This is a genomic window from Agromyces sp. Y182 (genome assembly GCF_059445385.1).
Genome location: NZ_JCAIUF010000001.1, coordinates 2,549,483 through 2,605,804 on the forward strand (window position 1 = coordinate 2,549,483; position 56,322 = coordinate 2,605,804).

Annotated in this window: 49 protein-coding genes and 1 pseudogene (1 of these 50 running past the window's edge); 28 read left to right on the plus strand and 22 right to left on the minus strand. The window is 69.7% G+C overall.

What is annotated here, in order from left to right:
- Positions 1 to 1,158 carry the 3' portion of a rhamnogalacturonan lyase family protein gene (locus AC1C2R_RS11720; protein ID WP_495380036.1) on the plus strand. Its footprint begins 2,625 nt before the window's first position, so 1,158 of the gene's 3,783 nt are visible here — the last part of the coding sequence; the start codon falls outside the window, past its left edge; it ends in the stop codon at positions 1,156 to 1,158.
- Between the two features lie 62 nt (positions 1,159 to 1,220).
- Here AC1C2R_RS11720 and AC1C2R_RS11725 read toward each other — a convergent pair whose 3' ends face one another.
- Positions 1,221 to 2,045, minus strand: coding sequence for an MOSC domain-containing protein (locus tag AC1C2R_RS11725; protein ID WP_495380037.1), 825 nt, complete (start codon positions 2,043 to 2,045; stop codon positions 1,221 to 1,223).
- A gap of 81 nt (positions 2,046 to 2,126) precedes the next feature.
- Between AC1C2R_RS11725 and AC1C2R_RS11730 the strand changes: the two genes are divergently transcribed.
- The gene (locus tag AC1C2R_RS11730; RefSeq protein WP_495380038.1) at positions 2,127 to 2,498 is read left to right on the plus strand and encodes a VOC family protein; all 372 of its coding nucleotides are present in this window, start codon (positions 2,127 to 2,129) and stop codon (positions 2,496 to 2,498) included.
- A gap of 51 nt (positions 2,499 to 2,549) precedes the next feature.
- Here AC1C2R_RS11730 and AC1C2R_RS11735 read toward each other — a convergent pair whose 3' ends face one another.
- Both AC1C2R_RS11735 and AC1C2R_RS11740 read right to left on the minus strand, forming a co-directional pair.
- On the minus strand, positions 2,550 to 5,711 hold the full coding sequence (locus AC1C2R_RS11735) for a M14 family metallopeptidase (protein WP_495380039.1): 3,162 nt from the start codon (positions 5,709 to 5,711) through the stop codon (positions 2,550 to 2,552).
- 159 nt (positions 5,712 to 5,870) lie between these two features.
- Positions 5,871 to 6,866: a TrmB family transcriptional regulator gene (locus AC1C2R_RS11740; protein WP_495380040.1), complete on the minus strand. Its 996-nt coding sequence runs from the start codon at positions 6,864 to 6,866 to the stop codon at positions 5,871 to 5,873.
- 117 nt (positions 6,867 to 6,983) lie between these two features.
- Here AC1C2R_RS11740 and AC1C2R_RS11745 point away from each other — a divergent pair, with 117 nt between their 5' ends.
- Positions 6,984 to 11,099, plus strand: a complete 4,116-nt coding sequence (locus tag AC1C2R_RS11745; RefSeq protein ID WP_495380041.1) for a S8 family peptidase — start codon at positions 6,984 to 6,986, stop codon at positions 11,097 to 11,099.
- 86 nt (positions 11,100 to 11,185) lie between these two features.
- Here the strand turns inward: AC1C2R_RS11745 and AC1C2R_RS11750 are convergent, their stop codons facing one another.
- Entirely contained in the window at positions 11,186 to 12,523 is a 1,338-nt protein-coding gene (locus AC1C2R_RS11750; RefSeq protein ID WP_495380042.1) for an MFS transporter, read from the minus strand.
- Positions 12,524 to 12,645: 122 nt separating this feature from the next.
- Here AC1C2R_RS11750 and AC1C2R_RS11755 point away from each other — a divergent pair, with 122 nt between their 5' ends.
- The 9 genes from AC1C2R_RS11755 to AC1C2R_RS11795 all read left to right on the plus strand — a co-directional run bounded on the left by AC1C2R_RS11755 (position 12,646) and on the right by AC1C2R_RS11795 (position 20,789).
- Positions 12,646 to 13,386: an SDR family oxidoreductase gene (locus AC1C2R_RS11755; RefSeq protein WP_495352671.1), complete on the plus strand. Its 741-nt coding sequence runs from the start codon at positions 12,646 to 12,648 to the stop codon at positions 13,384 to 13,386.
- A 12-nt stretch (positions 13,387 to 13,398) separates the two neighbouring features.
- Positions 13,399 to 14,004: a TetR/AcrR family transcriptional regulator gene (locus tag AC1C2R_RS11760; protein WP_495380043.1), complete on the plus strand. Its 606-nt coding sequence runs from the start codon at positions 13,399 to 13,401 to the stop codon at positions 14,002 to 14,004.
- Positions 13,991 to 14,998 (plus strand): NADPH:quinone oxidoreductase family protein, encoded by a 1,008-nt coding sequence (locus AC1C2R_RS11765; RefSeq protein ID WP_495380044.1) that lies wholly within the window; start codon positions 13,991 to 13,993, stop codon positions 14,996 to 14,998. The genes AC1C2R_RS11760 and AC1C2R_RS11765 overlap by 14 nt, the downstream gene beginning before the upstream one ends.
- Before the next feature lie 47 nt (positions 14,999 to 15,045).
- Positions 15,046 to 15,780 (plus strand): glucose 1-dehydrogenase, encoded by a 735-nt coding sequence (locus AC1C2R_RS11770; RefSeq protein WP_495380045.1) that lies wholly within the window; start codon positions 15,046 to 15,048, stop codon positions 15,778 to 15,780.
- A gap of 233 nt (positions 15,781 to 16,013) precedes the next feature.
- Entirely contained in the window at positions 16,014 to 16,796 is a 783-nt protein-coding gene (locus tag AC1C2R_RS11775; RefSeq protein WP_495380046.1) for an ABC transporter ATP-binding protein, read from the plus strand.
- Positions 16,796 to 17,512, plus strand: coding sequence for an ABC transporter ATP-binding protein (locus AC1C2R_RS11780; RefSeq protein ID WP_495380047.1), 717 nt, complete (start codon positions 16,796 to 16,798; stop codon positions 17,510 to 17,512). The genes AC1C2R_RS11775 and AC1C2R_RS11780 overlap by 1 nt, the downstream gene beginning before the upstream one ends.
- On the plus strand, positions 17,512 to 18,390 hold the full coding sequence (locus AC1C2R_RS11785; protein ID WP_495380048.1) for a branched-chain amino acid ABC transporter permease: 879 nt from the start codon (positions 17,512 to 17,514) through the stop codon (positions 18,388 to 18,390). The genes AC1C2R_RS11780 and AC1C2R_RS11785 overlap by 1 nt, the downstream gene beginning before the upstream one ends.
- Positions 18,387 to 19,508 carry a branched-chain amino acid ABC transporter permease gene (locus AC1C2R_RS11790; protein ID WP_495380049.1) on the plus strand — a complete coding sequence of 374 codons (1,122 nt, stop codon included), beginning with the start codon at positions 18,387 to 18,389 and terminating at the stop codon, positions 19,506 to 19,508. Before AC1C2R_RS11785 ends, AC1C2R_RS11790 begins: the two co-directional genes overlap by 4 nt.
- A gap of 3 nt (positions 19,509 to 19,511) precedes the next feature.
- Positions 19,512 to 20,789: an ABC transporter substrate-binding protein gene (locus AC1C2R_RS11795; RefSeq protein ID WP_495380050.1), complete on the plus strand. Its 1,278-nt coding sequence runs from the start codon at positions 19,512 to 19,514 to the stop codon at positions 20,787 to 20,789.
- Between the two features lie 331 nt (positions 20,790 to 21,120).
- On the opposite strand, the pseudogene AC1C2R_RS11800 reads toward AC1C2R_RS11795, so the two are convergent.
- A pseudogene (locus AC1C2R_RS11800) lies at positions 21,121 to 21,408 on the minus strand (LLM class flavin-dependent oxidoreductase); the annotation flags it as partial.
- Positions 21,409 to 21,412: 4 nt separating this feature from the next.
- A complete protein-coding gene (locus tag AC1C2R_RS11805; protein ID WP_495380051.1) occupies positions 21,413 to 21,880 on the minus strand; it encodes a MarR family winged helix-turn-helix transcriptional regulator in 468 nt (155 codons plus the stop codon).
- Positions 21,881 to 21,928: 48 nt separating this feature from the next.
- On the opposite strand from AC1C2R_RS11805, the gene AC1C2R_RS11810 reads away from it, so the two are divergent.
- Positions 21,929 to 23,341 carry an MFS transporter gene (locus tag AC1C2R_RS11810; protein ID WP_495380052.1) on the plus strand — a complete coding sequence of 471 codons (1,413 nt, stop codon included), beginning with the start codon at positions 21,929 to 21,931 and terminating at the stop codon, positions 23,339 to 23,341.
- 28 nt (positions 23,342 to 23,369) lie between these two features.
- Here the strand turns inward: AC1C2R_RS11810 and AC1C2R_RS11815 are convergent, their stop codons facing one another.
- From AC1C2R_RS11815 to AC1C2R_RS11835, 5 genes are all read right to left on the minus strand, one after another.
- Positions 23,370 to 24,956, minus strand: coding sequence for an AMP-binding protein (locus tag AC1C2R_RS11815; protein WP_495380053.1), 1,587 nt, complete (start codon positions 24,954 to 24,956; stop codon positions 23,370 to 23,372).
- 94 nt (positions 24,957 to 25,050) lie between these two features.
- The gene (locus AC1C2R_RS11820; protein ID WP_495380054.1) at positions 25,051 to 26,253 is read right to left on the minus strand and encodes an acyl-CoA dehydrogenase family protein; all 1,203 of its coding nucleotides are present in this window, start codon (positions 26,251 to 26,253) and stop codon (positions 25,051 to 25,053) included.
- 1 nt (position 26,254) lies between these two features.
- Entirely contained in the window at positions 26,255 to 27,346 is a 1,092-nt protein-coding gene (locus tag AC1C2R_RS11825) for a phosphotransferase family protein (protein WP_495380055.1), read from the minus strand.
- Positions 27,347 to 27,471: 125 nt separating this feature from the next.
- Positions 27,472 to 27,879: an acyl-CoA thioesterase gene (locus AC1C2R_RS11830; RefSeq protein ID WP_495352686.1), complete on the minus strand. Its 408-nt coding sequence runs from the start codon at positions 27,877 to 27,879 to the stop codon at positions 27,472 to 27,474.
- A gap of 80 nt (positions 27,880 to 27,959) precedes the next feature.
- Entirely contained in the window at positions 27,960 to 28,607 is a 648-nt protein-coding gene (locus AC1C2R_RS11835) for a QsdR family transcriptional regulator (protein ID WP_495380056.1), read from the minus strand.
- A gap of 90 nt (positions 28,608 to 28,697) precedes the next feature.
- Between AC1C2R_RS11835 and AC1C2R_RS11840 the strand changes: the two genes are divergently transcribed.
- A complete protein-coding gene (locus tag AC1C2R_RS11840) occupies positions 28,698 to 29,924 on the plus strand; it encodes an acyl-CoA dehydrogenase family protein (RefSeq protein ID WP_495380057.1) in 1,227 nt (408 codons plus the stop codon).
- A gap of 13 nt (positions 29,925 to 29,937) precedes the next feature.
- Entirely contained in the window at positions 29,938 to 31,170 is a 1,233-nt protein-coding gene (locus tag AC1C2R_RS11845) for an acetyl-CoA C-acetyltransferase (protein WP_495380058.1), read from the plus strand.
- Between the two features lie 171 nt (positions 31,171 to 31,341).
- Here the strand turns inward: AC1C2R_RS11845 and AC1C2R_RS11850 are convergent, their stop codons facing one another.
- The 3 genes from AC1C2R_RS11850 to AC1C2R_RS11860 form a co-directional block, all read right to left on the minus strand.
- Positions 31,342 to 31,800: a MaoC family dehydratase gene (locus AC1C2R_RS11850; RefSeq protein WP_495380059.1), complete on the minus strand. Its 459-nt coding sequence runs from the start codon at positions 31,798 to 31,800 to the stop codon at positions 31,342 to 31,344.
- On the minus strand, positions 31,797 to 32,546 hold the full coding sequence (fabG, locus tag AC1C2R_RS11855; RefSeq protein WP_495380060.1) for a 3-oxoacyl-ACP reductase FabG: 750 nt from the start codon (positions 32,544 to 32,546) through the stop codon (positions 31,797 to 31,799). The genes AC1C2R_RS11850 and fabG overlap by 4 nt, the downstream gene beginning before the upstream one ends.
- A gap of 104 nt (positions 32,547 to 32,650) precedes the next feature.
- A complete protein-coding gene (locus tag AC1C2R_RS11860; RefSeq protein WP_495380061.1) occupies positions 32,651 to 33,790 on the minus strand; it encodes a zinc-binding dehydrogenase in 1,140 nt (379 codons plus the stop codon).
- A 104-nt stretch (positions 33,791 to 33,894) separates the two neighbouring features.
- Between AC1C2R_RS11860 and AC1C2R_RS11865 the strand changes: the two genes are divergently transcribed.
- Positions 33,895 to 35,052: a serine hydrolase domain-containing protein gene (locus AC1C2R_RS11865; protein ID WP_495380062.1), complete on the plus strand. Its 1,158-nt coding sequence runs from the start codon at positions 33,895 to 33,897 to the stop codon at positions 35,050 to 35,052.
- 69 nt (positions 35,053 to 35,121) lie between these two features.
- Here AC1C2R_RS11865 and AC1C2R_RS11870 read toward each other — a convergent pair whose 3' ends face one another.
- The gene (locus AC1C2R_RS11870; RefSeq protein WP_495353243.1) at positions 35,122 to 37,182 is read right to left on the minus strand and encodes an ABC transporter ATP-binding protein; all 2,061 of its coding nucleotides are present in this window, start codon (positions 37,180 to 37,182) and stop codon (positions 35,122 to 35,124) included.
- 104 nt (positions 37,183 to 37,286) lie between these two features.
- Positions 37,287 to 39,020, minus strand: coding sequence for an ABC transporter ATP-binding protein (locus tag AC1C2R_RS11875; protein WP_495352694.1), 1,734 nt, complete (start codon positions 39,018 to 39,020; stop codon positions 37,287 to 37,289).
- 301 nt (positions 39,021 to 39,321) lie between these two features.
- On the opposite strand from AC1C2R_RS11875, the gene AC1C2R_RS11880 reads away from it, so the two are divergent.
- From AC1C2R_RS11880 to AC1C2R_RS11890, 3 genes are all read left to right on the plus strand, one after another.
- Positions 39,322 to 41,013, plus strand: a complete 1,692-nt coding sequence (locus tag AC1C2R_RS11880) for an acyl-CoA dehydrogenase family protein (protein WP_495380063.1) — start codon at positions 39,322 to 39,324, stop codon at positions 41,011 to 41,013.
- A gap of 124 nt (positions 41,014 to 41,137) precedes the next feature.
- Positions 41,138 to 41,719, plus strand: a complete 582-nt coding sequence (locus AC1C2R_RS11885) for a hypothetical protein (RefSeq protein ID WP_495380064.1) — start codon at positions 41,138 to 41,140, stop codon at positions 41,717 to 41,719.
- A 284-nt stretch (positions 41,720 to 42,003) separates the two neighbouring features.
- Positions 42,004 to 42,555, plus strand: coding sequence for a PKD domain-containing protein (locus AC1C2R_RS11890; RefSeq protein WP_495380065.1), 552 nt, complete (start codon positions 42,004 to 42,006; stop codon positions 42,553 to 42,555).
- A gap of 17 nt (positions 42,556 to 42,572) precedes the next feature.
- On the opposite strand, the gene AC1C2R_RS11895 is transcribed toward AC1C2R_RS11890, so the two are convergent.
- Positions 42,573 to 43,595 carry an N-acetylglucosamine kinase gene (locus AC1C2R_RS11895; protein WP_495380066.1) on the minus strand — a complete coding sequence of 341 codons (1,023 nt, stop codon included), beginning with the start codon at positions 43,593 to 43,595 and terminating at the stop codon, positions 42,573 to 42,575.
- 106 nt (positions 43,596 to 43,701) lie between these two features.
- On the opposite strand from AC1C2R_RS11895, the gene AC1C2R_RS11900 reads away from it, so the two are divergent.
- From AC1C2R_RS11900 to AC1C2R_RS11915, 4 genes are all read left to right on the plus strand, one after another.
- Positions 43,702 to 45,003 carry a sugar ABC transporter substrate-binding protein gene (locus tag AC1C2R_RS11900; protein WP_495380067.1) on the plus strand — a complete coding sequence of 434 codons (1,302 nt, stop codon included), beginning with the start codon at positions 43,702 to 43,704 and terminating at the stop codon, positions 45,001 to 45,003.
- Between the two features lie 28 nt (positions 45,004 to 45,031).
- Entirely contained in the window at positions 45,032 to 46,027 is a 996-nt protein-coding gene (locus AC1C2R_RS11905; protein ID WP_495352700.1) for a carbohydrate ABC transporter permease, read from the plus strand.
- Positions 46,024 to 46,854, plus strand: a complete 831-nt coding sequence (locus AC1C2R_RS11910) for a carbohydrate ABC transporter permease (protein WP_495352701.1) — start codon at positions 46,024 to 46,026, stop codon at positions 46,852 to 46,854. The genes AC1C2R_RS11905 and AC1C2R_RS11910 overlap by 4 nt, the downstream gene beginning before the upstream one ends.
- A 205-nt stretch (positions 46,855 to 47,059) precedes the next feature.
- Positions 47,060 to 47,956: a MurR/RpiR family transcriptional regulator gene (locus AC1C2R_RS11915; RefSeq protein ID WP_495380068.1), complete on the plus strand. Its 897-nt coding sequence runs from the start codon at positions 47,060 to 47,062 to the stop codon at positions 47,954 to 47,956.
- Between the two features lie 34 nt (positions 47,957 to 47,990).
- Here the strand turns inward: AC1C2R_RS11915 and AC1C2R_RS11920 are convergent, their stop codons facing one another.
- Positions 47,991 to 49,118: a carboxylate-amine ligase gene (locus AC1C2R_RS11920; RefSeq protein ID WP_495380069.1), complete on the minus strand. Its 1,128-nt coding sequence runs from the start codon at positions 49,116 to 49,118 to the stop codon at positions 47,991 to 47,993.
- 158 nt (positions 49,119 to 49,276) lie between these two features.
- Between AC1C2R_RS11920 and AC1C2R_RS11925 the strand changes: the two genes are divergently transcribed.
- Both AC1C2R_RS11925 and AC1C2R_RS11930 read left to right on the plus strand, forming a co-directional pair.
- Positions 49,277 to 49,651 (plus strand): YciI family protein, encoded by a 375-nt coding sequence (locus AC1C2R_RS11925; protein ID WP_495352704.1) that lies wholly within the window; start codon positions 49,277 to 49,279, stop codon positions 49,649 to 49,651.
- Entirely contained in the window at positions 49,648 to 50,898 is a 1,251-nt protein-coding gene (locus AC1C2R_RS11930) for an RNA polymerase sigma factor (protein WP_495380070.1), read from the plus strand. The genes AC1C2R_RS11925 and AC1C2R_RS11930 overlap by 4 nt, the downstream gene beginning before the upstream one ends.
- A gap of 11 nt (positions 50,899 to 50,909) precedes the next feature.
- Here AC1C2R_RS11930 and AC1C2R_RS11935 read toward each other — a convergent pair whose 3' ends face one another.
- The 3 genes from AC1C2R_RS11935 to AC1C2R_RS11945 form a co-directional block, all read right to left on the minus strand.
- Positions 50,910 to 51,749 carry an NINE protein gene (locus AC1C2R_RS11935; RefSeq protein ID WP_495380071.1) on the minus strand — a complete coding sequence of 280 codons (840 nt, stop codon included), beginning with the start codon at positions 51,747 to 51,749 and terminating at the stop codon, positions 50,910 to 50,912.
- Positions 51,739 to 52,581 (minus strand): sulfite exporter TauE/SafE family protein, encoded by an 843-nt coding sequence (locus AC1C2R_RS11940; protein WP_495380072.1) that lies wholly within the window; start codon positions 52,579 to 52,581, stop codon positions 51,739 to 51,741. The genes AC1C2R_RS11935 and AC1C2R_RS11940 overlap by 11 nt, the downstream gene beginning before the upstream one ends.
- A 62-nt stretch (positions 52,582 to 52,643) precedes the next feature.
- The gene (locus AC1C2R_RS11945) at positions 52,644 to 53,216 is read right to left on the minus strand and encodes a VanZ family protein (protein WP_495380073.1); all 573 of its coding nucleotides are present in this window, start codon (positions 53,214 to 53,216) and stop codon (positions 52,644 to 52,646) included.
- Between the two features lie 365 nt (positions 53,217 to 53,581).
- Between AC1C2R_RS11945 and AC1C2R_RS11950 the strand changes: the two genes are divergently transcribed.
- Positions 53,582 to 53,785 (plus strand): cold-shock protein, encoded by a 204-nt coding sequence (locus tag AC1C2R_RS11950; RefSeq protein WP_129520071.1) that lies wholly within the window; start codon positions 53,582 to 53,584, stop codon positions 53,783 to 53,785.
- 87 nt (positions 53,786 to 53,872) lie between these two features.
- Here the strand turns inward: AC1C2R_RS11950 and AC1C2R_RS11955 are convergent, their stop codons facing one another.
- Entirely contained in the window at positions 53,873 to 54,721 is an 849-nt protein-coding gene (locus AC1C2R_RS11955) for an NAD-dependent epimerase/dehydratase family protein (RefSeq protein ID WP_495380074.1), read from the minus strand.
- A gap of 167 nt (positions 54,722 to 54,888) precedes the next feature.
- Here AC1C2R_RS11955 and AC1C2R_RS11960 point away from each other — a divergent pair, with 167 nt between their 5' ends.
- Positions 54,889 to 55,956 (plus strand): fatty acid desaturase family protein, encoded by a 1,068-nt coding sequence (locus AC1C2R_RS11960; protein WP_495380403.1) that lies wholly within the window; start codon positions 54,889 to 54,891, stop codon positions 55,954 to 55,956.
- A 141-nt stretch (positions 55,957 to 56,097) separates the two neighbouring features.
- Entirely contained in the window at positions 56,098 to 56,304 is a 207-nt protein-coding gene (locus AC1C2R_RS11965; protein WP_022893778.1) for a cold-shock protein, read from the plus strand.
- The last annotated feature ends 18 nt before the right edge of the window (positions 56,305 to 56,322 follow it).

Here is a 56,322-nt window from a genome sequence, read left to right on the forward strand (position 1 = left end):
CTGCTGCGCGCCGACGGCACGTACACGAACAATACGACGAAGGGGAACCCGGTCATCCAGGCCGACCTGTTCGGCGACTGGCGTGAAGAGCTCGCGGTGCGCCTGCAGGACGGCAGCGGCATCCGCATCTACACGACGACGGATTTCACTGACGCACGCATCCCGACGCTGATGCACGACTCGCAGTACCGGGCCGGCATCGCCTCGCAGAACTCCGCCTACAACCAGCCGCCGAACCCGAGCTTCTTCATCGGCGAGGGCATGGCGGAGCCGCCGGTCGCGAGCATCGCGTACGTGAACGCGCCCGCTGAGGACGCGAGCGCGCCGGTCATCGCCGGCTTGCCGCAGGGCACGGTCGTGGCCGACGCCCCGTTGCAGCTCGCCATCACCGCCGACGACCCCGAGAGTGGCATCCGCTCGCTCGAGGTGACGTTCGACGGCGAGCAGGTCGAGGCGGATGCATCCGTCGACCTGGCCGGTCTCGCCGGAGAGCGGGTCGTCACCGTCCGGGCGACGAACCACGCCGGATTCGTGGCCGAGGCGTCGAGCACGATCCTCGTGGTGCCGGCCGACTCCGCGGCATCCGCCCCGGGTCGTGGCATGCTCTCGAACACGAGCGGCTGGCAGAACGGGCTTCGCGACGGCAACTTCGACGTGGTCATGAACCTGTGGTGGGGCACACCGGGCAGCATCGTCCGGCTCTACGAGAACGGCGAGCTCGTTGCGACGCGAGTGCTCGGCGACACGGCCGGAATGTCGCAGACGACGGGCGTCACCTTCGAGGGCAAGCCCGACGGCACGTACGTCTACACCGCTGAGCTCATCAACGCGAAGGGTGCAACGGCGACCACGTCGACGACGGTCGCGGTGACGGATGCCGCGCCGGGCACGCTCGTCGTCAGCCACGACAACTGGGATCGGGACGCCGACTTCACCGCGACGGCGAACCTGTGGTGGGGCACGAACGCGACCTCGTACCGCTTCGAGCTCGACGGGGTCGTCGTGGGCTCTGGCCCGCTCGTCGCGGCTACGCCGTCGGCTCAGGTGGCGTCGGCATCGTTGACCGGGGTCGCACCCGGCGAGCACACCCTCGTCGCGGTGTTCGCGAATGCGAACGGCGAGACGGCGTCGAAGGCGGTGAAGGTGACGGTCAGGTAGCGAATCCGAGGGCGCAGGCGTGCTCGCCTGCGCCCTCGGTCGTCGCACCGTGGCGCCGCTCTCTAGGCGGGTCGCACCGCGTCGCCGACCGCGATCGAACCCGGCGACTGCGGCGCGAGGAGCACGCCGAACCAGGTCTTGCCCGCCCACCGCCGATGCTTCGCGAGCGTGCGGATCGGCTCCTTGCCGCGGGCGAGGGTCTCGGGGTCGATCGTCGTCATCACGCAGCGGTCGCACACTTTCGTGATGCGGAATCGCACGCTGCCGAGGTCGATGAACGGCCAACCGTCTTCGGCGAACGGCTCGTCGCCATCGCCGTCGATCACGACATTCGGCCGGAACCGCAGCATGTCGAGCAACGGCGTCGACTCGTCGGTCCACGCGTTGAGCTGGGCGAGGGATGCCTCGCTCGTGAGCAGCAACGGGCCGGCGTCGGCGAGCGACATCCGATCGCCCGGCAGCCCGCCGTTCGCCGGGTTGACCGTGCGCTCGCGGGGATCGGGCTGCCAGACGAGTCGCGCCTCGATGCCGAGCCGAGCGCTCAGCCAGGCGTCGGCCTCGGCGCCGGCGGGGAGCGCGGTGCCCTGCCGCGTATGACCGACGGGGATGGGCGGGGTGTCGGTCGGCGGGCGAACCAGCAGTGGGGCGTCGGCGCTGGCGCTGGCGCTTCGCCCGCGATCGCCGAGGAGCAACCCGCCGTCGGCGAGCGGCTCGGCTGTGAACGCGAGCATCTCGTTGTGCTCGCGCGCGGTCACGGGCGCGCCGGATGCGTCGATGACACCCCACCGGCGGTCGCCCGCGAGACCCCACGGCAGCACCACGGCCGAGTCGACGTCGAGTCCGGCGAAGGACTTCACCGGGTGGATCCGAAGGCGTGTCACCTGCATTCGAGAACACTAACGAATGCGCGGTCGTGGTGGCTGCCGCGCGCAGGCGCCGCTGTCGGTGGGTGATGGGAGCGTATCGGCATGGCAACGCATGAGCACCGCATCCCATTGAGCATCGACTACGTCGAGATCTCGGTCACCGACATGGCCGCCGCGCAGGCCTTCTACGGCGCCGCGTTCGGGTGGCAGTTCACCTCGTACGGCGACGAGTACGCGGGCATCCGCACCGCCGCCGAAGCAGACGGCGACGAGGCCGGCGGGCTCGCATTGGCCGACGAGGTCGTGCGCGGCGGGCCGCTCGTGCTGCTCTACAGCGACGACCTCGACGCCACGGTCGTCGCAGTCACGGCTGCCGGCGGCGAGGTCGTCAACGGCCCCTACGAGTTCCCCGGCGGTCGCCGCTTCCACTTCACCGACCCGAGCGGCAACGAGCTCGGCGTCTGGGCCGCGTAGCGCGCGGACGCCGCAAGCGGGCAGCACCCGCTTGCGGCATCCGCTTCACTGCTACCCGTTGAAGTGCGCGAGGATGCGCCCGACCAGGTCCGCCCGCTCCTCGTCGGTCGCGAGCTGCTCGAGCCCGAAGCCGAAGATGAGCGTGTCGGGTGTCGCGACCGAGGCCACGAGCACTGCGAGGCCCTGCGCCCGCTCCCAGTCACTGAAGTTCGCCGGGCTGCCGGTGGGCGGCCCGAGAACCTGCCACGCACCGAGGCTCTCCTCGAAGCCCTCGGCCGTGAGCTCGCCCGACGCCGTGACGATCCTGGTGTCATCGAGGATGACGCCGAGTCCGCCCGAGCCGGGGTCGGTGACGTAGCTCACCACGAGCTCGATCTGCTGGTTCGCGTAGTCGGACAGGTCGAACGACACGGGGATCCACCCGCCTGAAGAGCCGGTCATCGCGTTCCACGAGCCCGTACTGCCGGTTGCGGTGCACGGGTTGCCGAGCGTGAGGTAGTGCAGGAGCTGCGGATGCACTCCGGCGTAGAAGCCCCCCTCGCATTCGGTGGGCGGGTCGGTGGATGTCGCGCCGCCGACCTCGGGCAGCGTGGTCCACGCGTCGGTGCCAGCCGGGCGCACCTCGACGAGAACATTGTCATAGCCCAGTTCGACGTCGAACGCGATCTGCGCCGTGAACGTCGGCGCATCCGCGGCGGTCAGCCCCGTCAGGTCCACGTTCTGCCCGAGACGTTGGTAGCCGTTGTCGACGTGATCGGCCGCTGCCGCCCACTCGCCCTCGATCGCGCCGAACGGATCGGCGTAATCGGCGACCCCCGTGCTCTCGAACTGCGGGAACTCGTCGACCGGGAGCACATCGCTCGTGTTCACGAACGCTCCCGCCTCGTCGACGGGGTTGTCGACTGTCGCCGGGCCGCCGAACGCCGCTTCGAAGCCGTCGAGCGGGGGAGCGGTGCCCACGGTGCCGTCGACACCCACCGCGGTGCGTGCATACGCGCCCATCCAGTACTGCGTGAAGTCGTCGGCGAGCAACAGGCAGTCGGAGAAGAAGTCCTCCGTCACCGCGCAGTCCTCGTCCGGCGCTCCGTCGAGCCCGTAGTAGATGCCGCCGAGCGAGGAGCCGAGCTGCCCGTAGTAGCCCGCGGTCTCGCCGGCGAGCGCGAGTTTGCCGCCCTCATTGAGCCAGTCGCGGATCGACATGGTGAGGTACTGCTGGCGCTCAGCGACCGAGAGGTCTTCGAGCGGACCGAACTGGAAGGTGTCGGTCAGGAAGTCCTCCGGATCCTGCGTCAGCCGGTTGTCGCCGAGATACCACAGCGCCGAGTCGTAGTGCGAGAGCACTCCGAGGTCGTGCGGAATTCCCTGCGCGTCCACGTCCCAGACATCCGGAGTCACGCCGTTCGCCTCGAGGGCCGCGACGTGCTCGTCGACGTACTTCGGCGCGGTCGTGCCGGCCGGATACGTCGGGTTCACGCCCGTGTAGTCCTCGTTCGCGATGACGAGCACGTTGTTTCCGGTGTCCTGTGCGACCTCATAGGTGAAGTGCTCGCTCTCGACCTTCTTGAAGTTCCGGTTCTTCAGGATGTCGCGGAGCGAGGGCCGTGCCGAGAACCAGACCTCCACGGTGTCGCCCGCATTGGCCCCGCGCACCGTGCCCCGATACTCGGCGTAGTAGTCGTCGTTCTCGTCGCCGTAGCGTTCACCGCCCTGCCACTCCTTGACGGGTGCGATCCTCGTGCGCCCGTCGTTGATGCGGTAGTTCATGAACTTCGCGAGCAGGTCGCGCTTGGCCACGACCGCGACCGGCTGCGGGTCGCCGTACGAGACCGTGAAGCTGTCGACCTTGAAGTCGGGAGCGTCGAGGCCCACGGACGACACGGGGTCGTTCGGGTCGAGCGCCGACTCGGCAGTCGCGAGAGCGAACGGGATGTTCTTCTCGAACTCGGCCTGGATCAGCGCCTCGTCATCGGGGAAGTTGAATCCGCTCTGGCAGTCCTCTGCGAGCCATTCGTCATCGTCGACCGAGTCGGATGCCGCCTCGCACGTCGACATCTCGGGGGTGAACCCGAGCGTGCCGTACGCCTCTTGCATGTGCGAGTCGATGTCGCCGTTCGTGGTGTACAACTCGGCGGAGATGTCGGGGTCGTACCCCGGAATCGCCGGGTTGGCGTCATCGCCGACCATCGCCTCGTAGATCACGTCGTCGGGCGACGGTGTCGCCACCTGCCAGCCGATGCCGTGCAGCAGCAGTTCGGCGGCCGAGTGGTAATTCACGAAGAACTCCGGCGTGATGCGGTCGAAGAGCTCGTCGAGCGCTTGCGTCTCGGGTTCGGATGCCGCGGAGGGACCGCGGTACGTCTCGCTCGCCGGGTTCGGCGACGAACCTTCGTTGTCGTAGCCCCAGCGCGTCGCGGAGTTGCGGTTCAGGTCGACGCCGTCGCCGGTGGTGATCACGCCGTCGCCGTTGTTGTCGCGCAGGTTCTTGCGCCAGAGCCGGTTGCCCGCTTGGAACGTGAAGTCGTAGCCGTCGGGGTTCGCGACCGGCACGAACCACAGTTCGGTCGAGTCCACGAGGTCGGTGATGCGCGGGTCGGTACCGTACGACGTGAGCACCAGGTCGAGCAGTCGACGCACCATCTCGGGCGTGATCCACTCGCGGGCGTGCTGCGCGCCGACGTAGACCGTCGTGGGGCGCTTGCCGTCTTTCGCCCGGTCAACGTTCTTCGTGACGCGCACGGCAGCGATGTCCTGCCCGTTGGTCGTCTGTCCGACCACCTGCACTTCGGCGATCCTCGGATGCGCCGCGGCCTGGGACATGAGCTCCTCGAGCAGTCCGCCCTCGCCGCTGTAGGGGCGGAACACGCCCTCTTCGGCCTGCAGTGAGCGCCGCTGCGCGCTCGGCGCCTTCTCCTGGAGGTCAGCGCCGCTCGCTTCGAGCTGCGCGGCCTGCTCGCCCGAGATGATCACCTCGACGTCGACCTGGCCGGATGCCTCGGCGCTCGGTGACGCGACGATCTCGTGCCGGTCCACTCCGAGGTCCACGATCGCGGCGAGTCCCTCGGCATCGACGGTGCCCGTATAGACGGCGAGCTGGTCACCTCCGCCGGGTGGTGGTGCGGGTATCGCGACACTCGGCGTGGCGCTGAGTGCGGTGATGACGAGTGCTGCTGCAGTAGCGGCGGCGAGCTGGCGGGCTGGGCTGGTGCGGAACATGGCGTACCCCCTCGTAACGCGATGACGTCATACCGGGTGGTTCTCGAACGTTCGAACCCGACGATCGGTCGTGACATGAACGTTGCTCATCTTCGTCCCCTCTTCAGGGGCCGTCAACAGTTTCGGCAGATCACACGCATGGATCGCACCGATGCCGCATCACACCCACGCCCGGCGCGCGGCCTCGGCACCCAACTGGAGCCGGGTCGTGACGCCCGCCGTCTCCATGAGCTCGGCCACACGCCGCTGCACGGTGCGCACCGAGATGCCGAGCTGGGCGCCCGCCGCGGCATCCGTGAGGCCCAGCAGCAGAAGTTTCAGCAGGTCGCGGTCGACCGCATCGTGCGCGCCCGGCAGCTCGCCGGCCGAGACGAACTCGGTCGACGTCGACCAGTACTCCTCGAAGATCGCGATGACGAGGTCGAGCAGGCCGCTCGGATGCACCAGCAGCGCGCCCGACGACCGGTCTTCGCCGTGCGATCGCATCGGGAGCAGCGCCATGTCGTCGTCGGAGATGATGAGCCGGGTGGGCAGCGTCGGCAGCACCCGGATCTCCTCGCCGAAGGGCGCCGACTCGCGCGCCGCGTCGATGAAGCCGGGCCATTCGAGCACCGCCTTCTCGACGATCACTCGGTAGGTCACGCCGCGGTGGAGTGCGTCATCCTCGGCCGTGTTCTCCTGGGCGTCGAGGAAGGCCACGTCGCTCAACATGAACACGCGCACCTGCTGCGTCGCCGAAGCCTGCAGCTGAGCGAAACGCTGGCGCACGGCATCCGCCCCCAGCACGACATCGACCACATCGGGCGCCGTGCGCTGCGCGGCCCCACTGCGGTAGATCTCGCTCAACTCCACGAGCGCCTCGTGCGCCTGGGTGAGCCGGCGTTCGCGGTCGAGGAGCATCGGGCGCAGGGCCAGCGACGGCGGCGAGGCGACGACCCTGTCGGGAGCGGATGCCTGCCGCGCGAGCAGCCCGAGACGCTCGAGTTCCGCGACGATCGCGCGCACGTCGGCGGGCGACTTCCCAGCGGATGCCGCGAGCTCGTCGACGCTCGCCGACGGCGACTGCAGGATGAGCCGATACAACGAGGTGTGCTCGTCGTCCAGTCCGATCGCCTCGAGCACGAGTGCCTTCCATCTCTCGCCGGCCACGGTCACGTCGGTCGCCGTTCAGGTGGCGGATCACAGCCATGGCATCTCTCCGCCACCACCCTAGCCAACAGGCCGTGAGAGGTTGCTTGGCAAGCCAGTTCGTACGCGTGAGAGGTATCCCTAATGCCACGAAGCATCAGACCATCCGCACCACGGCGCCGATCGATCGCCGCCGCCATCAGCGGCCTCGCGATCGGCGTCGCCGGAGTCGGCGCAGCCGTGCTCCCGGCCAGTGCCGATCCGGCCGGTGGCGGCACCCCGCCACCGGCCGTCTCGGCCGCGGCACCCGCTCCCGCCGGCGGCTCGCACACCGTCACCCTCATCACCGGCGACCGGGTCACCGTGACCGACCTCGCCGGCGGCACCCACGCGGTCGAGATCGACCCCGTCGACCCCGGCGAGGGGTTCCAGACCCTCGACGTCGACGGCGAACTGCACGTGCTCCCGAGCGGTGCGATGCCGTTCATCACGGCCGGCGTCGTCGACCGCGACCTCTTCAACGTCACCCGGCTCATCGAGTACGGCTACGACGACGCCTCGGTCGACGCGACCCCCGTGATCCTCGAGCTCGACGACGGCTCTGCAGCACGCAGCTTCGCCGCCCCCACACCCGGTGTCGAGATCGGCACGCCCCTTGCGAGCATCGGCGGCGCCGCGGCGACGGCGGATCACGCGAGCGCCGAATCGACCTGGGCAGCACTGACGGATGCCGCGGCATCCGATGCCCGCAGCTTCAGCGCTGAAGGAGCAGACGGGGCCGACGGCGCCGTCAGCCTCGGCGGCGGCATCGAGGCGATCCACCTCGACGGCAAGGTGCAGGCGACGCTCGACTCGAGCGTGCCCTACATCGGAGCGCCCGAGGCGTGGGCGGCCGGCTACACCGGCGACGGCGTGACGGTCGCGGTGCTCGACACCGGCTACGACGACACCCACCCCGACCTCGCCGGCCGGGTGCTCGCCGACTCGACGAGCTTCGTGCCCGGCGAAGCGGTCTCCGACGACGTCAACGGCCACGGCACGCACGTCGCGTCGACGATCGCCGGCACCGGCGCCGCGAGCGGCGGCACCCACCGCGGCGTCGCCGACGGCGCCGACCTCCTCATCGGCAAGGTGCTGAGCGGCGCCGCCGGTGAAGGCCAGGACTCGTGGATCATCTCTGCCATGGAGTGGGCGGGCGAACGCGCCGACATCGTCTCGATGAGCCTCGGCACCCGCTACGGCGACGACGGCACCGACCTCATGTCCCAAGCGCTCAACGAGATCTCGGCCGAGACCGACGCGCTCTTCATCGTCGCCGCGGGCAACTCCACGGCGCCCGAGACGATCGGCTCGCCCGGCTCAGCCGCGAGCGCACTGACGATCGGCTCGGTCGACGACCCGACCGGCGCCCTGTCGTGGTTCTCGAGCCAGGGCCCGCTCGTGCGCTCCGGCGCGCTGAAGCCCGACCTCGCCGGCCCCGGCAACGACGTGACCGCCGCCCGCTCGGCCGACAGCCCGGGCGAAGGCTCCTACATCGGCATGAGCGGCACCTCGATGGCGACCCCGCACGTCGCGGGCGCTGCGGCGATCGTGAAGCAGCAGCATCCCGAGTACACCGCCGCGCAACTGCGGGCCGCGCTCGTCAGCACGGCGACGGATGTCGGGCTCACGCCCTACCAGGTCGGTTCCGGCGTGGTCGATGTGGCCGCCGCGATCGAGGCCGACATCGTGGCTTCCGGTTCCGGTGACTTCGGCATGCTGTCGTGGGGCGAAGACGCGGCCCCCGTGACTCGCACGATCGAGTACGCGAACCGCGGCGACGCCGAGGTGACGATCGAACTGACCGCCACGCTCACCGACACCACACCCGGCGCGGGTGGCGGTGGCCTCGAACCCGGACGCGCGGCCGGCGCTGCCGCCGAGGCATCCGATGTGCTGACCATGGATGCCACCTCGCTCACGCTCGCCGCGGGCGAGACCAAGGCGGTCACGCTCACGGCCGACCCTGCGAAGGTGCCCGCGGGAGCGCAGCTCTCGGGCGTGCTGACGGCGGCCGTCGACGGCGACGCGGTCACGCGTACGGCGCTCGGCATCATCGCCGAAGCCGAACGCTACGACCTCACCGTCACGGCGACCGACTTCGACGGCGAACCGCTCGAGACCTACGGATGGATCTGGAACGCCGAGACCGGCTGGTACACCTCCTTCGGCGTCGCGGGCGAGACCACGCTGCGACTGCCGGCCGGTCTCTACTCGGTGATGTCGTTCATGGACGTCGCCCGTGAGGCCGACACCCAGACGATCGCGCTCGTCGGCGACCCCGATGTCGTGCTCGATGGCGCAGCGACGGTCGCGTTCGACGCCCGGGCCACGAAGCCCGTGACCGTCGATGTCGGCGAAGACGGGCTCGAGGCCACCGTGCGTCGCATGGACTACCAGGCCGACGGCTTCACCGGCAGCGTGTTGGCACCCGTGTGGGTCGACGAGCTGTACGCCCAGCCGCTGGAGGCGACCGAGGCGGAGAGCTTCGACTTCACGACCCGGTGGCGGCTGCAGGAGCCGACCCTCTCGCTGAAGGCCGGCAAGGAGTCGCTCGACCTCATCCCGCAGGTCGGATCGACACTGCTCGACGGCAAGATCCGCGCCGGTGCCGTCGACGTGGGACTCGGCAGTGCCGAGGAGTTCGCCGCGGTCGACGTGGCCGGCAAGGTCGCGGTCGTGACCCGCTCCGACACCGTCTCGGCCCCGGCGCGATCGGCGAACGCGGTCGCAGCGGGCGCTGCGCTGCTGCTGACCGTCAACGACGGTGACGGCGAGCTCAGCGAATGGGTCGGCTCCGAGGACTACGTCAGCGACACCGCCATCCCCGTCGCCGCGATCAGCGGCGTGCAGGGTCGCCGGGTGCTCGAAGCGATCGCGCAGAAGAAGGTCACCGTCACGGGTGAAGGCATCGTGGACCCCGACGAGATCTGGGACATCGCCCGCTACAGCGACGGCAAAGTGCCCGAAGACCTCGATTACCGCCCGCGCGGGCTGACTCGCATCGACACGACCTACCGCGGCGAACCCGGCCCGGTCGCGGAGTTCCGGTGGGACTTCGTGCCCGGCGTGGAGTACGGATCGGGCTACCCGATGCGCACGACACGCGGCCTCGAGCGCACCGAATGGGTGAACACCGACCAGGTCGAGTGGTATCAGGACGCCACGGTCGTCGACGCCGGATGGCAGGTGCGCGACATCAAGCGCGCTTACGAGCCCGGCCAGAAGCTCGAGACGAGCTACTTCGGTTCGATCGTGCGGCCGTACGTCGGGCCCGGCTACTGGGCGCCGCACCGCTCGGGCGACAACGTGCAGGTGAACCTGCCGTCGTGGGCCGACGGGGCGAGCGCTGAGCGTACCGGCACGTTCGACGTGTTCTCGGGCGCCGTCGACCGTGCGCAATTCACCGAGGTGTACGTCGACGGCGAGCTTGCGGGCTCAGGGCCGTACCAGGGGGTCAACGTCTGGGGGCTGCCCGATGGTGAGTCCGAGTGGCGCGTGGTGAACACCGCGACGCACGACGGCACGTACCTCGCCTCGTCGACGTCGACCACGACCGAGTGGACCTTCCGGTCCGCCGGAACGGCGGGCGACTACACCACCCAGCTGCTGCCGATGCTGCAGGCCTACTACGACATCGACATTGACGCTTCGGGCAAGGCCGGCGCCGGCCGCAAGGCGGGTGCACCGGTCAAGCTCGACCTCGAGCTCGGGCACCTCGCCGGGGCATCCGGCATCGCAGCGATCACCGACGCGACGCTCGAGGCACGAGTCGAGGGCGGTGACTGGCAGCCGGTCGAACTCGACGTCACCTCGGCCGACACCACGGTCGACGAGCCGTCGGAGGAGTTCCTCTCGATCTTCCCCGAGGGGCGTGACGTCGTCACGGCCTACGCCGCCGAGATCGACGTGCCGAACGCGGGCGCGTGGGTCGACCTGCGAGTGACGGCGACGGATGCCGCGGGCGCGACCTTCAGCCAGGAGATCGTGCGGGCATTCGAGGCGACGGCCGCGAAGAAGGGCGGCGGACACGGCGGCGGCGGACACGGCGGTGGCGGACACGGCGGCGGCGGACACGGCGGTGGCGGACACGGCGGCGGCGGACACGGCGGTGGCGGACACGGCGGCGGCGGACACGGCGGCGGCGGACACGGCGGTGGCGGCGGACACGGCGGTGGCGGGTACGACTGGCCCGGCTGGCCGGTCGGTGGCCGCCACTGATGACGGACGCCGGATGACCCGGTGATCGTGCTGAGGCCCGAGCGACTTCCCAAACTGGGGCCGCTCGGGCCTCAGTTGCTCGGGCCTCAGTCGTCGTGGCGGTCGCGACGGCGCGTGCGCGGCTCGTCGAGGCCGAGGTGTACGCGAGTGCGCTTGCGCTCGAAGACGATGAAGCCCGCGCCGATCGCCCACAGCGGCAGCTGCGTGAGGAAGGCGAGTCGGAACGCCTCGAGACTGTAGGTGTCGGGAGTGCCGGCGCCCTGCGCGTCCATGGCGATGCCGATGAACAGGATCGCGAGAAGGGCGGCGAGGAACCCCCCGACGTTCACGATGCCCGTGGCCGTGCTGAGTCGATGGCGCGGGTTGTAGGTGCGGGCGTGATCGAAGCCGATCATCGAGGCGGGGCCGCCCGTGCTGAGCGCCAAGGCGAGCACGAAGAGCAGCCACAACGGTGCTGAGCCGGGCCAGAGGATGACGGCGAGCCATGCCGCCACCTGGACGGCGATGATCGGCAGCACGAGCATCCGCGATCGCCGCATCGGATGCCGACTCGACAGCGCGCCGATCACCGGGCCGACCACCATGCCGGCGACGACGTAGACGCTGAAGATCAGCGAGGCCATCGCCGCAGAGAGGCCCTCGCCGACCGTGAGGAACGGGAAGCCCCACAGCAGGATGAACGCGGTGCCCGAGAACGGCGCCGTGAAGTGCGACCAGAACGCGAGCCGGGTCGCCGGGTGCGCCCACGATTCGCGGAAACCCTGCCGCAGGTCGGCCGACGAGGTCACCGCGTGCATGGCGCCGGTGGCGGTGTCGACGCTCACGTCGGAGTCGCGGCCCGGTGGTCGGTTGCGGATGACGGCGAAGGTCAGCACGGTGAAGAGCACGCCGAGTCCGGCGAGGCTGCCGAACGCGACGGTCCAGCTCGTCGCGTGCAGCAGGGCTGCGATCGGCAGGATCGCGAGCAGCTGGCCGCCCTGGCCGACGATGCCGGTGAGCTGCACGAGGAACGGCGCCTGCCGTTCGGGAAACCAGACGGCGACGACGCGCAGCACGCTCGGGAAGATCGCCGCGTCGCCGGCGCCCAGCAGCATGCGGGCGAAGATCGCCGTGCCGACGTCGGGTGCGAAGGCCATCACGAGTTGACCGATGGCCATCACGAACATGCCGATGGTGATGATCGGTCGGGCGCCGAAGCGGTCGAGCAGCAGCCCCACCGGGATCTGCATCGCGCCGTAGACGAAGAGCTGCACGACGGCGAAGAGGGAGAGCACCGAGGCATCCGCGTCGAATCGGACCGCCGCGTCGACGCCCACCGCCGACAGCGAGGTGCGGTTCGTGATCGAGAGCACGTAGGCGGCGACGCCGACACCCCAGACGAGCCACAGGCGCCAGGGGCGCACGGGCTGGGGCAGGATAGTCACGCTCCCATCCTCTCGCGGAGCGGGCCGGTGCGCCCACTTGATCGGCGGTCGACCCGGTACCGCGCGTGCTACGGTATCCTGCATACCGACCAGACGGTACGGAACGTGAAGGAGCGCACGCGGTGCAGAGATTCGAGGGCAGGGTCGCCCTGATCACCGGCGCGAGCCGCGGCATCGGGTTCGCGGTGGCGAAGCGACTCGTGGCGGAAGGGGCATCCGTCGTCATCACCGGTCGCAAGCAGGAGTCACTCGATGCCGCCGTCGCCGAACTCGGCGCTGACCGGGCGAGCGCCGTCGCCGGCAAGGCCGACGACGCCGAGCACCGGGCCGCGGTCTTCGCCCACCTCGCTGAGCGGCACGGGCGGCTCGATCACCTCGTGAACAACGCGGGCATCAACCCGGCCTATGGCCCGGCGCTCGAGATCGAGGCATCCGTTGTGCGCAAAATCCTCGAGGTCAACGTCGTCGCCGCCCTCGAGTGGACCCGCGACGCCGTCACCGCCGGGCTCGATCGTTCGATCGTGAACCTCGCGTCGATCTCGGCCCTCGCCGCGAGCCCCGGCATCGCCTTCTACGGCGTCTCCAAGGCCGCCCTCGTGAACCTCACGACGCAGCTCGCCTACGAGCTCGCACCCGGCATCCGCGTCAACGCCGTCGCCCCCGCCGTCATCAAGACCGCATTCGCCCGCGCGCTCTACGAAGGTCGCGAGGCCGAGGTTGCGGCCGAGTACCCGCTCCGCCGCCTCGGCGAACCCGACGACGTCGCCGGCCCGGTCGCCTTCCTGCTCTCCGACGACGCCGCGTGGATCACCGGCCAGACACTCCCGATCGACGGTGGCGGCAGCATCCGCCCCGTCGGGTGAAGGATTGAACCCATGAGAGACACCAACGTCGCCGACGAGGTCACCAGAGCCGCCGTCGAGCTCTTCGCCGCCCAGGGGTACGCCAACACGAGTGTGCAGCAGATCGTCGAGGCCGCGGGCGTCACCAAGGGCGCGATGTACCACTACTTCGAGTCGAAAGACGACCTGCTCTTCGCGATCTACGAGCGCCTGCTCACGCTGCAGAAGGCGCACCTTGACGAGATCATCGAGCGCGGCGGGCCCGTCGCCGAGGTGCTCAGGGCGGTGTGCGTCGACGTCATCGAGACCTCGATCGACTTCCTGCCCGAGGGCACGGTGTTCTTCCGCAGCATGCACATGCTCACGGCGCCGCGGCAGCAGGAGGTCACCAGGCGTCGCCGCGCCTACCACGACGAGTTCGCGGCGCTCATCGAGCGCGGGCAGGCCGAGGGGCTGTACCGCACCGACATCCCGCGACCGGTGCTCATCGCGCATTTCTTCAGCGACGTGCACTACCTCTCGCACTGGTACTCGCCCGAGGGCGCAGAGGGCAAGACGGTCGTGGCCGAACAGCTCACCGAGCTCTTCCTGCGAAGCATCGAGGCGACGGATGCCGGGGTGACGGATGCCCCGGCCTGACCGCATGCGCGCGTGGCGCGTGACCCGGCACGGCGAACCGGCCGAGGTGCTCGAACTGCACGACGTCGACGTGCCGTCGCCCGGCCCGGGGGAGGTGCTCGTGCGGGTGCGTGCGGTCGCCGTGAACTTCCCCGACGTGCTGCTCGCCCGCGGCGAGTACCAGGTGCGGCCCGAGTTGCCGTTCATCCCGGGCATCGAGCTCAGCGGCGACGTCGTCGAGCTCGGGGCGGATGTCGCCGGCACGCGCGGCTTCGACGTCGGCGACCGCGTCGTGGGCTCGCAGATCGGAGTGCTCTCGGAGTACGCCGTGCTTCCGGCGCTCGCGGTACATCCGGCGCCCGACGCGCTCGACGACGTGCAGGCCGCCGCGCTCATCATCGCGTACCAGACCGCGTGGTTCGGGCTGCATCGCCGCGCGCAGCTGCAGGCCGGCGAATGGCTCCTCGTGCATGCCGCGGCAGGCGGGGTCGGCACGGCCGCCGTGCAGCTCGGCGTCGCAGCAGGTGCTCGCGTGATCGGGGTCGTCGGCAGTACGGCGAAGGCCGAGGTGGCCCGTGCTGCAGGCGCCGAGGTCGTGCTCGTTCGCGGTGACGACGACCTCGTGGCATCCGTTCGCGAAGTGACCGGCGGCGCCGGAATCGACGTCGTCTTCGACCCGGTCGGCGGTGAGGGCTTCGAGCTCTCGACGAAGTGCATCGCCTTCGAAGGGCGGCTCGTGGTCGTCGGGTTCGCGGGCGGCACGGTTCCCGCGGTGCGGGCGAACCACGCCCTCGTGAAGAACTACGGCGTGCTCGGACTGCACTGGGCGCTCTACCAGCAGCGCCGGCCCGACCTCGTCGACGAGGCGCATGCCGAACTCACCCGCCTCGCGGCGTCGGGTGCGATCTCACCCGTCGTCGCTTCGCCGGTGCCGTTCGAGCGGGCACCGGCCGCCGTGCAGGAGCTCGCCGGTGGGGCGACGACCGGGCGACTCGTCGTGCGCGTCGCCGACTGAGCACGACACCTCGACGTGCGCCGCGAGCCGGCGCGGAAGGAGCACTCATGCGCGAGCTCGACGGACGAGTCGCGATCGTCACCGGCGGGGCCAGGGGTCTCGGTGATGCCTACGTGCGCGCGCTGCACGCCGCGGGTGCGCACGTCGTCATCGCCGATCTGCTCGTCGAGGAGGGCGAGTCGCTCGCACGCGAACTCGGCGAGCGGGCGCGCTTCGAGCCGCTCGACGTGACCGACGAGCACGCATGGACCCGCGTCGTCGACGACACCATCGCTGCGTTCGGTGCGATCGACGTGCTCGTGAACAACGCCGGCATCGCGAACGCGGCCCCCATCGAGCACTTCACCCGCGCCAAGTGGGACGCCGTGATCGCCGTGAACCTCACGGGAACCTTCCTCGGCTGCAGAGCCGTCGTGCCGGCGATGAAAGCGGCCGGACGCGGGTCGATCATCAACATCTCCTCGGTCGAGGGCCTGCGAGGCAGCCCCGGCCTGCACGGCTACACGGCGTCGAAGTTCGCGGTGCGCGGGCTCACGAAGTCGCTCGCCGTCGAGCTCGGGCCGTCGGGCATCCGGGTGAACTCGGTGCATCCGGGGCTCATCCTCACCGAGATGACCTCGCGCATCGACCCCGAGGCGCTCTCGATCCCGCTCGGCCGGCCGGCCCTGCCGACGGATGTCGCGGGCACGATCGTCTTCCTCGCGAGCGACGCCGCGGCGTACACGACCGGCGCCGAGTTCGTCGTCGACGGCGGCATGACCGTCGCCATCGCGCACCGCTGACGCCCGCGCTCCGCCGAGGTGCGGATCGCGCGCTGTCGCGGCGAGGTGCGGATCGCGCGCTGTCGCGCGGTGCCTGCTGCGCGCTGTCGCGCGCTGCTCGCTGCGCTCGGCGTCGAGCGAGCGGGCGTGCATGAAAGAGGCTCACGGCCACGGGCAACTGCAACATCGACATACCGTCTGGTCGGTTTCTGGGGTACAGTGTGTGCAATCCGACACGAAGAGGTGCCGCTGCCATGACCGACGAACCATCCGCTGCCCTCGACGGCACTGTGCGCGACGCGACCACCGCCCCAACGGTGCCGCCGCGACTCGAGATCACCGGCCTCACGGTGACGTTCGGCGGGCTCACCGCCCTCGACGACGTCTCGTTCGAGGTCGCCGCGGCCGAGACCGTCGCCCTCATCGGCCCGAACGGCGCAGGCAAGACGACCGTGTTCAATGCCGTGAGCGGGCTCGTGCGGCCGCGGGCCGGCGACATCCGACTCGATGGGCGGCCGGTGCCGGCCTCACCGACCCGGCTGACCGCCGCCGGCGTCTCGCGCACGCTGCAAGGCCTCGGCCTCTTCACCGGCATGACGGTGCTCGAACACGTGCTGCTCCCGCTCATGCGCGACCGCCGCCTCAGTGCCGAGGCGCTCGCGCTTGCGAACGCCGAGCTCGAGGGCCTCGGGCTCACGGATGTCGCGCACCGCCCTGTCGACGCCCTGCCCTACCCCGAACGCAAACGCGTCGCCCTCGCTCGCGCGCTCGTCGCGAAGCCGAACCTGCTCCTCCTCGACGAACCGGCGGGCGGTCTCGGCGCCGACGACATCGAACAACTCGCGGGCATCATCCGCCGGGTGGCGTCCGAGGGATGCGCCGTGCTCCTCGTCGAGCACCACGTCGACTTCGTGATGGGCCTCGCCGACCGCATCGTCGTGCTCGACTTCGGCCGCGTCATCGCGTCGGGCGCGCCGGCAGAGGTACAGGCCGACCCACGGGTCGAGGCCGCATACCTCGGGGTGAAGGCGGCGTGATGGGCGGCATCCTCGAGATCGATCGCCTCGTCGTCGGCTACGGCGGCGCACCCGTGCTGCACGAACTGAGCTTCAGCATCCCGTCGGGTGCCATCGTCGCCCTGCTCGGCGCGAACGGCGCCGGCAAGACGACCCTCATGCGCGCCATCGCGGGGCTCGTGACGCCGGCATCCGGGCGCATCGCGTTCGACGGCGACGATCTCGCGACCGTCGCCGTCGAGGATCGCGCTCGCAGTGGCCTCGCCCAGGTGCCCGAGGGGCGAAGCGTCGTCGCAGAGCTCACGGTGGAGGAGAACCTCCGCCTCGGCGCCCTCTGGCGCTACCGCGGCGCCGAACGGCAGGCGGTGATCGAGGAGATCTACGAGCTCTTCGAACCGCTCGCCCGGCGCCGATCGAGCGCGGGCCACCAGCTCTCGGGCGGCGAGCGCCAGATGCTCGCCCTCGGCCGCGCGCTCATCACCCGCCCGCGCGTGCTGCTGCTCGACGAACCCTCGCTCGGGCTCGCCCCGATCGTCGTCGCGCAGATCCTCGCCGTGCTCCGCGACACCGCCGAGCGCACCGGACTCACCGTGCTGCTCGCCGAGCAGAACGTCACGAGCGCCCTCTCGATCGCCGATCGCGGCATCGTGCTCGGACTCGGCGAGATCGTCGCCGATGCATCCGCCGACACGCTCGCCGCCGACACCGCCCTCCGCCACGCCTACCTGGGATTCTGATGGACCGCCTCCTCTTCCTCCTCGCCACGGGCCTCGCCCGCGGCGCGATCTTCGCCCTGTTCGCCCTCTCGCTCGTGCTCATCTGGCGGGCCGCCCGCATCGTCAACTTCGCGCAAGGCGCGATGGCGGTCGTCGCCACCTACGTCGCGTTCGCCGTGACGGGGCTCACGGGCTCGTACTGGCTCGGCCTCGGCAGCGCCCTCGTCGCCGGCGCGGCGATCGGCTTCGCGGTCGAGCGGGGTGTCATGCGCTTCGCGCCGCAGGGCTCGCCGCTCGCGGGCGTGATCATCGCGATCGGGCTCGTCATGGTGCTGCAGTCGGCCCTCGGCATCCTCTTCGGCCAGCAGTACCGCCCCATGGAGGTGCCGTTCGACGAGCGGCCGATCGTGATCGGCGGCGTGCCGGTGCTCTCGCCGTACGACCTCTTCGTGCTCGTCGTCGCGGTCGCAGTGATGGCCGTGCTCGCCGTGCTCTTCACCCGCACGTCGCTCGGTCTGCGCCTGCGCGCATCGGCCTTCGCACCCGAGGTGTCGCGGCTCCTCGGCGTTCGAGTCTCGTGCATGCTCACGATCGGATGGATGCTCTCCTCCGCGGTCGCGGCGCTCGCCGCCCTCCTCCTCGTGCCCACCGAACTCGGGCTGAACCCGCACGGGGCCGACATCCTCTTCGTCTACGCCTTCGCGGTCGCCGTCGTCGGCGGACTCGACTCGCCGCCGGGCGCACTCGTCGGTGGCCTCGTCGTCGGCATCGTCATGAGCCTCGTGACCGGATACCTCGGTGCGACCGTGGCCCCGATCGCCGTGCTCGTGCTGCTCGTCGCGGTACTGATCGTGCGACCCGGCGGCATCTTCTCGGCGAGGGAGGCGCGAACCGCATGAACCGCCGCCTGTTCCCCTCCCTCACTGGCACGCCTCGCCTCATCGTCGTCGCGGCGGTCATCACGATCGTCGCCATCGGCGGCACGTTCCTTCTCGACCCGTATCGCAACTACCAGCTGGCAGTCATCGCGGCGACGTTCTGCGCGACCGCAGGGCTCACGCTCCTGATCGGCCTCACGGGGCAACTCTCGCTCGGGCATGCCGCGCTCATGGCCGCGGGTGGCTACGGATACGCCCTCACTGCGAACGCGCTCACCGAGGTCGGCATCGACGGAGCAGCCAGGTTCCTCATCTCGCTCGTGGGGGCGGTCGCGGCATCCGGAGTGCTGGGCCTGGCCCTCGGACTCGCCGCCGCGCGCCTCCGCGGCCCGTATCTCGCGGGCGTCACGCTCGCACTCGTCATCGCGCTGCCCGCCGTGACGAGTGTGTTCGTGGGAGTCTTCCGCGGCGACCAGGGGCTGCAGATCGCCTACGACGGTGTGCCGCCCGCCTTGAAGGCGCTGATCGCGGTCGAGCAGTGGCAGGCATGGGTGGCGATCCTCGTCGCGTCGGTGACCGTCACCGCACTCGCAGCGCTGCGCCGCGGCCGGGCTGGCCTGCGCATGCGTGCCGTGCACGGCGACGAGACCGCTGCCCGGCTCAGCGGCGTGCGCGCAGGGCGGGTGAAGGTCTTCGCGTTCCTCGTGAGCGCCGTCTCCGCAGGTCTCGGCGGGGCCCTGCTCTGCTTCGTGACGCAGACGGTGAGCCCGGGCGGGTACACGCTCGCGTTCTCCCTCCTGCTCGTCGTGGCCGTCGTGGTCGGCGGACTCGGAAGCATCGGCGGTGCCGCCATCGGCTCGGTCGTCATCGTGCTGCTGCCCTGGCTCATCGGCACCGTGACCACCGCCCTCGACCTGCCGACCGACCTCGCGCAGCGCCTCTCGGGCAACCTCGCAGTGCTGGTGTTCGGCGCGCTCCTCATCGTCGTCACCGCGGTCTGGCCGGGCGGCATCGCGGGGGCGTTCCGTCGACGGATGCCGCGAGCCCGCGATCGCCCGGAGGCCACCGCGGCCGCCCTGCACTCGATCCGCATCCCGCATCCTGCACCCCGCCCCATCCCCACCGAAACAGAGAGGTGACCCATGTCACAGCACCCCGCACCAGTCAGGCGCTTGGCCGCGATCGTCGCGGCATCCGCCCTTGTCGTCACCGTGACCGCCTGCAGCACGCCGGGCACGACCGCCGAGACCCCGGGTGTCACCGACGACACCGTCACGGTCGGCACGCATCAGCCGCTCACGGGCCCGGCCGCGGCCGGCTACTCGTCGATCTCGGCGGCGACGAGCGCCTATTTCGACTACGTCAACGAGAACGGCGGCATCAACGGCCGCTCGATCGAGTACCTCGTCAAGGACGACGGCTACAACCCCGCGACGACGCAGACCGTCGTGCGCGAACTCGTGCAGGAGGACGACGTCTTCGCGATCGTGAACGGCCTCGGCACACCGACGCACACCGCCGTGCTCGACTACCTGAACCAGAACGAGGTGCCCGACCTCTTCGTCGCATCGGGCTCGACGAGCTGGAACCAGCCCGAGAAGTACCCGATGACGTTCGGCTTCAACGCCGACTACCTCGTCGAGGGTGCGGCGCTCGCGCAGTATGCGAGCGACGAGTTCCCGGGCAAGAAGCTCTGCGTGCTCGGCCAGGACGACGACTTCGGCGCCGAGTTCACCGAGGGGGCCGAGACGGTCGTCGGCGCAGACGGGCTCGCCGCGGTCGAGCAGTACTCGGTGTCGAATCAGGACGTCACGGCGCAGATCGGGGCGATGCAGGCGGCCGGCTGCGAGATCAACCTGCTCGCCACCGTCAACGGCTTCACGGCGCTCGCCGTGGGCACCGCGGCGAAGCTCGGCTGGTTCCCGCAGTGGTTCTCGTCGTCCTCGGGCGGCGACTACCCGACGCTCGTCGGATTCCTCGGCGAAGACCTCGCGCCCAAGCTCCTGCAGGGCTTCGTGAGCACCAACTACCTGCCGTTCGGGCCTGACGACGAGTGGGCGCAGCTGTTCCGCGAGATCAACGAGGAGTACAACGCGGGCGCTCCGTTCGACGGCAACACCGTCTACGGCATGAGCGTCGGATACCTCTTCGCCGAAGCACTCGCGAGGGCGGGCGAGGATCCGACGCGCGAGAGCCTCGTCGCTGCGGTCTCCTCGGGCGACCTCGTCGGCAACGGCATCCTGCCTCTCTCGTTCGGCGGTGACGACCACGCGGCCTACCGCGGTGTCGGCATCACGAGTGTCGATCAGGGCGTGCAGGACTTCGTCGGGGTGACCTACTCCGTCGACGGCGACACCGTCGAAGCGGTCGAGGCCGACCCTGTACCGCTCTCGAATGACGGCACCCCGACGTCGGAGTAACGGTTCGGCGCACGGTGGGAGGGGCTGTTCCCGAGACGGCCCCTCCTCGTGAGCACCGTCGGGCTCGTCGGGCTCGTACGCGCACGAGCGGCATGAGCTCGGTGGCGATGAGCTCCTGTTCGGCGACCGTGGCCGCCGAGAGCACGAGCGTCGTGAACCCGGCGTCGACGACGGACGCGAGTCGCTCGGCGATGACCGGTACGCCCCGGCCGTGGTCGATCCTGATGCCGATGTTGCACGCGAATTCGATCTCGTCGGGGTCGCGGCCGGCGCGGCGGGCGGCCGCACGCACCCGTTCGCCGCGGAGGACCGCGTCGTCGAGGCTGATCCGGCCGAGAGAGGAGAGCCGATCGAGGGTCTCGGCGGTCTTGGCGATCACGGCGGGGTGCCGGTAGGGCAGGCCGAGCACGTTCGTCGCCAGGGTGATGCGCGAGGTCTTCGCGGCGATCCAGCTCAGTGCGGTGAGCGGCTCGAGCGTGGAGTGGGCACCGTGGAGGTGGTCACTGAGGCTGAAGAAGTCGTAGCCGAGCTCGTCGGCGCTCTGCGCGAGGTCGAGCGTCTGAGTGGCAGAGAGCCCGCCCACGGCCCCGCCTGCTCCGAACCTGATGCGGCGTTCCACGGTGTCAGGCGTCGCGATCGGGGCCGGATGTCGCGTCGTCGTGCGCGACAACGCGGGCGAGCAGTCGAGTCAATGTCGCGAGCTCTTGGGGCGTCAGCACGCCGAGGCTCTTGCGCCCGGTGGTGCGGGCGAACTCGATGAGTTCGATCGCGACCGGCTGCCCGGCGGCGGTGAGCGCGACCGTCTGGCGACGACGATCGTCGACGTCACGGGATCGGTTCACGTACCCCTCTCGTTCGAGCAGGTCGAGATAGCCGACCAGGTGGCTGCGGTTCAGTCGTAACCGGTCGGCGAGCTCGTGCTGGGGGGTGTCGCCGAAGTCGTGAAGGCCCGCGAGTACCGCGAAGTGCGGCAACCGCAGACCGCGCCGGGCGAGCTCGTCGACGAGTGCGCGATGCCCGATGCGGGAGACGTGACCGGCCAGGTAGGAGGGAAGGTCGATCAGCGTGGGCGGTCGGCCGTCAGTGCTCATGTCCAAAGACTACATTGCGTAATGATGTCATCATGTAATCATTACTTCATGACAGCAAATTCTTCGAACGGCGACGGTGCGACCGGCGCCTTCGCCGCGCTCTTGATCGCCGTGCTCTCCTTCTCGCTCCTGCAGACCGTGGTCATTCCGGCGCTCCCCGATCTGCAACGCGAATTCGACACCGACGCTGCGACGACGTCATGGGTGATCAGCGCATTCCTCGTGACGAGCTCGATCGGCACGGTGATCCTCGGGCGCCTGGGCGACCTCTTCGGCCGCAAACGGCTCATGCTCGTGAGCCTCGGCATCCTCGCCGTCGGCACGTTGCTGGCGGCGCTCTCCGGCTCGATCGGAGTGCTGATCGTCGCCCGCGCCATCCAGGGCCTCGGCGCAGGCACGTTCCCGTTGGCGTTCGGGCTCGTGCGCGACGGCTTCCGCGCCGATCGCGTGCCGGTCGCGATCGGCACCATCAGCGCGATCTTCGGCATCGGGTTCGGGGTCGGTCTCGTCATACCCGGGCCATTGATCCAGACGCTCGGCTGGCCCTGGCTGTTCTGGAGCAGCCTGATCCTCATCGTGACCGCTCTCGTCGCGGTGCACCTGTTCGTGGTCGACGCCGCGGTGCCCGCCGGCGGCCGTGTCGATTGGCTCGGCGGGGTCGTGTTCTCGGTCGCGCTCGTCGCGCTGCTGCTCGCCATCAGCCAGGCGCAGAGCTGGGGCGCCGTGGCCACGGCGGCCCTTGTGGTCGTGTCGATCGCGGCCTTCACCGCCTTCGCCATGTTCGAACGACGGATCGCGGCGCCGCTCGTCGACCTCGCACTCCTGCGCCGTCGCCCGCTCATGGCCGCCAACATCACGGCGCTCATCATCGGGTTCGGCATGTACGGGGCGTTCACCCTCGTGCCCCGGCTCGTGCAGACGCCGCCGAGCGCCGGCTACGGTTTCGGCGCGACCGCGGCCGAATCCGGCCTCTTCCTGCTGCCCATGGCGATGACGATGCTCTTCGCGGGCCCGATCGCGGGCCGGCTCGGCGCGCGCGTCGGGTTCACGACGATGCTCGTCATCGCGTGTGCGATCGGTGCGGTCGGTTTCGGTCTGCTCATCGTCGGCGTCACGGTGGGATGGGTCATCGCCGTCGCCGCGGGGATCATCGGCATCGGCATCGGGTTCGCCTTCTCGTCGCTCGCCAACGTCGTCGTCGCAGCCGTCGAGCGCCAGGAGACCGGCGAGGCCACCGGCGTCAATACCATCCTCAGAACCATCGGCGGGGCGCTCGGCACGCAGGTCTCGACCGCGATCGTGGCCTCAGCCGCGCTCGCGGCGACCGCAGCGCCCGACGCGTCGGGCTACCGCGTGGCCTTCGTCATCTCTGCGGTCGCGCTCGTGCTCGCCGGCGTCGTCGCGCTCGCCTCGGCGCCAGGGCGCACGCAGACACGCACGCAGCCGGTTTCGCAGATCTGAGTGCCGACGGCTCGACCCCGGCGGCGCGTCAGCGCACCGCCGGGGCGAACTGCTCGACGAGCACGCGCTTGAGCACCTTGCCGCTGCCGCCGATGGGGAGCGAATCGACGATGTGCACCACGCGCGGATACTTGTAGGCGGCGATCCGCTCCTTCGTGAAGGCGACGAGTTCGTCGGCGTCGACCTCCTGGCCATCGAGGGCGACGACCGCGACGTGCACCTCTTGGCCATGCACGTCGTCGGGCAGCCCGAACACCGCGGCCATCGCGACCGCCGGATGCCGCACGATGACCGCCTCGACCTCGGTGGGGTACACGTTGTAGCCGTTGCGTACGATCATGTCCTTCTTGCGGTCGACGATCGTGATGATGCCCTCGTCGATCGTGCCGAGGTCACCCGTGCGGAACCAGCCGTCGACGACGGCGTCGGCCGAGGCATCCGCTCGCCCGAGGTAGCCCTTGAAGACGTTGTGGCCGCGCACGACGATCTCGCCGAGCGCACCCGGCGCGGCGAACTCGATGCGGTCCTCGACCTCGGCCTCGGCGATCGCGACGTCGACGCCCCACATGGGGCGCCCGACGGTGCCCGGCCGGATCGGCTCGTGCACGGTGTTGAACGACACGGTCGGGGCCGTCTCGGTGAGGCCGTAGCCTTCGTGCACCTCAGCACCGTACGCCCGCTGGAACGCCTCGAGCACCGCGACCGGCAGCGCAGCGCCACCCGAGACCGCGTAGCGCAGCGGGGGCCGGCCGTCGCTGCGGCCGGCGGCCTCGATCATGCCGACGAACATCGTCGGCACGGCCGTGAACACCGTCGCACCGTGCGCGACCAGAAGCTCGAGCGCCTGGTCGGGATCGAACTTCGGCAGCAGGATGACGGATGCCCCGCGCCGGAATGCGATGTTCATCACCGCCGTCTGCCCGAAGGTGTGGAAGAGCGGCAGCCCGCCGAAGACGATGTCGTCGGGTCGCATGTCGAACGCGTCGATGAGGTTGCAGTGCACCTGTTCGACGATCGCGAGGTGGGAGCCGACGGCGCCCTTCGGCGTGCCGGTCGTGCCGCTCGTGTAGAGGATGGTCGCGGCATCCGTCGGTCGTACCGGCAGGTGGCGTTCGATCGCTGCGGCCGCCGCGGCCTCGGCCTCGAGGCGGGGCAACGCGGGCCCGCCCGCCTCGACGGGCGGAGCCAGCACGGTGAGCAGCGGGATGGCGGCTGCGCCGGCAGCGGGCACGGCCTCGGCGAGCAGGGGCGCCGCTGCGACGAGCAGGTCGGCGCCGCTGTCGCGGAGCACGAACTCGATCTCTTCGGCTTTGAAGAGCAGGTGGATCGGCACGACGACCGCGCCGAGTGAGAGGGCGGCGTAGTAGACGCGTGCGAAGTCGGGCACGTTCGGCACGAGCATCGCCACGCGATCACCGCGACGGATGCCTCGGTCGCGAAGTGCGCCCGCGTAGGCGCGCGTCTCATCCCAGAGTCGGCGGTAACTGATCGTGTCGCCCATGAAGTGCACGGCCGGACGCTCGGGTGTGCGCGCTGCCGACTCGGCGAGGATGCTCGCAACCGAGAGGGTGCCGAAGCCGTCGCCGTCGATCGCGTCGTCGGGGGTGTGGGACATGTCGGGATCTCCTTTGATCAACGTGGGTGGTGCGGGTGGTGCGGGTGGTGCGATGGAGCGGTGGGACGGCTCGAGGTTGATGGGTTGCGGCGGGTCAGCGCCGGAACTCGGCCTTGCCGAGGGCCGCGAGGTGCACCTCGTCGGGGCCGTCGGCGAGCCGCAGCGCGCGAGCGCCGGCGAACATCTCGGCGAGCGGCTGGTCGCCTGACAGGCCGGCCGCGCCGAAGAGCTGGATGGCGTGGTCGAGGATGCCCTGCACCGCGCGCGGCACGGCGATCTTGATCGCCTGGATCTCGGTCATGGCCTCGCGGTTGCCGGCCGTGTCCATGAGCCATGCGGTCTTGAGCACGAGCAGGCGCAGGGCCTCGAGCTGGATGCGCGACTCCGCGACCCACTCGCGCACGACGCCCTGTTCGGAGAGCGGCCGGCCGAAGGCGACGCGGGCCTGCGCGCGCTCGCGCACGAGCGACAGCGCGCGTTCGGCCATGCCGAGGGCGCGCATGCAGTGGTGAATGCGACCGGGCCCGAGCCGCGCCTGCGCGATCGCGAATCCGTCGCCCTCGCCCGCGATGAGGTTCGCCGCGGGCACCCGCACCTCGTGGAAGGCGATCTCGGCGTGCCCGCCGTGATCGCGATCGTCGTAGCCGAACACGCTGAGGGGGCGCACGATCTCCACGCCCGGTGTGCCGCGGGGCACCAGGATCATCGACTGCTGGCGGTGGCGCGGGGCATCCGGATCGGTCTTGCCCATCACGATGAACACGGCGCAGTCGGGGTTCATCGCACCCGTCGACCACCACTTGCGACCCGAGACGATGTAGTGGTCGCCGTCGCGGCGGATGCGGGTCGCGATGTTCGTGGCGTCCGATGAGGCGACATCGGGCTCGGTCATGCAGAACGCCGAGCGGATGCCGGCGTCGAGGAGGGGTGCCAGCCACCGTTCCTGCTGCTCGGGGGTGCCGAAGTCGGCGAGCACCTCCATGTTGCCGGTGTCGGGTGCGGCGCAGTTGAGCGCGACGGGGGCGAGGCGCGGGCTCCAGCCCGTGAGTTCGGCGAGCGGGGCGTACTGCAGGTTCGAGAGGCCGGCACCGCGCTCGCCCGGGAGGAAGAGGTTCCAGAGTCCGCGCTCACGCGCCGCGGCCCGCAGCTCGTCGACGACCGGCCGGAAGCCCCACTCGCCGGGCGTCGCTGCGAGTTGCTCCTCGAGCACGGGCTCGGCGGGCAGCACCTCTTCGCTCAGGAAGGCCCGCACGCGCATGGTGAGTTCGGCGGTGCGCTGGTCGAGTGCGAAGTCCATGTCAGCTCCTGCTCGCTGCGGTATGCGAGAGCCCCTCGGCGGCGAGCGGTTCGACGAGCTCGCCGATGCGATCGAACCCCTCGCCGACGGTCTCGCCGGATCGGTAGCGGTAGTGGATTCCCTCGAGGATGACCGCGAGCTTGTAGGCGGCGAACGCGCGGTACCACGAGAGACCGGGCACGGCGATGCCGGCCCGCGCGGCGTACGTGTCGACGAGTTCGTCGAAGTCGGGGTACCCGGCGGCGAGATCGACGGCGCTCGGCGCGACGCCGCTCCCGCCCGGCAGCTCGGCGATACTCCAGTACAGCCCGAGCATGCCGAGGTCGACGAGCGGGTCGCCGATCGTGGCCATCTCCCAGTCGAGGATCGCAGTGATGCGGGGGGTGTTGCCCGGAGCGTCGCCCGAGTCTGAGCCGTCGCCGTCGCCGTCGCCCGAGCTTGCGACGAGCGCGTTGTCGAGCCGGTAGTCGCCGTGCACGAGCGAGGAGCGCGCGGCTCGGGGCATCCGCTCGCCGAGCCCTGCCTGCAGCTCGTCGAGGCGGGGCACCTCACGCGATCGCGAGGCGTCGAGTTGGCGTCGCCAGGTCTTCAGCTGGCGTTCGAGGTAGCCGTCGGCGCGGCCGAAGGCCTCGAGCCCGACCGTGGCCGGGTCGATCGCATGCAATTCGGCGAGAATGCCCGCGAGCTCGCGACCGAGGGCGTCGAGCCCGGCCGGCGTGAAGTCGGCGTTCTGGGCGGGGTCGGCGAGCACGCGACCCTCGACGAGCTCCATCACGAAGAAGGGCGTGCCGGTGACGTGGGTCGCGTCGGTGTCGTCGACGAGGTCGACGGTCGGCGGCACCGGCACGGCGGTGTGCCGCAGCGCGGAGATGACCCGGTGCTCGCGCGCCATGTCGTGCGCGCTCGAGAGCACGTGGCCGAGCGGCGGGCGCCGCAGCACGAGGGGGCGGCGAGCGCCGTCGATGCGGTAGGTGAGGTTGCTGCGCCCGCCGGTGATGAGACTCGCGCGCAGCGGTGCGTCGGCCAGCTCGGGATGCGCGTCGGCGAGCCACCTCGTCAGGCCCGCGACATCCAGCCCGGGGGAGTCGGTCATCCTCGACCACCTTTCCGCACGCCCTGCCGTGCGACACGGCGGGTTTCGGTACCCGCGCCGTGCAAGCATACCGCGTGGTCGGTATGTGTGGGCATGAAGCGGGTCATCCTGATGGTCCGGGCTCGTCAGCGCAGGAGCTGAGCCTCGACCGCACCGCGGATGCCGGCGGGGATCGGCGTCGAGGTGCGGGTCGCCGCATCCACGAAGACGTGCACGAATCGACCGGTTGCGATCGGCTCGGCCTCGCCGGGTCGCAGGATGCCGAGCGCCCACGTGATGCTCGAGGTTCCGAGCCGTTCGACGCCGATGCCGACCTCGAGCGGCTCGGGGAACGACGCCGACGCGCGGAACTCGCACGACGACGCCGCGCAGAGCGCGATCGATTCGCTCTGCGGGTCGAGCCCGCCGTTCGCGATCATCCAGACGTTGATCGCGGTGTCCATCGCTTCGTAGTAGACCGTGTTGTTGAGGTGGCCGTACTGGTCGTTGTCGTTCCAGCGCGTGCCGAACGGCTGGCGGGCGCGGTACTCCATGGGGGCTCCTTCGGTCGGGCGCGGGAGTTCGGTCGGGCGGGGGAGTCGGTCGGGCGCCGGAGTTCGGTCGGGCGCACCGTTCAATCGGCGCGCAGCAGCACGCGGAACGCGATGCGGGCGCGCGCGGTGCTCGGGGTGTCGCCCGCGATGAGGTCGGAGTAGGTGAACGATTCGGAGACCCGCACGAGCAGGAACGCGAGAGAGGCGGGATCGATCGCGCCGCCGAGCGGGTTGTCGCCGAGGTCGCGGCGCACGATCCACTCGGCCGTGGCGACGTAGCGGCGCTGGATCTCGCTCTCCTTCGTCGTGAGCAGGCGCAGTGCCCGCGCCGGCTCGCGGCGGAGGAACTGCCGGAAGTAGTCGGCCTTGATGAGGTCGTCGACGAAATGCGTGAGCACGGTCGCCACTCGCTCTTCGGCGACGAGCCCCTCGGCGGCGTGCTCGGCCAGTACGAGCGTCGGCACAGCGAGCGACCAGAGCACCTCGGAGAGCAGCGCGTCGCGATTGCCGACCCAGCGGAAGAGCGAGGTGCGATCGACGCCGAGCGTGGTGGCGAGGCCGCCCATGTCGATGCGGCGGCCGTCGATGAAGGCCTCGCGAGCCAGCTCGAAGGCGCGCACGGCGTCGGCATGGCTGCCATCGGCGAGACGTTCCGAGAGCCAAGACGGCGCTGACGCGAGACCGACGGTCGCGATCGAGGTTTCGGCAGGGGCGGCAGTCGTCGGCATGCCGGAACTCTACCTCGCACCAAGAGACTCGAATGCAACATTCTGAAAAATGATGCATACTCGAAGCGATCACCGAAGATCGGAGAAGCCATGACGCTCACCACGCCGCAGCCCGACGCGCTGCAGCTCGCCCAGCCCACCCCCGCCGAATTGCTCGCCGCGGACTTCTACGCCTTCCAGGCGAAGCTCACACCCGAAGAGCAGGAGTCCGTCGCCCGCATCCGCACCTTCCTCGACGCGGAGGTGCGACCGCACGCCGACCGCCTGTGGGAGGAGGCGCGCAGTCCCCGCCACCTCATCCCGGGCTTCGCCGAGCTCGGTCTCTTCGGCGCGGGCTGGCCCGAGACGCGCCACTTCGAGAACAGCACGGTCTACCGTGCGTGGGTGGCCCTCGAGATCTCCCGGGTCGATCCGTCGACGGCGACCTTCATCGGCGTGCACAGCGGCCTCGCGATGAACGCGATCGGCGTCGGCGGCTCCGATGAGCAGCGGGCCGAATGGATGCAGCGCATGGGTCGCGGCGAGGTCATCGGCGCGTTCGGCCTCACCGAACCCGACCACGGCTCCGACACGGCGAAGGGCCTCGAGACGACCGCGACCCGCCAGGGCGACGAATGGGTGCTGAACGGCGCCAAGCGCTGGATCGGCAACGCCACTTTCGCCGACATCGTCATCATCTGGGCCCGCGACACGGCCGATGACCAGGTCAAGGGCTTCATCGTGCGCCAGCCGGCGCCGGGATTCACGGCGACGAAGATCGAACGCAAGCAGTCGCTGCGCGGGGTTGAGAACGCCGACATCGTGCTCGAGAACGTAATCGTGCCCGAGCGCGATCGGCTGGCGAACATCAACTCGTTCCGCGACGTCGCCATCGTGCTGCGCCTCACCCGTGCCGAGGTGGCGTGGCAGGCGATCGGCGTCGCCGTCGGCGCCTACGAGGCTGCCCTCGCCTACGCGAAGGAGCGTCGGCAGTTCGGCAAGCCGATCGCCTCGTTCCAGCTCGTGCAGGAGAAGCTCGCGAACTCGCTGTCGAACATCACCGCGAGCATCGCACTCTGCATGCGCGTCTCGGAGATGCAAGACGACGGCGAGCAGAGAGACCACCACTCCGCGATGGCCAAGGCCTTCGCCACCGCGCGAATGCGCGAGACGGTCGGCTGGTGCCGCGAGATCATGGGCGGCAACGGCATTCAGCTCGACCACGGCGTCGCCCGCTACTTCGCCGACGCCGAGGCGGTCTACACGTTCGAGGGCACGTTCGACATGAACACGCTCATCGTCGGCCGGGCCATCACCGGCATCGCGGCGTTCGTGTGAGCCGGGGCATCCGATGACCGAGGCCTACATCGTCGCCACCGCCCGCTCGCCGATCGGCCGCGCCCGCAAGGGTTCCCTCGCCGGTATCCGACCCGATGACCTCGCCGCCGACATGGTGCGTGCCGTGCTCGGCAAGCTGCCCGCCATCGACCCCGGTCGCATCGACGACCTCATGCTCGGCTGCGGCATGCCGGGCGGCGAGCAGGGCATGAACATGGCCCGTATCGTCGCCGTACTGCTCGGGCTCGACGACGTGCCCGGCACGACCGTGAACCGCTATTGCGCGTCGAGCCTGCAGACGACCCGCATGGCCTTCCACGCCATCAAGGCGGGTGAGGGCGACGTCTTCGTCTCGGCGGGCGTCGAGTCGGTCAGCCATGCCATGCGCGGCTCGAGCGACTACATCCCGGGCGTCGAACTCGAGAACCCGCGCTTCGCCGACGCGATCGCCCGTACGGCCGCACGTGCCGCGACGGCGCCGGGCGGCAGCGCGAGTTGGCACGACCCTCGCGTCGACGGCGCGTTGCCCGACGCGTACATCGCGATGGGACAGACGGCCGAGAACGTCGCCGAGCTCACCGGCGTGACGCGCGAGGAGCAGGATGCGTTCGCGGCGCGCAGCCAGCAGCGTGCCGAGGTCGCGATCGCGAGCGGCTTCTGGTCGCGCGACATCACGCCGGTGACCCTCGCCGACGGCACCGTCGTGGCCGCCGACGATGGCCCGCGTGCCGGCGTGACCGAAGCGAGCCTCGCCACCCTCGACCCGGTGTTCCGGCCCGAGGGCACCGTCACCGCCGGCAACTGCTGCCCGCTGAACGACGGCGCCGCGGCCCTCGTCGTGGTCTCCGACCGCGTCGTCGACGAGCTCGGCCTGACCCCGCTTGCACGCATCGTCTCGACGGGCGTGAGCGGACTCTCGCCCGAGATCATGGGCCTCGGCCCCGTCGAGGCGAGCCGCCGGGCGCTCGCCCTCGCCGGGCTCACGGTCGACGACCTCGACCTCGTGGAGCTCAACGAGGCCTTCGCCGCGCAGGTCATCCCCTCGGCGCGGCAGCTCGGCATCGACCCCGAACGCCTCAACGTGCACGGCGGCGCGATCGCGATCGGCCACCCGTTCGGCATGACCGGTGCGCGCATCACCTCGACGCTCATCAACGGCCTCGCCGAGACCGGCGGGCGCTACGGCCTCGAGACGATGTGCGTCGGCGGCGGCCAGGGCATGGCGATGGTCATCGAGCGCGTCTGACCGCATGAACAGCGGATGCCGCGGCGCGACGTGCGCCAGCGGCATCCGCCGTGTGCGGGCATCCGATGCCTCGTCCACCGTCGTGGAAACAGGACGACACGCCGTGACGGCCCGAAACAGGAAGGCACGCCGGGGTCGCCGGCGTGCCTTCGGGTTCTCGTGCGCGTCTTCCTACTCGGGAACGAGCAACGTCACCCACTCGGCCACGAGCGCGGGGCGCTCGCTGCCCTCGATCTCGACGGTGAGCTGCTGCGCGACCCGGATGCCGCTGCCCGTGCGCTCGGCGCCCGCGATCGTGCCGACCGCGCGCACCCGCAAGCCCGCCGCGACCGGCTGCAGGAAGCGCACGCGCTCGAAGCCGTAGTTCACGCCCATTGCGACCCCGCCGATGTCGAGCAGCGGCGTCGCGAGCGCGGTGAGGAGTGACAGCGTCAGGAAGCCGTGCGCGATCGGGGCTCCGAACGGACCGGTGGTCGCGCGCTCGACGTCGACGTGGATCCACTGGTGGTCGTCGGTCGCGCGGGCGAACTCGTCGATGCGGGCCTGGTCGACGGTGAACCAGTCGCCGGGGCCGATCGCAGTGCCCACCGCGTCGAGCAGTGCCTCGGGGGAGGCGAACGCGGCGGTCATGCCTTCGGCCCGCCCGCGACGTAGAGCACTTGGCCCGAGACGAAGCCCGCGGCATCCGAGCAGAAGAACGCGACGGCCTCGGCGACGTCCTCGGGCTGGCCGACCCGGCCGACCGGAATCTCCTTCGCGGCACCCTCGAGCAGTTGCTCGTTCGTGATGCCCATGCGCTCGGCCGTCTGACGGAGCATGTCGGTGGCGATGAACCCGGGCGCGACCGCGTTGGCCGTCACCCCATAGCGGCCGAGCTCGATCGCAAGGGTCTTCGTGAAGCCCTGCATGCCGGCCTTCGCCGCGGAGTAATTGGCCTGCCCGCGGTTGCCGAGCGCCGAGGTGCTCGAGAGATTCACGATGCGGCCCCACTTCGCCTCGACCTGGTGGGCCTGCACGGCCCGGGTCATGAGGAAGGCGCCGCGCAAGTGCACCGAGATCACGGCGTCCCAGTCGTCGTCGGTCATCTTGAAGAGCAGGTTGTCGCGCAGGATGCCGGCATTGTTGACCAGGATCGTAGGCGCGCCGAGCTCGGCGGCGATGCGTGCAACGGCCGCTTCGACCGCTGCGGAGTCGGCGACGTTCGCGCCGACCGCGAGCGCGCGGCCCCCGTCGGCCTCGATCGCGGCGACCGTCTCGGCGCACGCGGCCTCGTCGAGGTCGAGCACCGCGACCGCGTGGCCTTCGGCGGCGAGGCGGCGGGCGGTGGCGGCGCCGATGCCGCGGGCGGCTCCGGTCACGATGGCGGTGCGAGTCATTCGGTGTCCTTTCGTGGGGTGGTGCGGGTGCGGGTTGGCGTGTGCTGGTCGTTTCCGAGTGCGGGTTGGTGCGGTGCGGTGTCGTGTGGTGGACTGCGGCCTGCTCAGTCGAACGTGATCAGCTGGCGGAGTTCTCCGCCGCCGGCGAGCGCGTCCATGGCGGCGTCGAGCTCGTCGAGCCGGATGTGCGAGGAGACGAGTCGCTCGAGCGGCAGCCGCCCGCTGCGCCAGAGTTCGACGTAGAGCGGAATGTCGCGGCTCGGCACGGCAGAGCCGAGGTAGCTGCCGATGATCGTGCGGGCCTGCGCCGTGAGCAGCAACGGAGAGACGCTCGCCCTCGCGTCGGGTGCGGGCAGTCCGACCGTCACGGTCGTGCCGCCCGGCTCGGTGAGGGCCAGCGCCGTTTCGAACGCGCGCGGCGACCCCGCGGCTTCAATGACGAGCGGGGCGCGGGCATCGGCGGCCTCCGCGGCATCCGCAGGGCTGAAGGCAGCGGATGCCCCGAGCTCGCGTGCGACCTCGAGCTTCGCGGGCAGGGTGTCGACGCCGACGACCTCGTGCCCGAGAGCGACGGCGACGAGCAGCGCGGCCATGCCGACGCCACCGAGGCCCACGACCGTGATGCGTGAGCCGGGATGCGGCCGCCCGGCGTTGATCACGGCGCCGCCGCCCGTGAGCACCGCGCACCCGAGCAGGGCGGCGATCTCGGCAGGCACGTCGTCATCGACCGGCACGAGCGAGGTGCGGCTCACGACGGCGTGGGTGGCGAAGGCGCTCACGCCGAGGTGGTGATGCACGGGCTCGGCGCCGGTGCCGGTGCCGTTGCCGGTGCTGTTGCCGTCGCGGTGCAATCGGATGCCGCCGCCGACGAGGGTTCCGGCGTTGTTCGCCGCGCTGCCGATGCGGCAGGGCAAGCGCCCGTCGGTGCGGCACTCGGGGCAGTCGCCGCATCGGGGGAGGAACGTGAGCACGACCCTGGTGTCGACCGCGAGGTCGTCGACGCCTGCGCCGAGGGCCTCCACACGTCCCGCGGCCTCGTGACCGAGGAGCATCGGGGTCGGGCGCACCCGGTTGCCGTCGACGACGCTGAGGTCGGAGTGGCAGACGCCCGCGGCCTCGATGCGCACGAGCACCTCGCCCGCGCCGGGCGGGTCGAGCTCGAGGGGCCCGACGGTGAACGGGTGCGACGCCGCGAACGGCGCCGCGGCCCCCGACTCTTCGAGCACTGCTCCGGTGATGTGCATCAGACCTCCTCGTCCTGCCCACGTTGGCGCGTGACAAGCATACCGACTGCGCGGTATGCTGCCGAATCGCATCCATTCTTCACTCGATCGACTTTGGAGTCTCAATGACGAGCACCATGCCGACCACGATCCCGACCGACGGATTCGTCGATGACCGCTTCGCGGGACTTCGCGCCGAATTCGAGCGACAGCTGGCCTCCGGCGAGGAACTCGGGGCCTCGCTCGCGGTCATCCTCGACGGCGAACCCGTGGTCGACCTCTGGGGCGGCTGGGCCGACCCCGATCGCACCACGCCGTGGCAGCGCGACACCATCACGAACGTCTGGTCGATCTCGAAGACGGTGACGGCCCTCGCCGTGCTCGTCCTCGTCGATCGGGGCCTCATCGACGTCGACGAGCCGGTTGCGCGGTATTGGCCCGAGTTCGCGGCGGCCGGCAAGCAGGGCGTGCTCGTGCGACATGTGCTCATGCACACATCCGGTGTTCCGGCCTGGGCGGAGCCCGTTGCCGCGCCAGACATTCTCGATGTGGAACGCTCCGCCGCCCGCCTCGCGGAACAGGCCCCGTGGTGGCCGCCCGGAACCGTGTCGGGATACCACCTGCTGGACTACGGGCACCTCCTCGGCGAGCTCGTGCGACGGGTGACCGGCCGCTCTCTCGGCGAGTTCGTGGCCGAAGAGCTCGCCGGTCCGCTCGGCGCCGACTTCTGGTTGGGGCTCCCCGAGAGTGAAGACCAGCGGGTCAGCAACGTCGTGCCGCCGTCGGTCCGTTCCGACCTCTCCGCCATCCCGCCGGAGTCGGTCGCCTACCGCACGCTCACCGGGCCGGCGCTCGGCGCGGAGCTCACCTGGACCCGCGCGTGGCGGGCCGCCGGCCTCGGTGGTGCCGGCGGCCATGGCAACGCTCGCTCCGTCGCGCAGCTCAGCCAGATCGTGTCGGGCGGGGGTGTGTCAGGCGGCGCCCGATTCCTGTCGCCGCCGACGATCGAGCGCATCTTCAGCGAGCACACCGACAACGTCGACCTCGTGCTCGGGCTGCCACTGCGTTTCGGTCTCGGGTATGCGGTCTCGAACCCGGCGAGCACCCCGCACATCCCCGAAGGACGTGTCGGATTCTGGGGCGGGTGGGGCGGCTCCATCGTCATCGCCGATGCCGACCGGAATCTGACCTTCGCCTACGTCATGAACAAGATGTCGCCTGGCATCATCGGGTCCCCTCGCTCCGACGCCTACACGGCCGCCGTCTACCGCGCCCTCGAATGACGAACGAGCGGATGCCCCGAATCCGGGACATCCGCTCGTTCACCTGGTCGAACTGTGGGGCAGCCGCGCCTACAGTTCGAGCTCGGCCTCTGCCGCTTCCTCGATGACCTCCTCGAGCGGGCGAGGTGGCGGCTGCGTCGTGTCGCCGGCCTGCAACTCGCCGAGCTCGGCGTCGAGATCGGTCGCCGCCTGCTCGAACTGCGAGTTGTAGAGGCGGTAGTACGCGCCCTTCGCCGCGATGAGCTCTTCGTGCGTGCCCTTCTCGACGATGTCACCGTGCTCCATCACGAGGATGAGGTCGGCGTCGCGGATCGTCGAGAGACGGTGCGCGATCACGAACGAGGTGCGGCCTTCGCGAAGGGCCGCCATCGCGTGCTGCACGAGCAGTTCGGTGCGGGTGTCCACCGACGAGGTGGCCTCGTCGAGAATCAGCACCGACGGCCGCGCCACGAACGCGCGAGCGATCGTGATGAGCTGCTTCTCGCCGGCGGAGACGTTCGACGCATCCTCGTCGAGCACGGTGTCGTAGCCGTCGGGCAGCGAGTGCACGAAGCGGTCGACGTAGGTCGCACGGGCGGCATCGAGGATCTCCTCGTCGGTCGCCGACTGGCGTCCGTATCGGATGTTCTCGAAAATGGTGCCCGCGAACAGCCACGGGTCCTGCAGCACCATGCCGGTGCGGGCACGCACATCGTGCCGGGTCAGCTCGGCGATGTCTTGACCGTCGAGCAGGATGCGCCCGCCGTCGAGTTCGTAGAACCGCATGATGAGGTTGACGAGCGTCGTCTTGCCGGCGCCGGTCGGGCCGACGATCGCGACCGTCTGCCCGGGCTCGACCCGGAACGACAGGTCGCGGATGAGCGGCCGCTCGGGCGTGTAGGCGAACGACACGTTCTCGAACTCGATGGTGCCGTCGCCGTCGACCGGGGCCGGCGCATCGGCCGCGTCGGGCTCCTGCTCTTCAGCGTCGAGCAGTTCGAAGACGCGCTCGGCCGAGGCGGTACCCGACTGCACGACCGCCGCCATGCCGCCGAGCTGCGAGAGCGGCTGAGTGAACTGCTGCGAGTACTGGATGAACGCCTGCACGTCACCAAGACGCAGCTGCCCGCTTGCGACCATGAGGCCGCCGAGCACGGCGATGCCGACGTAGGTGAGGTTTCCGATGAACATCATGCCGGGCATGATGATGCCCGAGAGGAACTGCGCCTTGAACGCGGCGTCGTAGAGCTCCTCGTTCTCGGCTCGGAACTTCTCACTCGCGTCGCGTTCGCGGCCGAACACCTTGACGAGCGCGTGCCCCGAGAACGACTCCTCGACGCGAGCGTTCAGGCGGCCGACCTTCTTCCACTGCACCCCGAACGCGGCCTGCGACTTCGGCCCGATGACGCCGAAGATGACGGCCATGAGGGGCAGCGAGATGAGGGTCACGAGAGCGAGCTGCCACGAGATCGAGAACATCATGACGAGCACGCCGATCACGGTGAGCACGCTCGTGAGCGCGCTCGAGAGCGACTGCTGCATCGTCTGCGTGATGTTGTCGATGTCGTTCGTGACCCGCGAGATGAGCTCACCGCGCTGCGTCTTGTCGAAGTAGCTGAGCGGCAGCCGGTGCACCTTGGCCTCGACGTCTTCGCGCAGACGCCACATCGCGCGCACCATGATGACGTTGATGACGTACCCCTGCACCCACGAGAGCACGGCGGCGACGAGGTACAGCGCGAGCACGAGGATCACGATCTGGCTGAGCGCGACGAAGTCGATGCCTTCGCCCGGCGTCAAGGTCGCCGCGCTGACGATGTTGGCGAGATCCGTCTGGCCCGAGGACCGAAGCTGCTCGACGACCTGCTCCTGGCTGACGCCCGCCGGCAACTGCAGCGAGATGAAGCCATCGAAGATGATGTTCGTCGCCTCGCCGAGCAGCTTCGGTGCGATGACCGTGAGCACGACGCCGAGCGCGCCGAGCAGCGAGACGAAGGCGAACGACCACTTCCACGGGGCCAGCAGCCCCAGCAGGCGGCGGAAGCTCGCGCCGAAGTTCGCGGCCTTGCCGGGCGCAAGGCTGTCCCAGTCGCCCGAGTTCAGGCGTGCCTGCTCGGCGAGCTCGAACTCGATGCGCTCCTCTTCGGTCATCTCTTTCGGCTCGGCGGTGCGAGCGGCGCCGCGGGCGCCGCCCTTGCCGGCCCCACGGCCCGCCCCGCGTCCACGGCGGGGCTGCTGGTCATTGGTGTCGGTGCTCATGCCTGTGCCTCCACTCCGAGCTGCGATTCGACGATTTGACGGTAGGTCTCGCACGTTTCGAGGAGTTCGTCGTGCGTGCCGATGCCGACCATGCCACCGTCGTCGAGCACGATGATGCGGTCGGCGTCGGTGATCGTCGACACGCGCTGCGCGACGACGATCTTCGTCACCTCTGGCAGCTCCCGCCAGAGCGCTTGCCGCAATCTCGCATCGGTCGTGAGGTCGAGTGCCGAGAACGAGTCGTCGAAGACGAGGATGTCGGGGATGTGCACGATCGCCCGCGCGATCGCGAGCCGCTGGCGCTGCCCGCCCGAGACGTTCGTGCCGCCCTGCGCGATGCGGGCGTTCAGGCCGCCCTCCATCTCGGCGACGAAGTCGCGACCCTGCGCGATCTCGAGGGCCTTCCAGAGCTCTTCGTCGGTGGCCTCTTCACGACCGAATCGCAAGTTGGATGCGACGGTGCCGGCGAACAGGAAGGGACGCTGCGGCACGAGGCCGATCGTCGTCCACAGCCGGTCGAGGTCGGCCTCGCGCACGTCGACGCCGTTGACGAGCACCGAGCCCCCGGTCGCGTCGAAGAGCCGCGGGATGAGCGAGACGAGCGTCGTCTTGCCCGCACCGGTCGAGCCGACGATCGCCACGGTCTCACCCCGATCGGCGCGGAACGAAATGCCTTCGAGCACGGGGTGCTGAGCGCCCGGGTAGGCGAACTCGACATCGCGGTACTCCACCGAGCCCGTCTCGGGGAACTGCGTCACCGGCACGGCGGGCCGAGTGAGGGTCGATTCGCTCGCAAGCACCTCGCCGATGCGCTCGCCCGACACCGCGGCGCGCGGAATCATGATCGTCGTGAAGGCGGCCATGAGCACGCCGCCGAGGATGATGCCGACGTACTGCATGAACGCGAAGAGCGTGCCGATCTGCACGTTTCCCGCATCGACCTCGATCGCGCCGAACCAGATCACGCCGATGACGGTGATGTTGAGCACGAGCATGAAGAACGGGAACAGCGTGATGAAGAGCGTGCCCACACGACGGCCGACGATCATGATCTCGGTGTTCGCTCCGCGGAAGCGCTCTTCTTCGATGTTCTCGCGCACGAACGCCCGCACGACGCGGATGCCGGTGAGCTGCTCGCGCAGCACCCGGTTCACTGCATCGAGCTTGGTCTGGAAGCTGCGGAACAGCGGCACCATGCGGCTGATCACGAAGACGGCGACAGCGACGATCACGAGCACCGCGCTCCAGATCAGCCAGCTGAGGCCGAGGTCTTGACGCAGTGCCATGATGATGCCGCCGATCGCGAGCAGCGGCGCGCTCACGAGCATCGTCGCGCCGGTCATGGCGAGCATCTGCACCTGCTGCACATCGTTCGTGTTGCGGGTGATGAGGGAGCCGGGGCCGAACTGCGACACTTCGCGCTCGGAGAACGCACTGACCTTGTCGAACACGTCGTTGCGGATGTCGCGACCGAGGCGCATCGCAGCCTTCGCCGCGAAGTAGGTGGCGACGATCGCCGCGATGATCTGTGCGAGCGAGATCGCGAGCATGAAGGTGCCGGTCGACCAGATGTACGCGGTATCGCCTGTCGAGACACCCTTGTCGATGATGTCGGCGTTCAGGCTCGGCAGGTAGAGGCTCGCCAAGGCGGAGATGAACTGGAACACCAGCACACCGAGGAGCAGCCATTTGTAGGGTTTGAGGTAGCGGACGAGGATTTTTCCGAGCATTGCGTCTCCATCGCGAGGAGTCAGTGAACCGAGCGGACACCGCCTGCCGCGGCGCGTTCGTGCGCGCACAGCACCAGCCAGGGCACCCATGCCCCTCGCTCGATCTGCAGGATCGCACCCCCGTACGACATTGCAGCGTTTTAGCCTCACATGGCGCGTGACGAGACGCAAGCGCCATCGGCGATCTGTCGCCCGCGTTCACCGAGGGCGAAATCCGTGGCGACCAGCGCTTCGACCAGCGCTTCGAACGGCGCTTCGACGCACGGCCGCCGAACGGCGAGAATGGGCGGCGGAGGTCTTGATGATCAACACGCACGAGGTCGAGAACCAGGTGCCGCCGCGCGAAGCTGTCGACGAGTACGCCGCCGACCGGCCGCTCGTCGATTCGGTCGCGCGATGGGGTCGCGACGGAGCCGCGGCCGTATTGCACGACGTGGGCGCGCTCGTCGGCTCGCCCGCGTTCCAGCGAGATGCGGAGCGCGCGAACACGCACCCGCCGGTGCTGCAGACGCACGACCGTTGGGGTCGGCGCATCGACGAGGTCGAGTACGACGACGCGTATCACCGGGTGGTCGCGGCGGCCGTGGGTGCGGGCGCGCACACGAGTGCTGCGGCGGATCCCGGGCCGGGCGCGAACGTCGACCGGGCGGCGGCGTTCTTCCTCTTCGCGCAGGTCGAGCCCGGCCATGCCTGCCCGGTGTCGATGACGCATGCGGCGGTTCCGACACTCGAGCTCGCGGCATCCGGCCTTCGCGACGAGTGGATGCCGCGGCTGCTGAGCCGCTCGTACGACCCGGCCCTCGGCGGCGCAGGTGCGCCGGCGAAGACCTCGGCGCTCGTGGGCATGGCGATGACCGAGAAGCAGGGCGGATCCGACGTGCGCGCGAACACGACTCGGGCCGAGCGGCGCGGCGGCGGTGGCGCGGATGGCGCGGGCGCGAGCTGGGGCGGCGAGTACGGCCTGACCGGCCACAAGTGGTTCTGCAGCGCGCCGATGAGCGATGCGTTCTTCGTGCTCGCGCAGGCGCCGCACGGGCTGAGCTGCTTCTTCGTGCCGCGGGTGCTGCCCGATGCATCGCGGAACGTGTTCCGCATCGAGCGGTTGAAGGACAAGCTCGGCAACCGTTCGAACGCGTCGGCCGAGATCGAGCTCGATGAAACGACCGGATGGCTCGTCGGGGAAGAGGGTCGCGGCATCGCGACGATCGTGCAGATGGTGACGCGCACCCGGCTCGATTGCGTGATCGGTTCGGCGGCCGGAATGCGCCAGTCGGTCGCCGAGGCGGCCTGGCATGTGCGGCATCGCACGGCGTTCGGGTCGCTGCTCGTCGACCAGCCCGCGATGGCGTCGGTCGTCGCCGACCTCGCGCTCGAGTCGGAAGCGGCCACGCTCACGTCGATGCGGCTCGCGCGAGCATATGACGACGACGCGACGGCGCCTGATTCGAGCGGCGGTGCGGAGCAGGCGTTCCGTCGCCTGGCGACCGCGGTCTCGAAGTACTGGATCTGCAAGCGCGGTCCTGGCCATGCCGCCGAAGCGCTCGAGTGCCTCGGCGGCAACGGATACACCGAGGCGTTCCCGCTCGCACGTCGCTATCGCGAGCAGCCGTTGCTCGCGATCTGGGAGGGCTCGGGCAACGTCATCGCGCTCGACGTGCTGCGCGTGCTCGCGCGCGAACCCGAGGCGTTCGAGGCGTTCTTCGCCGAGGTCGGGTCGGCGGCGGGCGAGTCGCCGGCGTTCGATGCTGCGCTCGCCGGGGTGCACACGCTCGTGCGCGAGCTTGCCATGACGGATGTCGCGACTGCCGCGGCTCGTGCGCGTGAACTGACCGAGCGGCTCGCGTTGGTGCTGCAGGCGTCGCTCATGCTGCGGTACGCGCCGGGTTCGGTCGCCGACGCGTTCGTTCGTGCTCGCCTCGGCGGCGAGGGCGGCGGGCAGTACGGGGTGCTGCCGCGCGGGGTCGATGTGGCGGCGCTCCTCGCGCGCGCCTGAGCGCGGCTGAGCGCGGCTGACGGAGCGGCGCGTGCGTCCGAGTGCGGCGGCGTGCGTGTGTGCGTGTGCGTGTGACTGTGGATAACCCGGCGAGCAGACGGTCGGCTCGCCTAGGGTATTCGCCATGCGCCTCTCCCGAACTCGACCGCCACGCCGGCGAAGCGCACTTCCCGCGCTCGCCGCGGTCGGGGTGATCGCGTTCCTCTTGAGCGGGTGCACCGGCGACCCGGCACCGACGCCGACCGCGTCACCGGATGCCGCCGAGCCGATCTTCGCCTCCGACGAGGAGGCCCTCGCCGCCGCCGTCGAGGCGTACACGGCATTCGAGTCGACTTCTCAAGTCATCACTACCGACGGCGGATCAGAGCCGGAGCGGATCGAGGTCATCGTTACGCCCGCCTATGCGACCGAGCTTTTGGACGAGTTCGCTCAGTATCGGGAACTGGGACTCGTGTCAGTTGGCTCCACGACTCTCGACTCGTTCAAACTGGCCGAGCATGCACAAGACGATCTCGGCACGAGCGTCACGTTGTATGTCTGTCGTGATGTATCCGGCGTACGGGTCATCGACGCGACCGGTGTTGATGTCACGCCTGCTGACCGTCAGGATCGTACGGCTCTCGTCGCATCTCTGCGAGCCGATGGCGAAAGCGACGAGCTGCTTGTTGATGGAGTTGAGCTGTGGCCGGGCGACGACTTCTGTTAGCGGTTGGCATCACGGTTGGTGCTCTGGCAGCGGTGACTCTTGGCGTCAGCTCTGCCAGCGCCTGTAGCCCGGCGGTGGGATTGATCGGTTGCCCAGCTAATGTGTCGGGTTCGACGGGTGAGGAGCACGTGGATCTCGCGGGCATCGTCAACGACTCGCGGCCTTCGACACCTCCAGGCGCTGAACCGGTCCATCCTGACGACGTTGTGGTAGGCGACGTGGATCCGATCTTCCACGAGTCTGAGCCGGCACCGCCGCCGCCGGAGAACTGCAGTCCACTGAACGTGGAGATCTGCGCGGTACCACCGGCGGCGACACCAGAGCCAGAGCCGGCCGCTCCCACCCCGGGCGTCACGGTCACGCTGCGTGATATCGCGTCGTTCGTGCCGGCGAAGCCGGGCAACGGCATGGAACCGGGGGGCTGGGCGGTCGAAGACCTTCCGGCGAACTTCGTCGCCGGAGCATCCGTGCAGATCGTGCCCGGCACCCTACTCGGCCAGCCCGCCGATGTGCGCTTCACACCGGTCGGATACCGGTGGTCCCACAGCGACGGCGGCACCGTCGAGAACGCCGCACCGGGTGCGACATGGGCACAACTCGGTCAACGCGAGTTCACCCAGACCGGCACGAGTCACGTCTTCGCCGAGTCCGGCGAGTACACCGTCGCCCTCGACGTCGTGCTGCGCGCCGAATACCGGTTCGCCGGATCCGGTTGGCAGACCATCTCCGGCACCCTGACCGCCACCGGAGACCCCCAACGCGTCCTCGTCGGCCGATTCGACACCGTCCTGACCCAAGGCGACTGCAACACCAACCCTGCCGGCCCCGGCTGCTGAGCCCGGCACGAAGCCGCTCAGCGCCAGAGGAACGGCGGATGCCCCGCCGGCACCTCGCCTCGAGCCACGAGTCGTGCCAGCTGCACGGCGCCGTCGAGCGGTCCGCCGACTGCCGGCACGAGGGAGGCGTCCGGCGCGAGACGGGCGAATTCCGCCTCGAACGCCGAGATGAATGCCCCGCCCGCGGCGAACACGCCACCGGTGCCGGCGGCGAGCCGCGGTTCGGCCAGCGCGGGGTCGAGTGCGGCGGCGAGGGTGCCGGCGACGAGCGCACCGGCATCCGACATGATGCGGGTCGACGCTGCGTCGCCGACCGAGGCGAGGCCGGCGACATCCGCTGCGAAGCCCGCGAGCACCGAGCCGCGGTCGTCGCGCGTGTAGAGCTGCGCGGGCCAACCCGGCGCCGGACCGAAGCGCGACTCGGCCGCGGAGAGGAGCGCCGCGGCATCCGTCATCACACCGTCATGGGTCTGGATCGCCGCCTTCAGGCCCTCGATGCCGATCCACGCGCCCGAACCGCGGTCGTCGTACAGGTGGCCCCAGCCGCCGACCCGCCGCCACACCTCGTGCAGGTCGGTGCCGATCGCGATCGCGCCGGTGCCCACGGCGACGACCGCGCCCGGGCGGCCGCCGAGCGCACCGAGATGGGCGGTCAACGCATCGATGGCGAGTGCGATCTGCGCTCCGCCGGTGGCATCGCGCAACGCTGCGACCGATGTGGCGGGCGAAGCGACGAGGGAGGCGAGACCGGTGGCACCGATTCCGACCGCGGTGATCGAGGCATCCGGCCACTCTTCGCGAGCCCGCTCGATGAGCGAACCGGCGACTGCGAGCGCCGTGCTGCCACTCGGCGTGATCGCGACCGGCGGCCCCTCGAGCAGGCGTCGTTCGGCGCCGGCAGCACTGCCGATTGCACCGCTGGAACCGGCACCGGTGGTGGCCGCCGCCGGCTCGAGCGCAGCCCTGCTCCCGGTGCCGCCGATGTCGACACCGAGGACCCATTCCGAACGTTCGGAAGTTTCTTGCAAACCGGCCACCATTCCCGAATACTACTTCCAGAGTGAGTTCTGTTTCAGGTTCATCGTCCGTTTCATATTCCCGGTCGGCGCGCGAGTGCCACCAACGTTTCAACGAGGAGACACCCCTATGAACAAGCGCTTCCTCCCGGTCGCGGCACTCGGCATCACCGCCATGCTCGCGCTGGCAGCCTGCTCGAGCGGCGAGACGCCCGCCGCCGACGACGGCCCGATCGACGCGAAGGGCGAGACCCTCACCGTCTGGATCATGGAGGGCACGAACCCCGACTCCGAGCCCTTCTTCGAGAAGGTCGGCGAGGCATTCACCGAAGAGACCGGTGCGACCCTCGAGGTCGAGTACGTGCAGTGGGCCGATGCCCACGACCGCTTCGTCACGTCGATCGCGGGCGGCACCACCCCCGACGTCGCCGAGACCGGCACCACGTGGACCGCTGAGTTCGCCGACGCCGGCGCGCTCGCCCCGCTCACCGAATTCGTCGCCGCCGAAGACGGCCTGCAAGACGACCTCGTCGATGGCCTCGAGGTCGCCGGCACCTACGACGGCGACCTCTACGGCATGCCGTGGTACGCCGGCGTGCGCTCGATCGTCTATCGCGCCGACATCTTCGACGAGCTCGGCCTCGAGGCGCCGACCAGCTGGGACGAGATCGTCTCGGCCGGCGAGGCCATCAAGGCGGCTCACCCCGAGATGCTCGCATTCGCGGTTCCCGGCAACGCCGAGTTCGGTGTGTACCCGTGGGTCTGGGGCGCCGGCGGCGAGGTCTCCGAGCTCGACGGCGACGAGTGGACCTCGGGCCTTGCGAGCAAGGAGTCCCAGGAGGGCATCCAGTTCTACACCGACCTCGCACTGAAGCACGGCTTCTCCTCGGCCGGCGCGACCACGTGGAAGGAGACCGACGCGCGCGACGCCTTCACGCAGGGCAGCGTCGCCATGATGCTCTCCGGCTCGTGGACCCCGAAGGCGCTCGTCGAGAAGGCTCCCGACCTCGAAGGCAAGATCGCGGCAGCGGTCATCCCCGGTCAGGAAGACGGCATCTCGCCGTCGGTGCTCGGCGGCTCGCACCTGTCGGTCTTCAACACCTCGAAGAACCAGGAACTCGCATACGCCTTCGTCGAGCTCATGACCACGGGCGAGTTCGCCGCCGAGTGGGCCGACTCGACCGGATACTTCCCGGGCCTCGAGTCGCTCATGGACGACGCGCTCGCCTCGACCGACCCGCTCGTGCAGCCCTTCGCCCAGCAGATGGTCGAGGGCGGCGCATCCGTGCCCGTCACCCCGACCTTCGGTGCGGTGCAGGCCAAGCAGACGACGAACACCATGATGCAGGCCATCCTCAGCGGTCAGAAGACCGTCGAGCAGGCGACGGAGGATGCCGCTGCCGAGATGGACACCATCATGAACGGCAACTGAGGCGACCGGAACAACCGAGGCACCTGTTTTGTCGAACCTCGCACCAACGCTGTCGGTCACGGGTGAGGGCGCTCCGGCGTCCGCATCCGTGGCCGGCGGCCACGGTGGCCGCGACCCCCGCGGCCGCCGCTTCCTGACCTGGGCGAAAGCCCGTCCGTGGGTGCTCCTCGCGCCCGCGCTCATCATCCTCGGCGGCCTCATGCTGTGGCCGCTCATCCGCGTCGTGCTCTTCTCGCTGCAGGACTACGGCCTGCGCGAGATCGTCAGCGGCAAGTCCAACTTCATCGGCCTCGACAACTACGTCGAGGCGTTCACCAATCCGACCCTCTGGTCGGTCGTGCTGCCGAACACGCTGGGCTTCGCCGTGGCATCCGTCGCAGGTACCGTCATCGTCGGCACGCTCGTCGCCCTGCTGCTCGCCTCGCTCGGCACCTTGTGGCGCACCGTCGTCGCGAGCGCCATCATGATCGCCTGGGCGATGCCCGCGGTCACCGGCACCTACGTGTGGGTCTGGATCTTCGACGCCGATAAGGGCGTCGTCAACTCGACGCTCATGGCGCTGGGCCTCATGGACGAGCCGTACAACTGGTTCACGAACCAGTGGTCGTTCTACGGCATCGTGCTCTTGAACGTCATCCACCACGGCTTCCCGTTCGTGGCGATCACGATTCTCGCGGGCCTGCTCGGCGTGCCGAAAGAGATGCTCGAGGCCGCCGAGATGGACGGCGCCGGCGCGTGGCGACGGTTCTGGAAGATCATCTTCCCGACGCTGAAGCCCGTCTTCTCGGTCGTCATCATCCTGTCGACCATCTGGGACTTCAAGGTGTTCGCGCAGGTCTACCTGATGCCGGGCGGTGCGGGCTCGAACCGCTCGGTGCTCAACCTCGGCGTCTGGTCGTACGTCGAGTCGTTCGGGCAGAACCGCTACGGCTTCGGCGCGGCGCTCGCGGTGCTGCTCACGATCGTGCTGCTGGCCATCACGGTCGTCTACATCCGCACACTCTTCAAGGAGGAACAGCTGTGAGACGGCGTTCCCCCGCACGCAACATCGGCAAGATCATCGCCGTCGTCGCGTTGCTGCTCTTCACCCTCTTCCCGGTGTACTGGATGGTCTCGAGCGCGTTCGACGCGCAGGCGTCGAGCGGCGGCCAGTCGCTCGTGCCCAAGGAGTTCACGTGGGACAACTTCACCTACGTGCTGAGCGAGGGCGGCTTCGACGTCTTCCTCCGCAACTCGGCGCTCGTGGCGGTCGTCACCGTGCTCGCGAGTGCGATCGTGGCACTGCTCGCCTCGGTCGCGGTCGCCCGGTTCAAGTTCAAGTTCCGCACGGCAATGCTGCTCATGATCCTCGTCGTGCAGATGGTGCCGCTCGAAGCACTCGTGATCCCGCTGTTCGTGCAGGTGCGCGACCTCGGCCTGCTGAACACGCTGCTCGGCCTGATGGTCGTCTACGTGGCGCTCTCGCTGCCGTTCGGCATCTGGATGCTGCGCGGCTTCGTCGCCGCCGTGCCGGTCGAGCTCGAGGAGGCCGCCTACATCGACGGCGCGAGCTGGTGGCGCATGTTCCGTTCGGTCATGCTGCCGCTCGTGATGCCTGGCCTCGTCGCAACGAGCGTCTTCTCCTTCATCACGGCGTGGAACGAGTTCATCTTCGCGATGACCCTGCTCGGCGGGGCGACGGAGAACTACACGGTCGCGATCGGCCTGAAGTCGTTCTTCGGCCTGCACTCCAACGAATGGGGCTACATCATGGCCGCATCGACGCTCATCACCCTGCCGGTCATGATCTTCTTCATCATCGTGCAGCGTCGCCTCTCGTCGGGCCTCGTCGCCGGCGCCGTCAAGGGGTAGGCGTGGGCGCGCCTCCTCGACCCGCCACGGCGACCAGAACGCCCGCCACGGCGACCAGAACGCCCGCCACGGTGACCAGAAGCCCCGCCACGGTGACCAGAACTGGGGTAGCCGGCCGCCTCGCACGACCGGGCGGCGTCCCCGAGGATGGAATGCAGGCCGCGGACGCGGGCGCGTTTTCTCAGCAGGAACCGGGGACCCAGTGATGTCGGCGAACGTGCTCACCGCCGTGCGAGCAGCACTGCCGCGCCTCAGCTCGTCGGAGGCGCGCGTCGCCGAGGCGATCATCGCCGATCCGACGCTCGTCGTCGAGCTCACGATCAACGACCTCGCCCGAGTCTGCGGAACCTCACTGTCGACCGTGGCGCGCTTCTGCCAGACCGTCGGCTACAGCGGGTATCGCGAATTCCGCATGGAGGTCGCGAGCGCGGTGAGCCGTGAGGCCGCCGAGCGCGACCGGTTCGGTCTCGCCGATTCCGACATCAATCCGGATGACTCGGCCGACGACGTGGTCGCGAAGATCGCGTTCCACGAAGTGCTCGCCATCGAGGAGACGGTCGCGGGCCTCGACACCGAGGTGCTCGACGGGGTGGTCGAGGCGATCGACGCGGCGGGGCACGTCGACATCTATGGATTCGGCGCGAGCGGCCTCACCGCGCAGGACCTGCAGCAGAAGCTCACCCGCATCGGCATCTCGGCGTTCTGCTCCGTCGACATCCACCTCGCGCTCGTCTCGGCCGCGCTCCGGAAGCCGACGGATGTCGCGATCGGCATCTCGCACTCGGGACTCACCACCGAGACGAGTCACGCTCTCTCCGCTGCCCGTGATGCAGGCGCGACGATCGTGGCGATCACCAATTCGCCGGAGTCGCCGATCGCAGAGCTCGCCGATCTCGTGCTCATCACCCGCGCCCGCGAGTCGAGCTACCGCATGGGCGCGATGTCGAGTCGCATCGCCCAGCTCGCGCTCGTCGACTTCCTCTTCGTGCGGGTCGCGCAGCGAAGGCACGATGAGGTGGCGACGCCGTTGCGCCGCACGCACGAGGTCACCGAGAGCCACCGTCTCGCCACCAGGCGCAAGCGCACGGTCAACGGCGAGTAGGGCTCATCGCACTCCGCTCTCGCCGACGTGACGCTCAGAGCTCCGTGCGACTGAACGTCTCCTCGTACAACTCGCGCAGGCCTGCGTTGCCGCGCTCCCCGAACGCGGCTCGCTGTCGAGCCGCGCCCGTGCCCTCGCGCAGCAGCCTCGCGACGCCCTCCCGCACCAACTCCAGGTCGCCGGCCGCTTCGAGCGCCGGTTGCAGCAATCGGATGCTCCGCTCCAGCGTCTCCTCGGCCGGACGCAGTTCTCCGAGCACCGGGTCGAGCACCTCTGCGCTGATGCCGGTGTGCGCGGAGTGCAGCAGTGCGGCGTTCAGCAGCTCCGGACCGGGCGCCGATTCCGCGGTCGGTTGCACGGCGTGCGCCCACGCCAGGTCGTCGTCGACGACGGACACGACGAGCGCGCGGCAGAGCGAAGCGAGGAGTACCGATGACCACGCCTCGAGCTGTGCGTCGGCGACGCGGATCTCGATCGTCGGCAGTTTCGGGGAGAGCCGGCTGTTCCACATGATGATCGCCCGGTCCTTCATGCCGCCGATGCCGATGAGTCGCTCGAGTCGCCGGTCGTAGTCGGCGCCGTCACGGAAGACCGGCGGGCATCCGGTGGTCGTCCACCGCCGCTGGGCGACATTGCGCCAGCTCTCGTACCCGGTGTCGTGCCCGCGCCAGATCGGCGAGTTGCCGGTCAACGCGGAGAAGAGCGGCAGCCAGTTGCGCGACGCGTTCAGTGCGCGCACGCCCGCTTCGTGGTCGGGGATGCCGACGTGCACGTGCAAGCCCTGGATCTGGTGGTCGGCGATGACGTCGCCCATGTCGTCGGCGATGCGGAGGTACCGGGGCAGGTCGGTGACGGTCGGGAACGGCAGCGCATCCGGCGGCACCCCGACGCTCGCGACGACCGAGCCGAGCCGAACCGCCTCCGTCGTGAGCTCCCGACGGAACCCGACGAGCGCGGCCTGCGCATCGGCCATCGAGGTGAACACCACCGAGGCGTGCTCGACCTGTGCGGCGAGGAACTCGTGATGGGTCACCGGCTCCCAGTGGGGTTGCGCGGCGAGGCTGCGGAACGCGCCGGCCGCGACATCCGCCGGGCGCAATGTCTCGGGGTCGAGGAAGACGAACTCCTCCTCGATGCCGAACGTCGTCGGTTTCTCACCCATCGCGGCCTCCCCCGAGCGATGTTCGAACTCTCGTCACCTCCGACGATGGTGTCAACCCCCGAATCGGGTGGCGCTTGCAGCGGTCGAGAATCGCACCGCAGCCTCGACATACTGGTGGGAGCGCGGTTCTGACTCCCCAGATCGAAGGAGCGATTCCGATGAAGTACCTGATCCAGATCTACAGCAACCCAGCGTCTCGCGCCGTGTGGAGCGAGTTCACCCCTGAGCAGCAGGCCGATGGGTACGTCTACTACCAGCGCATCAGCGAGGAGCTCGCGGCGAGCGGGGAGTTCGTGGCGAGCGAGGCGCTCGCCGACATCTCTCTCGCCAAACGCGTCACGCACGACGACAACGGCACGGTCGCGAGTGACGGGCCGTTCGCCGAGACGAAGGAGCTGCTCGCCGGCTTCTACCTCGTCGACTGCGAGAGCGAGGCGCGAGCCGTCGAGATCGCGGCGCGCTTCCCCGAGGCGCAGTTCGGGCTCATCGAGGTGCGGCCGGTGCTCGAGATGGCCTCGGGCCCCGACGTGTGACGCGCTTGCCCGAGGCCGACGCCGTCCGGGCGCTGCGGGCCGCCGCACCGTCGGCGCTCGCGGTGCTCGTGCGGCGCTACGGCGACTTCGCGGCCTGCGAAGACGCCGTGCAGGAGGCGCTCATCGCGGCATCCGATCAATGGCCGCGAGATGGCGTGCCCGATAGCCCCCGTGCGTGGCTCGTGCGGGTCGCCTCGCGGCGCTACATCGACGAGGTGCGAGCGGATGTCGCACGCCGCCGCCGCGAGTCGCGCGTCGTCGAGCTCGAGCCGACGCCGTCGCCCGTGTCCGCGGTCGACGACACGCTCACGTTGTTCCTGCTCTGCTGTCACCCGGCGCTCGGTCGCCCGGCGCAGCTCGCGCTCACCCTGCGGGCCGTCGGCGGCCTCACGACGGCCGAGATCGCTCGCGCCCTGCTGGTGCCCGAAGCGACGGTCGCGCAGCGAATCTCACGGGCGAAGTCGCGCATCAGGTCGAGCGGCGAGGGCTTCCGGATGCCGCAGCCGGCCGCCCTCGATGTGCGGCTCGCCGCCCTGCGCCAGGTGCTCTACCTGATCTTCACCGAGGGGCACACCGCGAGCTCTGGCGACGAACTTGCGCGCGTGGATCTCTCGGCCGAGGCGATCCGCCTCACGAGGCAACTGCTGGGCTCGGCGCCCGACGCCTCGGGGGAGACGACCGGGCTCCTCGCCCTCATGCTCCTCACCGAGGCTCGTCGGCCAGCACGCACCGACGCGGCGGGCGCGCTCGTGCCGCTCGACGAGCAGGACCGCTCGCGCTGGGACCGCCGCATGGTCGGCGCGGGCGTCGCCCTCATCACCGAGGTGCTCGACCGCGCCCCGATCGGCCCGTACCAACTGCAGGCGGCGATCACCGCCGTGCACGACGAGGCGGCCTCGACCGACGACACCGACTGGATCGAGATCCTGGGACTCTACGACCTGCTCGAACGCCTCGCGCCGGGCCCCATGGTCACCCTCGGTCGCATCGTGGCACTCGCCATGGTCGAGGGGCCGGCATCAGGCCTCGACGCCCTCGAGGCATCCGAGGCCTCAGAGGCGTCGAGTGGCGGCGCTGCGCTCGCCCAGCACCATCGCACGTGGGCGGTGCGTGCGCACCTGCTCGAGCGGGCAGGGGCGACGGATGCCGCTTCGCTCGCGTTCGCCGAGGCCGCGCGCCGCACCCTCAACGGCCCGGAACAGCGCTACCTCGCGGCGAAGGCCGAACGGTTGCGCGCGCCGCGCTGAGCGGCGGTCGGTCAGCGCACGAGCAGGCCCACGATGCCCCACACGATGCTCGTCAGCAGCGAGAGCGCCACGAGCGCACCGGTCACGATCCACGCGACCCGCTTGTGCTCCTCGTACCCCTCGAGTGCACGGTCGTCGCGATCACGCTGCGCGCCGGTGAGCACGAGCAGCAGGTCGACGAGCACCCAGACCCCGAGCCCGCCGAGGGTGAGCAGCTTCGCGATCGCGGTTCCGTACTTGCCGAGGTAGAAGCGGTCGGCGCCCCAGAATCCGAGCAACAGGGCGAACAGCCACGTCGCGACGAAGGTGCGGCCGGCCGAGCGGTACGGCTCGTACGAGAATGGGGGTTCGGATGCCGCGGCTGGGGCGTAGCCCGGCGGGAGCGGCGCGGTCGTCTGCTCCTCGATCGCGGAACTCGGCGGTGCAGGCAGAGTGTACGAGGGGAACTCAGCGGCAGGGGTCGCTGCCAGCTGGCCGGGCGACGGCGGCGGCGACTGCGGAGGAGGGAACGGCAGCGCAGCGTTGGGGCGGGCCGTCGTCGACTCGTCGATGTCGTCGTACCTCGGAGCGGGCGCGGACTCGAGCGACGGTGCAGCGGGCGGCGCGAACGGCCACGCCGGTGCAGGCGCGACCGCGGGGGCAGCCTGCGCGGGCGGCAACGCCGGTGCAGACGCCACTGCGGGGGCAGCCTGCGCGGGCAACGGGTCCGAAGCGGCATCCGCCGGTCTCGGCGCCGTATGCGGAGACCAGCCCGCGCCGTCCCAATAGCGCAGCAGCGCGGCATCCGCTTCGTCGTCGTACCAACCGGCGGCACGCCGCAGCTCAGGCACGGACTCAGGCTCAAACGTCACGTTCGCTCCTCTCTTTCTGCTCCTTCTTCTGCAACCGTACGGCCCGCACCGTGAGCTGCACAGCTGCGATCACCACGAGCGCCGCGAACAGCCACGTCGACCACTCGGGCGACAGGAGGTGCGCAAGCGCGACGCCTCCGAAGGATGCCACTGTCGCCGCGATACCGGCGATGGCGCCGGCGCGAAGATCGACGACCCCGCCGCGAGTGCTGGTGATGGTGCCGCTGATCGCCGTGGGGATCATCACGGCGAGCGAGGTGCCCTTGGCGACGAGGTCGCTCATGCCGAAGAAGAGGATGAACGCCGGCACCATGACGAGCCCGCCGCCGATGCCGAAGAGCCCGGAGACGACGCCGATGACGAGGCCGAGGCAGACCATGCCGATGATCGTGAGCGCGTCGAGTTCGAGATGTGCGGCGGCACGTGCGGGTACGACGAGCAGCATGCGCACGGCGACGACGACGAGCAGCGCGATGAACATCCAGCGCAGCCAGCCGAGGGGTACGCGGCGCAGCAGCAGCGCACCGAGCCAGGATCCGACGATGCCGCCCGCCGCGACGAAGATCGCCGGAACCACATCGACCTCGCCGGCTGCGAAGTAGGTGATCGATCCGGCGATCGCCGTCGGCACGATCGCCGCGAGCGATGTGGCCGAGGCGCGGCGCTGGTCCATGCCCGCGAAGGTCACGAGGAGCGGCACCATCAGCAGGCCCCCGCCGACCCCGAACGCACCAGAGAGCAACCCGCCGACCGCGCCGATCAGGGCGAGCCGCAGCCACGACGCGCGTCGGTCGCCGGAAGCCGCGGATGCGGGCGTCACGGGCGAAGTCACCCGCCTACTGTACTGGCGGAGGCGGGCGCCTCAGCGGCGGATCGTCGATCGAGCGACGCGCGTCATGCCGCGCGATTGGACTGCGTCGCGACCAACGCCGGCTCGGGCAGCGGAACGATCTCGCTCGAGTCGGCGGCAGGGTGCGCCGAGGCGGGTTCCACCGCGCCTGCGACATCCCTCACCGCATCGACATCCACATCGACCCTGAGCATGGTGTCGGCCACGATGCCGGCTCGCCGCACGCCGCGGGCGACGAGCACGAGCAGCACGCCGAGCATCGCGCCCGCCGTGTTCATCACGAGGTCGCGCGGATCGGAGACGCGGTCGAGCTCCGGAACCTGCACGAGTTCGATGACGGCCGTGAAGCTGAAGCCCGCGAGCAGCGCGAGGGGCCAGCGCCGCCTGGGAATCAGCAGCGCCGCCAACACCCCGACCGGAACGAAGAGCGCCACGTTGAAGGCGATCTCCGCGAGGTACCCGGTCGTCCAGGTAACGGGCGCCGTCCACGCATCGGGGTTCAGGATGCCGCCGTCGACCTGATTGCTCGCGGTGCGCCACGGTGCCGGGCCGATGGTCACCCAGAGCACGACCGCTGCGTAGGCAGCAGCGACGAGACCGAGGGGGCGGCGGTTCATCCCATGATTCTCCACCTTTTGGATGCCGCCCCGCTGGTATCTTGCCGAGTGTCTGCCCATTGTGAAGAAAATCGGCAGAGGTCTTCCAGGTCACGATTCGGTCGCGTAGCGTGTGAAGCTGAACATCGCCCGATAGGGTTTTGTTCACTGATTCCTCCATCAAGCGGGCGCTCGCCCGTGCCTCCACCTGATTGCCCGGAGGCGGACCGATCCGCGTGGCATGACCCGATACGAGACGGCGGTAGCCTCCGCGCACACCCGCCCCTCGCCCCCGCTCCGTCGGCAACCCGCCGTGCGGGGCAGCGATCGACCGTCGATCGCATCGGGTTCGCACTCAGCGGCCCAGACGACAGAAGGACAGCAGTATGGCAACCGGAACCGTCAAGTGGTTCAACGCCGAAAAGGGCTTCGGCTTCATCGCTCCCGACGACGGCTCGGCCGACGTCTTCGCGCACTTCAGTGCCATCACGGGCAACGGCTACCGTTCGCTCGAAGAGGGCCAGAAGGTTGAGTTCGAGGTCGCGCAGGGCCCGAAGGGTCTGCAGGCGGAGAACATCCGCGGGCTCTGAGCCGGCACAGGCACCACGAGAACGCCGCCGCAGCACTCATGTGCTGCGGCGGCGTTCGCCGTTCTCACTCCGAGAGCTTCGCCGTTCTCACTCCGAGATCTGGTCGCGCCACGAATGCCGCGGCTCGTAGCCGAGCAGTCGACGTGCCTTGTCGATGGAGAGCATCGTGTCGTTGACGCCGAGCTCGCCGTGCAGCGGCACGCCGGGGAACACTTCGGCCACGAGTTCCGCGTTCGGCCGCGACATGACCGTGTCGGCCGCGGCGATGATGAACCGATCGAAGCCGGGCTCCGCGTTCGCGAGCGCGCGGCTCACGGCCTGTGCGCCGTCGCGGCCGTCGACGTAACCCCAGAGGTTCCACTTGCGCAGCGCGGCATCCTGGTCGAATGAGCCGAACGCCGCGTAGTCGGCGGGGTCCATGACGTTCGAGAAGCGCAGGGCGGTGATCGAGAGCTCTGGGTTCCACCGCACGAGTTCGATCGCGAGCTGTTCCTCGAGGTGCTTGACGAGCGAGTAGGTGCTCTCGGGGCGGGCGGGGTACTCCTCGTCGAGGGGAATGTACGGCGGCGGCACGTCGAACGGGAGCCCCAGCACCGTCTCGCTCGACGCGAAGACGATGCGGGGGGTGCCGAGTCGGCGCGCCGACTGGAAGACGTTGAACGTCGAGAGCATGTTGTTGTGGAACGTCGCCACGTCGCTCGCGAGGCCCGGTGCCGGAATCGCGGCGAGGTGCACGATCGCATCGACGCCGGTGTGGCGGTCGTCGACGCCGGCGATCGCGTCGATCACCTGGCCGTAGTCGGTGAGATCGACCTGCGTGTAACTGCCGCGCTCGCCGAAGCGGTCGAGGTTCACGACCTCGTTGCCCTCTTCGCGAAGCGTGTGGACGACGGTGCGGCCGAGCTTGCCGGACCCCCCGGTGACGACGATGCGCATGCATCCAGTGTGACACCGGCCGGCGCTCCGAGATCTCCCAGCGCCTTCCCATGCGGCTGCGGTACACTTTTGACATCTGCAGCGGGTGGTTACCCGCGTGAAACGGCTGGGAAGTCGATTACCAGTCGGGACGAAGACACATCTCTCACACCGAAGCTCTCGGTGCGATTCGGGCAACGAAGCCCCGCACCGGTTCCGCGGATGTCACGCGGAGCTATACCGCTCTCTCTCGGGTCGTTCGTGAGTCCGGCCTTCTGAACCGCGCCCGCTGGTTCTACCTCGCACTCGTCTCATTGCTCACGCTCGCTCTCGGCGGCGCGATCACCGGCTTCATCCTGCTGGGCGACTCGTGGTTCCAACTGCTGATCGCAGGTGCGCTCGGCCTGATCTTCACGCAGTTCGCGTTCCTCGCCCACGAGGCATCCCACCGCCAGGTGCTCGAGTCGGGCCCGAACAACGACCGGGTCGGCCGAATCCTCGCCGCCGGCGTCGTCGGCATCAGCTACTCCTGGTGGATGACGAAGCACACGCGTCACCACGCCAACCCCAACAAGGTGGGCAAAGACCCCGACATCGACTTCGACACGATCTCATTCACCGAGACGGATGCCGCGAAGCAGCGGGGGCTGCTCGCTCTCGTCACGCGCAAGCAGGGGTACCTCTTCTTCCCGCTGCTCACTCTCGAGGGGCTGAACCTGCACTACCGTTCGATCGCCACGCTGTTCGAGCGCGGCCCCGTCAAGGGTCGCTGGATCGAGTTGAGCCTCATCGCGGTGCGCTTCACGGTGTACCTCGGCGCGATCTTCTGGGTGCTGCCGCTCGGCATGGCCTTCGCCTTCCTCGGCGTGCAGCTCGCGGTCTTCGGCGTCTACATGGGCGCCTCGTTCGCGCCGAACCACAAGGGCATGCCGATCATCCCGGCCGACGTGAAGCTCGACTTCTTCTCGAAGCAGGTGCTGACCTCGCGCAACGTCTCGGGCGGTCTCTGGGCGAGCGCCCTCCTCGGCGGGCTCAACTACCAGGTCGAACACCACCTGTTCCCGAATATGCCGCGGCCGCACCTCGCCAAGGCCCGTGAGATCGTGCGCGAACACTGCCGCACGCTCGACGTGCCCTATACCGAGACGACACTCGTCAAGTCGTACGGTATCGTGATTCAATATCTCAATCGCGTCGGCCTCTCGGCGCGCGACCCCTTCGACTGTCCGATGGTGAACCAATTCCGACGGATCTGATCGAATACATGCTGGTTGAGCTTCGCGAAACCCGCACCACACACTTCCGTCGGCGGACGTCGCCGTCGGAACCCCGCATGGCCTCCGGCCATGCACGTCGCAGCAGCTTCGGCAGCTCGGCTTAATACAGAAGGAAATAACATGGCAACCGGAACCGTCAAGTGGTTCAACGCCGACAAGGGCTTCGGCTTCATCGCTCCTGACGACGGCAGCGCCGACGTCTTCGCGCACTTCAGCGCGATCGCATCGGGCGGCTACCGCTCGCTCGAGGAGAACCAGAAGGTCGAATTCGAGACCGCCCGCGGCCCCAAGGGTCTGCAGGCTGAGAACATCACGGTCATTTCGTAAGTTCTCGCATCCCTTTTG

What these genes read in the sequence shown, in the direction of transcription:
- AC1C2R_RS11790 (WP_495380049.1), top strand. Translation starts at nt 18,387, where the DNA reads ATGAACCGCCGCCTGTTCCCCTCCCTCACTGGCACGCCTCGCCTCATC.
- fabG (WP_495380060.1), bottom strand. Translation starts at nt 32,546, where the DNA reads ATGACTCGCACCGCCATCGTGACCGGAGCCGCCCGCGGCATCGGCGCC.
- AC1C2R_RS11785 (WP_495380048.1), top strand. Translation starts at nt 17,512, where the DNA reads ATGGACCGCCTCCTCTTCCTCCTCGCCACGGGCCTCGCCCGCGGCGCG.
- AC1C2R_RS11870 (WP_495353243.1), bottom strand. Translation starts at nt 37,182, where the DNA reads ATGACCGAAGAGGAGCGCATCGAGTTCGAGCTCGCCGAGCAGGCACGC.
- AC1C2R_RS11875 (WP_495352694.1), bottom strand. Translation starts at nt 39,020, where the DNA reads ATGCTCGGAAAAATCCTCGTCCGCTACCTCAAACCCTACAAATGGCTG.
- AC1C2R_RS11830 (WP_495352686.1), bottom strand. Translation starts at nt 27,879, where the DNA reads ATGGAGTACCGCGCCCGCCAGCCGTTCGGCACGCGCTGGAACGACAAC.
- AC1C2R_RS11730 (WP_495380038.1), top strand. Translation starts at nt 2,127, where the DNA reads ATGGCAACGCATGAGCACCGCATCCCATTGAGCATCGACTACGTCGAG.
- AC1C2R_RS11775 (WP_495380046.1), top strand. Translation starts at nt 16,014, where the DNA reads ATGACCGACGAACCATCCGCTGCCCTCGACGGCACTGTGCGCGACGCG.
- AC1C2R_RS11925 (WP_495352704.1), top strand. Translation starts at nt 49,277, where the DNA reads ATGAAGTACCTGATCCAGATCTACAGCAACCCAGCGTCTCGCGCCGTG.
- AC1C2R_RS11885 (WP_495380064.1), top strand. Translation starts at nt 41,138, where the DNA reads ATGCGCCTCTCCCGAACTCGACCGCCACGCCGGCGAAGCGCACTTCCC.
- AC1C2R_RS11880 (WP_495380063.1), top strand. Translation starts at nt 39,322, where the DNA reads ATGATCAACACGCACGAGGTCGAGAACCAGGTGCCGCCGCGCGAAGCT.
- AC1C2R_RS11835 (WP_495380056.1), bottom strand. Translation starts at nt 28,607, where the DNA reads ATGCCGACGACTGCCGCCCCTGCCGAAACCTCGATCGCGACCGTCGGT.
- AC1C2R_RS11915 (WP_495380068.1), top strand. Translation starts at nt 47,060, where the DNA reads ATGTCGGCGAACGTGCTCACCGCCGTGCGAGCAGCACTGCCGCGCCTC.
- AC1C2R_RS11820 (WP_495380054.1), bottom strand. Translation starts at nt 26,253, where the DNA reads ATGGACTTCGCACTCGACCAGCGCACCGCCGAACTCACCATGCGCGTG.
- AC1C2R_RS11900 (WP_495380067.1), top strand. Translation starts at nt 43,702, where the DNA reads ATGAACAAGCGCTTCCTCCCGGTCGCGGCACTCGGCATCACCGCCATG.
- AC1C2R_RS11840 (WP_495380057.1), top strand. Translation starts at nt 28,698, where the DNA reads ATGACGCTCACCACGCCGCAGCCCGACGCGCTGCAGCTCGCCCAGCCC.
- AC1C2R_RS11965 (WP_022893778.1), top strand. Translation starts at nt 56,098, where the DNA reads ATGGCAACCGGAACCGTCAAGTGGTTCAACGCCGACAAGGGCTTCGGC.
- AC1C2R_RS11850 (WP_495380059.1), bottom strand. Translation starts at nt 31,800, where the DNA reads ATGACCGCCGCGTTCGCCTCCCCCGAGGCACTGCTCGACGCGGTGGGC.
- AC1C2R_RS11950 (WP_129520071.1), top strand. Translation starts at nt 53,582, where the DNA reads ATGGCAACCGGAACCGTCAAGTGGTTCAACGCCGAAAAGGGCTTCGGC.
- AC1C2R_RS11795 (WP_495380050.1), top strand. Translation starts at nt 19,512, where the DNA reads ATGTCACAGCACCCCGCACCAGTCAGGCGCTTGGCCGCGATCGTCGCG.
- AC1C2R_RS11945 (WP_495380073.1), bottom strand. Translation starts at nt 53,216, where the DNA reads ATGAACCGCCGCCCCCTCGGTCTCGTCGCTGCTGCCTACGCAGCGGTC.
- AC1C2R_RS11920 (WP_495380069.1), bottom strand. Translation starts at nt 49,118, where the DNA reads ATGGGTGAGAAACCGACGACGTTCGGCATCGAGGAGGAGTTCGTCTTC.
- AC1C2R_RS11725 (WP_495380037.1), bottom strand. Translation starts at nt 2,045, where the DNA reads ATGCAGGTGACACGCCTTCGGATCCACCCGGTGAAGTCCTTCGCCGGA.
- AC1C2R_RS11760 (WP_495380043.1), top strand. Translation starts at nt 13,399, where the DNA reads ATGAGAGACACCAACGTCGCCGACGAGGTCACCAGAGCCGCCGTCGAG.
- AC1C2R_RS11780 (WP_495380047.1), top strand. Translation starts at nt 16,796, where the DNA reads ATGGGCGGCATCCTCGAGATCGATCGCCTCGTCGTCGGCTACGGCGGC.
- AC1C2R_RS11865 (WP_495380062.1), top strand. Translation starts at nt 33,895, where the DNA reads ATGACGAGCACCATGCCGACCACGATCCCGACCGACGGATTCGTCGAT.
- AC1C2R_RS11770 (WP_495380045.1), top strand. Translation starts at nt 15,046, where the DNA reads ATGCGCGAGCTCGACGGACGAGTCGCGATCGTCACCGGCGGGGCCAGG.
- AC1C2R_RS11955 (WP_495380074.1), bottom strand. Translation starts at nt 54,721, where the DNA reads ATGCGCATCGTCGTCACCGGGGGGTCCGGCAAGCTCGGCCGCACCGTC.
- AC1C2R_RS11745 (WP_495380041.1), top strand. Translation starts at nt 6,984, where the DNA reads ATGCCACGAAGCATCAGACCATCCGCACCACGGCGCCGATCGATCGCC.
- AC1C2R_RS11805 (WP_495380051.1), bottom strand. Translation starts at nt 21,880, where the DNA reads ATGAGCACTGACGGCCGACCGCCCACGCTGATCGACCTTCCCTCCTAC.
- AC1C2R_RS11765 (WP_495380044.1), top strand. Translation starts at nt 13,991, where the DNA reads ATGCCCCGGCCTGACCGCATGCGCGCGTGGCGCGTGACCCGGCACGGC.
- AC1C2R_RS11825 (WP_495380055.1), bottom strand. Translation starts at nt 27,346, where the DNA reads ATGACCGACTCCCCCGGGCTGGATGTCGCGGGCCTGACGAGGTGGCTC.
- AC1C2R_RS11895 (WP_495380066.1), bottom strand. Translation starts at nt 43,595, where the DNA reads ATGGTGGCCGGTTTGCAAGAAACTTCCGAACGTTCGGAATGGGTCCTC.
- AC1C2R_RS11845 (WP_495380058.1), top strand. Translation starts at nt 29,938, where the DNA reads ATGACCGAGGCCTACATCGTCGCCACCGCCCGCTCGCCGATCGGCCGC.
- AC1C2R_RS11735 (WP_495380039.1), bottom strand. Translation starts at nt 5,711, where the DNA reads ATGTTCCGCACCAGCCCAGCCCGCCAGCTCGCCGCCGCTACTGCAGCA.
- AC1C2R_RS11860 (WP_495380061.1), bottom strand. Translation starts at nt 33,790, where the DNA reads ATGCACATCACCGGAGCAGTGCTCGAAGAGTCGGGGGCCGCGGCGCCG.
- AC1C2R_RS11810 (WP_495380052.1), top strand. Translation starts at nt 21,929, where the DNA reads ATGACAGCAAATTCTTCGAACGGCGACGGTGCGACCGGCGCCTTCGCC.
- AC1C2R_RS11815 (WP_495380053.1), bottom strand. Translation starts at nt 24,956, where the DNA reads ATGTCCCACACCCCCGACGACGCGATCGACGGCGACGGCTTCGGCACC.